Origin of the sequence: Sphingomonas sp. NBWT7 (assembly GCF_014217605.1) — a bacterium.
Classification (GTDB): Bacteria; Pseudomonadota; Alphaproteobacteria; order Sphingomonadales; family Sphingomonadaceae; genus Sphingomonas.
In genome coordinates, this window is the sequence record NZ_CP043639.1 from 342991 (window position 1) to 397459 (window position 54469).

The window sequence follows — 54469 nt, forward strand, 5'->3', positions numbered from 1 at the left end:
CGAACCGGTCAGGATCTTCGAAAGTGCACGCATGGATAGCTCCCTAGATAATGGATTTGGACGGCGGACGTATCCATAATACCCAAATCGAGGTGGATATTAGTCATAGAACGCCGCCCCCTCAAGCCTCGATTTGTCGAACACAAGTCAGGCTTTTGAGGAAAGCGTCGGCGGTAAACGCGAGGGCGGCGTCGAAGGTTGCAAAATCTGCCGCGTTGCCCAGCGCTTGTGCGCTGGTGACGGGATAGTCGGCGATGCCGCAGGGCACGATGCCGCCGAAATGGGCGAGATCGGGCGCCAGGTTCACCGAAAAGCCGTGCATCGTGACCCATTTGCGCACGCGCACGCCGATCGCGCCGATCTTCGCCTCGCGTCCGTCGCGGTCGAGAGTCCAGATCCCGATCCGCCCCGGTGCGCGAAACGCGTCGATCCCGATGCGGTCGAGCGCGGCGATCACCCACCCTTCGAGGCCGTGGACGAAGCAGCGCACGTCACGCCCGCGCTGCGCAAGATCGAGAACGAGATAGCCGATCCGCTGCCCGGGCCCATGATAGGTATAGCGACCGCCGCGGCCAGCTTTCACGACCGGGAAACGCGGATCGATCAGTTCGGCGGCGTCGGCGCTGGTGCCCGCGGTGTAGACCGGAGGATGTTCGAGCAGCCAGACGAGCTCGCGCGCGTCGTGCCGCGCGACCGCCGCATTGCGCGCCTCCATCTCGGCCAGCGCCGCGGCATAGTCGGTCAGTCCCGGCGAGTTGCGCCATTCGATGTCGCCGATCGTCACGGGGCGTCAGATGCGCACCCCGACAGTGATTGGCAAGCGTCGCGGCGATCGGGTAGGCGGCGGCGATGGATCGCACCAAGGGGCGCTGCGCATGATCAGCATGAGCGAGATATGGGATCGGACGGTCGCGGTGATCGCGGGGCGGTTCGCCATGCTGGCGTCGATCGCGACGCTACTGCTGCTCGCCCCGCCAATCGCGCAGGCGGCGATCGATGCGATTTCGGGCACCTCGCCGGCGCTGCGCTTCGTCGGCGGCCTCGTCGCGCTGCTGGTGTTCGTCGCGGCGATGCTCGGGGCGCTGGCCGTGACGGCGGTGGCGACCGACCCGTCGCTCGACCAGCGCGGCGCGCTCGAAGCCGCCGGGCTGCGGATCGGCCCGCTGCTCGCAGTATCGATCGTCCTCGGCATCGTCCTCTTCGCGAGCTTTATTCCCGCCATACTGCTGATCGGCACGTCCGGCTTCGACATCGTCCGCGCGCAGGCGGGTGCGCCGCAGCAGGCGCTCGACACCGGCCGCTTCGCGCTTGGCGGGCTGTTCATGCTCGTCACGCTCTTCGCCTGGCTCTGGGTGTTCGCCAAGCTGGTGCCGTTGCCGGCGGTGGTGATGAACGAGCGCCGCGGGCTGGGTGCTATCACGCGCTCGTTCGCCTTGACGCGCCGATCGACGGCGAAACTGTTCGGGGTACTGATCCTCTACGCGATCGTCATGGCGGTCGCGCTCATGGCTGTCACGTCGGTGCTCGGGTTGATGACACGGCTGATCGTGGGGCCTGATGCGCCAGGAGCGGTTGCGTTCGTCGTCGCTGTGGGGACGGCGATCGTCACGTGCGTCTTCAGCGTGGTGCAGAACGTGTTCGGCGGGCAATATTATCTGAAGGCGCGCGCGGTGCGCGAGGCGGCGTGAACCCCAATTTCATCACCCTCCTGATCGATACGTGGCGTACCTCCCGGCGCGACGCGGATCTCGTGCTGCGGATCGCCGGCGCGCTGGTGTTCCTGCCGGCCTTCGCGGTGCAACTGCTGTGCGATCCCTTGCCCGCGCTACCCACCGAGCGTGACGAGCGCGCGATGCAGGTCTGGCTCGATGCGGTGTCGGCGTGGGGGCAGGGGAATGCCTTCTGGTATGTCGCCGCCGACCTCGTCGGCATGGTCGGGCTGGCGACCGTCGCGCTGCTGTTGCTCGACCGGCGCGCCCCCTCGGTGCGCGAGGCGCTGGCCGATGTCGCACGGCGCTTGCCGCGGTTCGTGCTTGCCAATCTGCTGGTCGCGATCCCCGTCGGGCTCGGCCTGTGGTTGCTCATCCTGCCCGGGTTGTACCTTCAGGCGCGGCTTATCGCGGCGATCCCGGCGCTGGCGGCAGAACCCGGGCTGAGCGCCGCGCGCGCGGTGCGGCGGAGCTGGCGGATGACCGCGATGCCCGGCTGGGCGATCCTAGGCGCGATCGTCGCGCTGTTCCTGTTGCAGTGGCTGATCGTCAGCCCGTTGTTGCCCGCCGAGACGTGGCTGCGCACGCCGGGCCACGAGAATCCGTTCGTCATCGCATTGGTCGCCGCGCTGCTCGCTGCGGCCTCGACCGTCTACAACCTGGCGCTGCTGTTGCTCGGCGTCGTCGCCTATCGCCGCTGGGCCAGCATCGGCACGTGAGGGGCAAGGCTTTCGTCCAGCAATCCGGCGAGCCGCGGGTCCGCGAACGTCTCCACCGTGCGCCGCACCGCTACGAAGCCCTGTGCGCGATAAAAGCCGAGCGCGCGGGGATGGTCGAGCGTGCAGGTGTTGACCGTGACGCGGGCGATCCCGGCGCGCCAAACGCGCGCCAGTGCTTCGGTCATCATCCAGCGTCCGTGCCCCTGACCGGCAAGTTCGGGAACGAAGCCGAAATAGGATAGCTCGCCGATGCCCGCGCGGCGGAAATCGAGCTCCAGCATCCCCACTTCGATGCCGGAGGGATCGACCGCGGCGTAGATCTCGACCGCGGGATCGTGGATGATCGCGTGCAGCGCGGCGTCGTCGATCGCCAGGCGCGAGAACCACAACCACGGCCCGCCGACGCGGCGGAACAGCGTGCGATACGCCGCCGCAGTCGGCCGCTCCCACCGCACCAACCGAAAGCGGGTTTCCGGCATCGGGCGCAGCGGCGGACGGCGCCTCATCTCCAGCGTGGTGACGATCGTCGCCACCTGATCGTCGGGAACCGCGATCAGCCCCACGTCGCGACCGGCGGCAGGCTCATCAGGATCGCGTCGATGTTGCCGCCGGTCTTAAGCCCGAACAAGGTGCCGCGATCGTAGACGAGGTTGAATTCGGCGTAGCGGCCGCGCCACTCGTTGCGCTGCGCGACGTCCGCCTCGCCGAACGGCAAGTTCATCCGCCGCCGCACGATCCGCGGGTAAACGTCGAGAAAGGCACGGCCGACGTCCTGCGTGAAGGCGAAGTTTGCGGCAAAATCGCCTTCAAGGTGATCGTAAAAGATGCCCCCCACGCCGCGGTGGACGCGCCGGTGCGGAATGTAGAAATAGTCGTCCGCCCACTGCCTGAAGCGAGGATAGTGCGCTGTGTCGTGCGCGTCGCATGCGGCCTGGAGCGTCGCATGGAAGTCTTCGGTGTCCTCCGCGATCGGAAGCGGCGGATTGAGATCGGCACCGCCGCCGAACCAGCGCTTGGTGGTGACCAGGAAGCGCGTATTCATGTGCACGGCGGGGACGTGCGGGTTCGCCATGTGCGCGACCAGGCTGATGCCGGTGGCGAAAAAGCTCGGGTCCTCCGCCGCGCCATGGATCGTCTTGGCGAAATCGCCCTCGAAACTCCCGCCCACGGTGGAAACGTTGACGCCGACCTTCTCGAACACGCGCCCCTTCATCACGCCGCGCACGCCGCCGCCGCCCGGTGCGCCCGCGGGATCGACGCGGTCCCAAGGTGTGTAGACGAACGCGGCGTCCGATCCCGCCTCACGCTCGATCGCGGTGAATTCGGCGCAGATCCGATCGCGTAAGGTCTCGAACCATTGGCGGGCGGCGGCTTGTTCGGTGTCGAGCGTCAGCATGGCCGATCCTTACCGGCGCGACGCGCGACCTGTCGAGGTGACACAATGTCCCATCACGCAGCCTGCCCGCGCGTCTGACGCATAGCCTCAGACAGAATGATCCCGGCGCTGATCGCGACGTTAAGCGAGCGGAAACCGGCCCGCATCGGGATGCGGACGCGCAGATCGGCGCGATCATGAACGTGATCGGGCACGCCAGCACCTTCGCTGCCGAACAGCAAAAGGTCGTGGGGCCGGAACCGTGCGTCCCACAGATCGACCGCGCCGCGCGTCGTCGCGAGCACCAGCCGCGCCGGCTGCCGGGCTTGGGCAGCGAGGAAACCCGCCCAATCAACGTGCCGCGTAACGTCGCCCGCGGCGGCATAATCCATCTTCGCGCGGCGCAGCGCGCGATCGCCCCACGGAAAGCCCATCGGTTCGATCAGGTCGACCGGGACGCCGAAACACGCTGCCGTGCGCAGGATCGTGCCGACGTTGCCGGCGATATCGGGTTCGAACAGGGCGATGCGCATGATGCCGGGTTAGCGGCGGAAGACGCCCGCCGCAAAATGCAGTTGGCAGGGGAGGGGGGCGAAGCTATCAGGCCGCGAACCCTCGTGGGGACGAGGGATTCCATGGGCGGGCGCAGCGGGCATTCCCCGATCGATGCGCCTCTCCAAGGCAGGAAGGACAAGGGTTAGCGAATGGCGACGGTCGACAGCACGATTCCTCCGGGCGAGAACCCCGCCCCCTATCATGAGGAAGGCCACGACCCCCGCCGGCGCGACTTCATCAACATCGCGACGGTCGCTTGGGCTGGCGTCGGCGCGGGCGTAATCGTCCTGCCGCTGATCAACCAGATGAACCCGTCAGCCGACGTGCTCGCGCTGTCGACCACCGAGGTCGACATCAGCAAGATTGAGCCCGGCCAGGCGATCAAGACGACGTTCCGCAAGCAGCCGCTGTTCGTACGCAACCTGACGCCGAAAGAGATCGCCGAGGCGGACGCGGTGGCGCCGAGCTCGCTGCGCGATCCGCAGACGCTGGAAGAGCGCACCAAGGCGGGCAAGAAGAACTGGCTGATCACGCTGGGCGTCTGCACCCACCTCGGCTGCGTGCCGCTGGGGGCGGGCGAGGGCGAGAACAAGGGGCCGTTTGGCGGCTATTTCTGCCCGTGCCACGGTTCGGCGTACGACACCGCCGGGCGTATCCGCCAAGGTCCGGCGCCGACCAATCTCCATGTCCCCGAATATGCATTCACGTCCGACACTGTCGTGACGGTCGGTTGAGGTAGCGCACCATGAGCTTTCCCTGGGCCCATCACTACGAGCCGAAGCAGCCGCTGATGCGGTGGCTGGATGAGAAGCTGCCGCTGCCGCGCCTCGTCTATAACGCCGTCGGCGCGGGCTATCCCGTGCCGCGCAACCTCAACTATTTCTGGAACTTTGGCGTGCTCGCCGGGCTCGCGCTGGTGGTGCAGATCGTCACCGGCATCGTGCTGGCGATGCACTATGCCGCCAACGGTTTGGTCGCGTTCGGCTCGGTCGAAAGCATCATGCGTGACGTCAACGCCGGCTGGTTCCTGCGCTACGCGCACGCCAACGGCGCGTCGATGTTCCTGCTCGTCGTCTACATCCACATCGCGCGCGGCCTCTATTACGGCTCGTACAAAGCGCCGCGTGAGATGGTGTGGCTGCTCGGCGTCGTCATCTTCCTGCTGATGATGGCAACCGCCTTCATGGGCTACGTGCTGCCGTGGGGCCAGATGAGCTTCTGGGGCGCGCAGGTGATCACCGGCTTCTTCTCGGCCATCCCGCTGGTCGGCGAGCCGATCCGCATCTGGCTGCTGGGCGGCTTCGCGCCGGACAATGCCGCGCTCAACCGCTTCTTCTCGCTCCACTATTTGCTGCCGTTCGTCACCGCGGGCGTTATCATCATGCACATTTGGGCGCTGCACATCCCGGGTTCGAACAACCCGACCGGCGTCGACGTGAAGGGTGAGCAGGACACGGTGCCGTTCCACCCGTATTATACGGCCAAGGACGGCGTCGGCGTCGCGGTGTTCTTCCTGATCTTCGCCTCGCTGATCTTCTTCTCGCCCAACCTGCTCGGCCACCCGGACAATTACATTGAGGCGAACCCGCTCTCGACGCCGGCGCACATCGTTCCCGAATGGTACTTCCTGCCGTTCTACGCGATCCTGAAGAGCTTCACCGCGGACTTCATTCTGACGGGCAAGCTGTGGGGCGTGCTGGCGATGTTCGGCTCGATCCTGCTGCTCTTCTTCCTGCCGTGGCTCGACAGCTCGCCGGTCCGTTCGGCCAATTATCGTCCGACGTATCGCTGGTTCCTCGTCGTGCTGCTCGTCGACGTGCTGATCCTCGGCTATATCGGCGGCGCGGAGGCGACGGCGCGCAACGTCATCATCGGTCAGCTCGCGACGGCCTATTACTTCGCGCATTTCCTGATCATCCTGCCGATCGTGTCGCGCTCGGAGCGTCCGCGCCCGCTGCCCAACTCGATCACCGAAGCGGTGCTTGCCAAGCATGGCGGCACCTCGCCCGCCAAGACCGCGATGGCGCACTGAGCCGATACGGGGGAATAACAGAACAATGGTTCGTACCATCGCACTCCTGATCGGCGCGGGTTTCGTGTTCGTGCTCGGCATCGCGCTGTTCGGCACGATCTCCACCGCGATCAGCAATCCGGCGCCCGAGACGGCGGAACACGAGTTTCACCTGCACCCCAACAACATCGGGCTGCCGTCCGAGGGGCTGTTCGGCAAGTTCGACCGCCAGCAGCTGCAGCGCGGCCTCAAGGTCTATCAGGAGGTTTGCGCCGCCTGCCACAGCCTGAAGTACGTTTCGTTCCGCGATTTCGAGGAGCTCGGCTACAGCGAAGGCCAGGTGAAGGCGATCGCGCAGGGCTGGCCGATCGAGCAGCCGAGCGTGAACCCCGACACGGGCGAGGCGGCGACGCGCAAGAACGTCGCCTCCGATCGCGTGCCTAGCCCGTATCCCAACGAGGTCGCGGCGCGTGCGGCCAACAACAACGCGCTGCCGCCCGATCTGTCGCTGATGACGAAGGCGCGGCATGACGGCGCGAACTACGTCGGCTCGCTGCTGACGGGGTATCGCAACCAGCCGGCCGAGCTGCTGCGCAAGTTCCCCGACGCCAAGACGCCGCAGGGGCTGCACTACAATCCGTATTTCGCGAACCTCAACATTGCGATGCCGCCGCCGCTGACCTCCGACGGTCAGGTGACGTACGAGGACGGCACGAAGCCGACCAGGCAGCAGATGGCGGACGACGTCGCGGCCTTCCTCACCTGGACGGCTGAACCGAACCTCGAGACGCGGCATGCCGCCGGGTTCGCGACGATCATCTTCCTGTTGATCTTCTGCTTCCTGACGTGGGGCACGTACCAGAACGTCTGGCGCAACATTAAGCATTGATCGCGCCGGACGGTCGACGGGGCGGGGGGCTACGGCCCCCCGTTTCGTTTCCGCCGCCGGTGTTACAAGGGACCAAGCCGATGACAGCGAACGACGATCTCAAGGCGCTGATCCGGACGATCCCCGACTTTCCCAAGCCCGGCATCCAGTTTCGCGACATCACGACGCTGCTGCTCGATGCGAAGGGGCTGGCGACGTGCGTCGACCGCATGGTCGCCGCAACCACCGGGCCGATCGATTTGGTCGCCGGGATCGAGGCGCGCGGCTTCCTGTTTGCCGCGGCGCTCGCGGTGCCGCTCGGCGCCGGGGTGCTGCTGATCCGCAAGGACGGCAAGCTGCCCGGCGCGACGATCGCGGAGGATTACGCGCTAGAGTACGGGCAGGATCGGATCGCGATGCACGCCGATGCCTGTGCACCGGGAGCGCGGGTGCTGCTGATCGACGATTTGATCGCCACCGGCGGCACCGCGCGCGCCGCGGTACGCCTGCTGCGCAAGGCTGGGGCGCAGGTGGCGCAGGCGCAATTCCTCGTCGATCTGCCCGACCTCGGCGGTGCCGATCTGCTTCGCCGCGATCGGATCGCGGTCGATGCGCTGGTGTCCTTCCCCGGCCATTAGGGAACCGGCTGAAGCTGCTCTCGTTACGGAATGATCGGCGGCGCGTATTTCGCCTGCCCTCCGCTGTACGGGAGACGATGATGTTCAACTGGAAACGCCTCGGGACCGTCGCGCTGCTCGGCGGCCTCGGGATCGGCACGGCCGCCTGCACCGACGGCTACGGCTATGGCGGGGCCTCGCTCGGCTACGGCTCGGGTTATTACGCCGATCCCTATTACGGCGGGGGTGGCGGCTATTACGGCAATGATTTCTACGGCGGCGGCTTCGGGGGCGTTGGGGCCGGCCTCGGCTACGGCTGGTACAACGACTTCTACTATCCCGGCACGGGCGTGTACGTATACGACCGTAACCGCCGGCCTTTCAGATGGAACGACAACCAGCGTCGGTATTGGCAGGGTCGGCCGGGTTGGAACCAGCCGGGCGCGCGCGCCAATTGGAACGAGTTCCGTCGTGACTATCGCGCCGAACGCCGTGACTATCGCGGCGATCTCCGCGACAATCGCCAAGCCTACCGGAACGGCACGATAAACCGCGAGCAATTCCGGCAAGGGCGCCGTGACGCGCGCCGCGAGTTCCGGCGCGACGTGCGGCAAGACTATCGCCAATACCGACGGGAGAACCGAGCGGACGGCTATCGCACCCCCCGCTTCAATCGTAGCGGCGTAGGTCGTCCACCGCGCATTCGTAGCGTTCGACCGCGCTGAATGTAGCGCCCGGCGGCTTAACCTTGCCGCCGGGCGTACGCTCTTCAGGCTGCGGGGCGTGTGGCGATCAAGCCGTTGGACACCATCGACATGACCGCGACATCGTCCTGATTGAATACGGTCATCCGGCTCTTGAAAATACCCATCTCCGGGCGAGACTGCGATTGTCGCTTTTCGAAAACCTCCGTCTCGCAGCGTAACGTGTCGCCCGGGTAGACGGGCTTCAACCAACGCAGCTCGTCGACGCCGGGCGAACCAAGCCCTGCCTGCTTGTTGTTTTTCAGATTGGCGACGATCATCGACATGACCATCGCGCAGGTGTGCCAGCCGCTCGCCGAAAGTCGCCCGAAATGCGTCGCCGCCGCCGCCTCATCGGAGAGATGGAAGGGCTGCGGATCGTAGCGCGAGGCGAAGTCGATCACTTCCTCACGCGTCACCTGATAGGCACCGAAGCTCGCCTTCGCGCCGATTGCGATATCCTCGAAATACTGCATCGCCCGCTCCTTATCGTTTCAGTACCTTCTGAAACGGCGCGTCGCTGCCGTCCAGCGATGGATCGGCGGGCAGGCCGATCAACCGCCGCAGCAGCGGGGTGACCGATACGTTGTCGAACGTCGCGATGCTGCGCCCCGCGGCGAAGGCCGGGCCGTTGGCAATGAACAGCGCACGCATGCTGGGCGCCTCGTTGTCATAGCCGTGCTCGCCGCGTGAGAAGGGCGTCGTCGGCGCGGTCTTGTACGTCATCCACCCATCCTCGGCGAGGCACAGGAACGGCGGGACGCGCGGGTTGATCCCATAGTGGAAGCGCGCCGGGATTTCGGACTTCCGCCAGCATTGTAGATGGGGGTGGGGCTTCAGCAGCGCTGCGGCAACCGCGCCCTCGCGGCCGGGAAGCGGGGCGAACGTCGCATAGGGGCCGCTCTCGACGATGCGTGCGTCGCTCGCCGAGACGAGCGTGTCGAGCGCGATCACGCGGTCGCTCGACGTGGCGCTCATGCCGTGATCGGAGACGACGACGATATTGGCTGGCTGCTGAAGGGCGGCGAGGCCGGCGACCAGTTCGCCGATCTGCCCGTCGACCTCGGCGATCGCGGCGTTCACCTCGGGCGAGGTGGGGCCGCGCTGGTGCCCGGCGGTGTCGACGATGTCGAAATAGGTGGTGACGAAGCGCGGCCGGGTGGCAGCCGGGCGGCGCATCCAATCGATCACGGCGCGCACGCGGTTGCTGCCCGGCATTTGCTGGCTGTACTGCTGCCAGTCGGTCGGGCGCGTGCCCCCGGTAACGGCGTACGGCCACTCCGTCGCGCGCGTGCCCCCCCAAGCGACGTTCGATCCCGGCCAGTACATCGCCGCCGCCGGTATCCCTGCACGCTGCGCGCTGACCCACAGCGGCGGCGCAGCGTCCCACCAGAACGGGTCGTCGGTCGCCATCGTGAACACCTCGCCGGGACGGGCGGGGTCTTCCATCGAATTGGCGGTGATGCCGTGCCGGTCGGGCCGCAGCCCAGTGACGAGCGTCCAGTGATTCGGATAGGTCTTCGACGGGAACGACGGCCGCATCGGCCCGGTCACGCCGCCCGCCGCGAGCGCCGACAGATTGGGCGTCAACCCGCGATCGAGATAGTCGGGGCGAAAACCGTCGATTGAGACGAGGATCGTGACGGGCTGACGCCGCTCGGCCCCGGCGAGCGCCAATGCCGTCGCGGGTGCAGGCTGATCGGCGGGGGGCAGGGCCGGCGGGGTCTTCGGATAGGCACATCCCGCGAGCGCGGAGACGGCGGCGAGCGACGCAAGAAGTCGGCGAACCATGGTGCTGCCTCTAGCGGGCGGCGTCGGCGCTGTCTTGTCCTCCGTTGCGTGCGACCGACGCGCCCGTGGTTCAGCGCGCCGCGGCCTGCTGCGCCGCGCTAACCCGCCAAATCGTGTTGCCGACGTCGTCCGCGACGAGCAGCGCGCCGGTGCGATCGGTGATCACTCCGACGGGGCGGCCCTGCGCCTCGCCGTCGGCGTTGAGGAAGCCGCTCAGCACGTCCATCGGCTTGGCGCCGCGCACCGGCCAACCTTGCGCGGTGAAGGGCACGAACACGACCTTGTAGCCCGACACCGGCACGCGGTTCCACGAACCGTGCTCGCCGATGAAGGCGCCGCTTGCGTAGCGCTGCCCGAGCTTCGCATCGCCGGCGAACGTCAGCCCCAGTGCCGCGACGTGGGGGCCGAGCGCATAGTCGGGGCGCTTGGCATATTGCTGCAGCTGTGGGTTCGCCGGCTCGACGCGCTTGTCGGGATAGCCGCCCCAATAATACCACGGCCAGCCGAAGTGGTCGCCCAGGCTCACCTCGGTCAGATAGTCGGGGACGATGTCCGACCCGAGCATGTCGCGCTCGTTGACGACCGCCCACAATTGCTTCGACTGCGGGTGGATCGCCATGCCGTTCGCGTTGCGCACGCCGGCCGCGAACACGCGCGACGTCTTCTCCTTCGGATAGACCTGGAGGATCGTCGCGCGGCGCTGCTCGAGCTCGAGCCCCTTCTCGCCGATGTTCGACGCCGAGCCGACCGACACGTAGAGCGTGCGCCCATCCTCCGCCGCGATGACGTTGCGTGCCCAATGGTTCTGCCCGCCGGGCAGCTTGACGACGACTTCGGGCTTGGCGGTGATGCTCGTGTAGCCGTCCTTATAGGGTACGCGGACGAGCGCATCGGTGTTGGCGACGTAGAGCTGCCCCTCGAACAGTACCATGCCGAACGGCGAATTCAGCCCCGTCATGAAGACGTGGCGCTGATCGACGCGGCCGTCGCCGTTGGCGTCGCGCAGCAGCGTGATGCGGTTGGCAGACGGCACGCCGGCGCCGGCGCGTCCCATCAGGAGACCCATCACGCGATCGGTGAAGCTGCGCCCGCGCGGCGGCGAGTTGCTCTCCGCGACCAGCACGTCGCCGTTCGGCAGGCGATAGAGCCAGCGCGGGTGATCGAGCCCGGTCGCGAACGGCTGCACCGCGAGGCCGGCGGCGGGCGTCGGCATCGTGCCCTGCGGCCAGCCGACCGCCTTCGCCACCTTTACCGTCGGGATCATCTGGCTGCGTGGATTGGTGATCTGCGGCCGCTGCCCGGTGACGGCGGCGAAGTCGATCCGCGCCTTGTCGGGCCAGCCGAGCCAGACGAAAACGCCGATGCCGGCGAGGACCAGCAGGCCGAGGACGATCAGAATGTGTTTGCGCATGGGGAAGAGATAGGGCGCCGCGTTTGATTGGGGAAGGTCGTTCCGGTCCGGCCGAACCGGGACCGTCAGCAGGCGGTGTCCGCCAGCAGGCTGTCGGCGAGCAGCAGCAGCAGCTTGACGTCGATCGCCAGCCCCTCGCGGCGCTTCGCGGCGACGAACGCTGTGATCTCGCCACGCGGGACGACGTGGACGACAATATCCTCGTCGGCATCGCCGCCGCCGTCGCTCACCTTCACCAGATCGTGCGCGCGCACCAGCGTGAAGCCCTCGCTGACCATACCCGGTGAGGAGAAGAACGTGCCGAGCGGTTCGATCGACCCGGCGCGATAGCCGGTTTCCTCCTCGAGTTCGCGCGCTGCCGCCTCTACCAGCGGCTCGCCGGCGGTCTGATCACCGATCAGGCCGGCAGGAAGCTCGAGACAGGCGCAGCCGAGCGGAACGCGGTGCTGCTCGACGAGCACGATCTCGTTCGCATCGGTGATGGCGACGATCACCGCCGCCTCGATGCCGCGGTTGCGCGCGGCATATTCCCACTTGCCCTGCTTCACCGCCCTGATGAAGCGGCCTTCCCACATCGTTTCGGGTGTATCGGTCACAGTTCAATCAGCCGATCAGGAAGTTCGTTGGGATTGCGTCCGGTCGGCGGAAAGTGCTCGGCAAGTACCACCCCGATCTCGGTGACCGCGGCTGCCATGCCGTCGGCAGGCCGCCCGTCCTTCACCGCTGCGACCAGCGCCGCCATGGCGTGGCCCCATACGTCGGGCGACACGCGATCGTGGATCCCGGCGTCCGCCACGATCTCGGCGCGATGCTCGTCGACGCTCAGATATAGCAGCACGCCGGTCGCGGCGATCGTGCGATGCTCGGCGCTCGCGCGGAACAGGGCGAGCGCGCGGGCATGAACGCGGCGCGTCTTGGTCGCCGCGGGGGTAAGCGCCATGCGCAGCGGCCGGATCGCGAACAGATAGCGCGCGAACAGAAAGGTTAGCGCGGCGAGCATTGTCGCGATCGTCAGCGCGGTCGCCGTGGAGACGTGCTCGTCCCATGGATCACCCGTCAGCAGATGAACCGCATCGATCGCGACGGGAAAGGCCGAGAGGATCGCGAGCACCAGCAGCATCACGAGCACGGCATAGTGCAGCCCGACGTCGTGGTACGCGTCCGACGATTGCGCGACGATCGTCACGATTTCGCCGTCGGTCGCCTGCTCGGCCGCGGTGACGGCCGCCGTGACGCGGGCATGATCTGGCGGTGTCAGGCGCATCACCAACTCCCCGACGCGCCACCGCCGCCGAACGATCCACCGCCGCCGCCGCCGAACCCGCCGCCGCCCCAACCGCCGCCGCCGCCACCGCCGCCGCCCCAGCCGCCACCGGAGCCCCAATCGTCGTCGTCATGATCGCCGCGCATCGCCGCGCTCGCGGCGTTCGCCGCGATGTTCCACAGGATCACCGAGCCGAGCCCGCTGCCGCCATCGCCGCGATAACGCCGCGCGCCGCGCGTGCTGCCGCGCCGCGCCACCGAGAGGAAGATGAAAACGGCCACCATGCCCCAGAAGATCAGTCCGATCGGCACTCCGCCGCCGCCGCGCCGCTGCGCCTTCGCCGTCGAATCGAACTCGCGCACTGCCGCGTCGAGCTTTGCCTGCGCTTCTTCCGGCGATGCGCGCAGCTGCGCGATCAATGCGTCGGTTCCCGCGGCGATCCCGCCGGGAAGATCGCCAGCCTTGAAGCGCGGCAGGATCGTCTGATTGATCAATACGCTGGAGAAGGCGTCGGTGAGAAACGGTTCGAGCCCGTTGCCCACCTCGACGCGCACCTTGCGCTCGTTCGGCGCAACCAGCAGGATGGCGCCGTTGTTGACGTCCTTCAGCCCGACGCCCCATGCCCGCCCGAGCTTGTAGCCATATTCCTCGATCGGATAATTTGCGAGGCTGGGCACGGTGGCGACCACCACCTGCCGTTTGGTATCGCGCTGCAATGCGTCGAGCTTCTGCGTCAGATCCTGCTCCACGGCGGGGGGCAGCACGTTGGCCGCATCGACGACGAAGCCGGTGAACTTGGGAAAGGCCTGTGCCGCCGCCGGGCTGGCGAGCGCCGTGACGACGACAAACATCGCGGCGAGCAGCGCCAGCCATCCGCCGCAAACGACTTTGCCGATACGCGCCACATGCCGCTCCGCCAGCAGGGCGGGGCCGCGCGCGACACGCCCGGCCTCGACAGAATAAGGCCGGCTCAGCTGCCGAAATCCACCTTGGGCGCCGTTTCGGCGTTGGGCGTGGTCGCCTGGAACGGCACCATCGGCTTCGCCCCGTAGAAGATCTTCGCGCCGACCGCGTCGGGGAAGGTGCGGATGCGGGTGTTATACGCCTGCACCGCGCCGTTATAGTCGTTGCGCGCGATCGTGATGCGGTTCTCGGTGCCTTCGAGCTGGCTCATCAGCGTGGTGTAATTCGCCTGGCTGCGAAGCTCGGGATAGGCCTCCTGCAACCGCTGGAGCGACAGCGTCAGCCCGGCCTGCGCGCGCTGATAGGCCTGCATCTTGGCGGGATCGCTCAGGTCGTCACCCGATACCTGCACCTGCGTCGCGGAGGCGCGCGCCTGCGTCACCTGCGTCAGCACGTCCTTCTCCTGCGCACCGGCGGCCTTCACCGTCGCGACCAGATTGGGGATGAGATCGGCGCGGCGCTGATACTGGTTCTGCACGTCGGCCCAGCGCGCCTTGGCGTTCTCCTCCGCAGTCGGAACGCTGTTGATCCCGCACCCGACAAGGCTGGCGGAAAGCGCGACGAGAAGAAGCGGACGGAACGTCATCGTGGTTGGTCTCCCAAGGGGCCTGTATCACTCATATAGGACGCTCAAGCCGCTTGGCGAAGGCTTAATCGAGCGGTAGCCTCGAACAAGGAATTGTCAGAAGGGGAAGCACGGCATGCTGAAGGAATTTCGGGCATTCATCGCGCGCGGCAACGTGCTCGATCTTGCGGTGGCGGTGATCATAGGCGCCGCCTTCGGCAAGATCGTCACCTCTTTGACAGAGGACGTGCTGATGCCGATCATCGGCAAGATCTTTGGCGGGCTCGATTTCTCGAGCTACTTCGTCGTGCTGGGCAATGTACCGGCAAATCTCGTCGGATCGACCGATTATGAGGCGCTGAAGAAGGCCGGGGTGCCGCTGCTCGGCTATGGCGCGTTCCTGACCCAGGCAGTCAATTTCGTGATCGTCGCGTTCATTATCTTCATGCTGCTGCGCACCGTGAACCGGGCGACGGCGATGTTCGAACGCGAGAAGGAAAAGGCGGCGGCGGAGCCGGCTGCCGAGCCGACGGACGTCGCGCTGCTGCGCGAGATTCGCGATGAGTTGCGCGCACGCCCGCAGGTGTAAGCCGTCGCGCCGCGCTACCCTCGGGGCGGCGCGGCAATTGCGGTTCAGGCCGCCGCCATCTGCTTCGCCGCGGCGTCGGCAAGGCTGGTGCCGTCGAGGATCCGTGCGGTCTCGTCGCGCACCCGCGCCATGGCGTGGCGGATCGCGCAATCGGCCTCGCTCTTGCAGTCCTTGCACGGGCGATAGGCCGTGCGGCTGACGCAGGGGACGAGGGCAAGCGGCCCTTCGATCACGCGGATCACCTCGCCCAGCGAGATGAGATAGCCCGGGCGCGAGAGGACGTACCCGCCCATCTTGCCGCGCTGGCTGTGCAGCAGCCCGGCGTCACGCAGATCGGCGAGGATGAGCTCGAGGAACTTGCGCGGCACGTTCGCCTCGACCGCGATCCGGTTCATCGGCACGGGCGGGCCACCCGCCGGCATCGTGGCAAGATAGAGCATCGAACGAAGGGCGTAACGCGAACGCTGGGTAAGCATGATACCCTGTTATATGGCGGCATATTATGGCGACCGAAAGGCGCCCTTGGCACTTTCCCGCCGGCGTCCTATATCAGCGGTGCTCGCGGGGCTTGCCCCACGGCTATGGCGATAAAAGCCGGCGAAAAATAGGCACAGCGGACCCGGGGGCAGTACCCGGCGGCTCCACCACTGCCGCTGCTTCCAGCAGGGGCATTGACGGGGCCGAACCAGGATCGACGTGTGTTGAAAGGCGCTGGTCTTTGCTCGGAATGGGACCACCGTGACGGCCCATACACAAGTGCCAACGATAACGAAGCACTCGCGATTGCGGCGTAACCTGACGGCTTAACGGCCTAAGGTTACACCAAAATAGCGCGGTCGGACCGCACCGGGCAACAGAAGCGGATTCCAGCGGCACGGGGAGCGCCGGGCAACAGAAGCTCCCCACCGTCCATCATGCCGCCGATGGTCGAGCGGTTATACCTGACCGCCGCAACGCAGGCTTGTCATCGCGGCGCAGGCGCGCACATAGGCCGTCCATGGCATCAGCGAACGTCCCCGGCCATCCTTCGGCACATCGCGCGCAGATCGGTTCCGCCGTCGCAGCCCGCCTTTCGTCCGATCCCCGCGCGATCCGCCTGCCGAGCAACTATGCCGCGGCATGGAAGCTGCCCGATTATCTCGATGTCGCGACCTGCAAGCGGCTGATCGCGATGATTGATGCCGATCGTCGCCCGTCCACCGTGCTGACGGACGAGGGCGACACGTCGTTTCGTACATCGGAGAGCTGTGACATGGCGCGCGACGCGCCCGAGATCAGGCCGATCGACGAAGGGCTGGCGCATCTGCTCGGCATCGATCCCGCGTGGGGCGAGACGATGCAGGGGCAGCGCTACGCCCCCGGCCAGTATTTCAAGGCGCATCAGGATTATTTCCACGAGGGCGAGAGCTACTGGCCGGTGATGCTGGCCAGTGGCGGCCAGCGCGTGTGGACGGCGATGATCTTCCTCAACACCGTCGAGGAAGGCGGGGCGACCTGGTTTCCGCAGGCAGGCCTGCGCGTTGCCCCCAAGCGCGGCTTGTTGCTCGCGTGGAACAACATGAATACCGACGGCAGTCCGAACAGCTACACGTTGCACGAGGGCACGGTCGTTACCGACGGCGTGAAATACATCGTCACCAAATGGTTCCGCGAGGGGCCCTGGACGCCCGAGGGCATGGCCGGGTGATGAGCGCACTGCCGCACGTGCTCGGGGTCGAGCGGTCGATCCTCGGCCAGCCTTGGCGCTGGCGCGCGACCGCGTCGGACGATCTGACGCTCGACGATCTGGTGACGCAGCTGCTGCTCGCCCGCGGCTGCCCGCGCGAGGCGCTCGACGCGCACCGCACGCCGTCGATCCGCGCGTTCATGCCCGATCCGTCGATCTTCCGCGACATGGACCGGGCGGCGGAGCGATTGGCGGACGCGGTCGTCGCGGGCGAGGAGATCGCGATCTTCGGCGATTACGACGTCGACGGTGCAACCTCCGCGGCGGTCCTGATCCTGCTGCTGCGCGAGCTGGGGATCGAGGCGCGCAGCTACATTCCCGATCGCCTGACCGAAGGCTACGGCCCGACCGCGGCGGCGATGCTGCAACTCGCGCGTGAGGGCGCTTCGCTGATCGTCACCGTCGATTGCGGGGCGCAGGCGTTCGATGCGCTTGCGGCCGCGCGCGGCGCGCCGGTCGACGTCATCGTCGTCGATCACCATCAATGCGCGAGCGAGCTTCCGCTGGCGCATGCGGTGGTGAACCCCAACCGGCTCGACGAGGCGGAAGGGGCGGCGCACGGACATCTCGCCGCGGTCGGCGTCGCCTTTCTGCTCGGCGCGGCGCTGGTGCGCGTGCTGCGTCGGCGCGGCTGGTTCGCGGCACGCGCCGAGCCGCGACTGCTCGACCTGCTCGATCTCGTTGCGCTCGGCACCGTCGCCGACGTCGCGCAGCTGCGCGGCCTCAACCGCGCCTTCGTCGCGCAGGGGTTGAAGGTGATGGCGGCGCGCCGCAACATCGGCCTCACGGCACTGATCGAGGCATCGCGGCTGACGCGTGCGCCGACCGCGACCGATCTCGGCTTTGCATTGGGGCCGCGGATCAACGCGGGCGGGCGCGTTGGCCGCAGCGATCTCGGGGTCCGACTGCTGACGACGCGCGACGCGCAGGAGGCGCGGACACTCGCCGGCGAACTCGATCGCCTCAACGAGGAGCGGCGCGCGATCGAAAGCGGCGTGCAGGCGGAAGCGGAGGCGCTGTACCCGCCGGGGCGCGCGATCACCGTCGTCGCCGGCCGCGGCTGGCACCCCGGGGTGATCGGGATCGTGGCGGGGCGGCTCAAGGAAAAGCTTGGCCAGCCGGCAATCGTGATCGCGATCGACGACCAGGGCATCGGCAAGGGATCGGGCCGGTCGATCCCCGGCGTCGATCTCGGCCAGGCGGTGCTTGCGGCGAAGGAGGCGGGGCTGCTGATAGCCGGCGGCGGCCACGCAATGGCCGCCGGGCTCACCATCGCGGGCGACAAGATCGACGCCTTCGCCGACTTCCTCGAAGAGCTGCTGGCAGCGCGGGTCGCTGCCGCCGTCGCCGATCGCGCACTGCTGGTCGATTCGGTTCACGCCCCCGGCGGTGTGACGCCCGATCTGGTGACGGCGCTCGATGTCGGCGGCCCCTACGGGATGGGTTGGCCGAGCCCGCGCGTCGCGATCGGGCCGGTGCGCGCGGTGCGCGTCGACGTGGTCGGCAACGGCCACGTGCGCGCGATCGTTGCCGGCGACGACGGGCGCAGCCTGAAGGCGATGGCGTTCCGCGCCGCGGACACGCCGCTCGGCGCAGCACTGCTCGGCGCACCGTCGCACCGGCGGCTGTGGCTGGCCGGGCGCGCCAAGATCGACGATTGGGCGCAGCGCCCCGCCGCGGAGCTTCATATCGACGACGCCGCCTGGGCGCCCTGATCGCCGCAGCTTTCCCGCCGAGCCCGATTGACTTCGCGCCGGGCGGCTTCTAACCGCACCCCCGCTGGCCCCTTCGTCTAGCGGTTAGGACGCGGCCCTTTCACGGCTGAAGCACGGGTTCGATTCCCGTAGGGGTCACCAGCACACGCCCGATCGCTCCGGTTGGCGCCTGCGGGCGCGACAAACGGGGGGAGACGCGGGATGACTTTGGACCTGACCGGGCGCATCGCGCTCATCACCGGTGCCTCGTCGGGCCTCGGCGCGCATTTCGCGGAAGTTTTCGTCGCCGCCGGCGCCCGCGTCGTGATCGGCGCGCGGCGGATCGATCGCGTCGAGGCGCTAGCCGCCCGGCTCGGCGACAAGGCGCTGCCGGTCGCGATCGACGTCACCGACGAAACATCGATTGCCGCGGCGTTCGATCGGGCGGAGGCGCATTTCGGTACCGTCGACACGATCATCGCCAATGCCGGCGTCTCCAATGGCGGCCGCTCGGTCGACGTCGCCGCCAGTGCGTTGCGCGCGACGATCGACACCAATTTTACAGGCGTGCTGCTGACCGCGCGCGAGGGCGCGCGGCGGCTGATCGCGGCGGGATCGCGCGAGACGGGGCGCGGACGCATCGTGCTGTTGGGGTCGATCACCGCGCATCTGACGGGGCAGGGCGACAGCGCCTATGCCGCGTCGAAGGCAGCGGTGGCGCATCTCGGCCGCAATCTGGCGCGCGAGTGGGTACGGCAGGGGATCAACGTCAACGTTATCCAGCCGGGCTATATCCAGACCGAGATCGCCGGCGACTGGTTCGAGAGCGAGGGCGGCGCGAAGCAGATCGCCGCGTGGCACCGCCGGCGCTTCATGCCGATCGATGTGCTCGACCCGCAATTGCTCTATTTCGCGTCGGACGCGAGCGCGATGGTGACCGGATCGGTGATCGATATCGACGACGGCCAATCGCTGTAACGCCGCGAAGCACGCAGCGAGGCTTCGACAAACCGGCATCGCACGCGCTATCGCCGCGCGATGCGATCGATCGATCTCAACGCCGATCTCGGCGAAGGTTATGGCCCCTGGTCGATGGGGGACGACGCGGCGATGCTGGCGCTCGTCTCCAGCGCCAACGTCGCGTGCGGCGGCCACGCGAGCGATCCCGAAACGATGTTCCGCACGATGGCGCTGGCACGCGCGCACGGCGTCGTCGTTGGCGCGCATCCCAGCTACCCTGATTTTGCCGGCTTCGGTCGGCGACGGCTGCCTTGCACGCCGGGCGAAATCGAGCGCTTCGTCGCGGCGCAGATCGGCGCACTCGTAGCGATCGGCGCACTAGCCGGGCACCCGGTGCGCTACGTCAAGCCGCACGGCGCGCTCGCCAACGTCGCCGCCGACGAAGCCGAGGTGGCGGAGGCGATCGTGCGCGCGATCGGCGCGGTCGACGCGCGACTGGCGGTACTGGCGATCTCCGGCACGATGCTCGAGCAGGCGGCGCGCGCAGCCGGGCTGCGCGTCTACAGTGAGGTGTTCGCCGACCGCGGCTACACTGCGCAGGAGCTTCTGGTGCCGCGCGACCGGCCGGGTGCGCTGATCCACGACGCGGACGCCGCGGCGAGCCGCCTCGTGGGGTTCCTGGCGAGCGGTGAAATGCCGACGGTGGAGGGCAGCACCGTGCCGCTCGCGGTCGATTCGATTTGCGTTCACGGCGACAACCCCGCGGCCGTGGCAATGGCGAGCCGCGTGCGAGAAGTGTTGACCGAGCGCGGACTGACGATCGCGCCGTTCCTGTCCGCGTGACCGCCCCGACCTTTCGCGCGGCTGGTGCGGGGGCGCTGCTCGCGGATTTCGGCGGCGCGATCGATGATGCGGTGTTCGCGCGGGTCGTCGCGCTCGACGGCGCGCTTACCTCGGCGGCGCCCGAGGGGCTTATCGAAACCGTTCCGGCCTATACCAGCCTGCTGATCGTGTTCGATCCGCTGGTGACGGACCATGTCGCGATTGAGGAGCATGCCGCGCCGCTCGCGACGTCGCCGCAAGAGCACCTTGCCGACGCGGCGGTGCATGAGGTCCCGGTCTGCTATGACGGCGCGGCGGCGCCCGATCTGGCGGAGGCGGCAGAGCGGCTAGGCGTGTCGCCCGAAGCGCTGATCACGTCGCACCTATCGGGCGAGTACCGCGTTTTCATGTACGGCTTCGCGCCAGGCTACGCGTATCTCGGCGGTGTGCCGGAGGCGATCGCGCTGCCGCGCAAGCCAGCGGCGATACGCGGCTATCCGGTCGGCAGCGTGATGATCGCCGGGCCGCAATGCCTGATCACGACGCTGCCAATGCCGACCGGGTGGTGGGTGATCGGCCGCACGCCGCTGCGGGTGCTCGACTCTGATGCGACACGCCCGTTCCTGTTCGAGCCGGGTGACCGCGTGCGCTTCGTCCGGGTCGGGAGCGAGGCGCTGTGACTACGCTGCGCATAGCGGCGGCAGGGCCGATGACGAGCATCCAGGATCGCGGCCGACCCGGCTATCGACGCTTCGGCGTGCCCCCGTCCGGACCGGTCGACCGGCGCGCCTTCGCGGCGGCGCTCGCGGCAGTCGGCGCGTCGGCGGACGATACCGCCATCGAGCTGTCGCACGGTGGCCTGGCGTTCGACGCGGGCGAGCGGCCGTTCGTGATCGCCGTTACCGGCGCGGCGGCGGCGCGGATCGACGGTTTCGAGCTAGGCGGCTGGTGCGTAGCGGGCGTTCCGGCGGGCGCACGGGTGCAGATCGACGTGCGGCACGGCAATTGGGGTTATGTCGCCGTCGCCGGCCGGATCGCGGCGCCGGAATGGCTGGGGAGCCGCTCGACGCACTTTCTCGCCGAGCTGGGCGGCGGTCGCATTCGGTCGGGCGACGCGGTTCCGCTGGCAGACCTCAACGAACATCTTGCGGCAGCTGCGATCGAGCCGCCCCCCGATCATGTGCCGATCACGACCGCGCGGATTACCGTCGGGCCGCAGCAGCGCTTCTTCGACGACGAAGCGTTGCACATCCTCTCATTGGACACGTTCAACGCCAGCGCGCGCTTCGATAGGATGGGAATGGTTCTTGAGGGCCCGTCGCTGCGGCCCGCGCGCATCGACATGCCGAGCGAGCCGGCGGTGCGCGGGGCGTTGCAGGTCGACGGTGAGGGGCGGATCAGCCTGCTGACTGCGGACCATCAGACCACGGGCGGCTATCCGCGTATCGCGGTGGTCGTCGAGCCCGACATCGATCGCCTCGCGCAACTCGCCGCCGGCTCACCGATCCGCTTCGTCGCGGTGAATGCGGCCGAGGCGATTGCAATCACGCGTGCCGCGGCGGTGGCGGAAGAGCGGTGGCTCGCACGAATTGCGGCGGCGCGGCGCGCAAAACCGTCGCTGCTGAGCGCCAACCTGATCGGCGGGGTGATCAACGCACTCGCCGAAATCTAGCCGGCGCGCCGCGTGTCAGAGCGCGTCGAAGTCGATCGGCTGGTGGCGATCGAGCGCGGCGTCGGCGGGAGGCATCGGATATTTCAGCCCGGTCGCACAGTTGAACAGCACGACCTCCTCGTCCTCTTCGACCTCGCCGTCGCGCAGCGCCTGGCGATAAGCCGCGAGCGTCGCACCGCCCTCGGGGCAAAGCAGCAACCCGTCCTTGCGCGCCGTATCGTCGACCGCCTGCAGGATCGCTGGATCGCTCACGGCCAGCGCCTTGCCGCCGCTCTCACGCACAGCGCGCAGGATCAGGAAATCGCCCACCGCCCGCGGCACGCGGATGCCCATCGCAATCGTGTCGGCATCCTCCCAGCGCTCGGCATGCTCCTCGCCCGCCTCGAACGCGCGCACGATCGGCGCGCAACCCGATGCCTGCACGGCGTACATCCGCGGCCGCTCGCTGCCGATCCAGCCGAGCCGCTCGAGCTCGTCGAACGCCTTCCACATGCCGATCAGCCCGGTGCCGCCACCGGTTGGATAGAAGATCGCCTTGGGCAGCCGCCAGCCGAGCTGCGCGGCGAGTTCGAGCCCCATCGTCTTCTTGCCCTCGATCCGATACGGTTCCTTGAGCGTCGAGAAGTCGAACCAGCGGCCTTCGGCCGCGCCTTTGCCGACGATCGCGCCGCAATCATCGATCAGACCGTTGACCCGCCAGACGCGCGCACCCTGCATCGCGATCTCGCGGACGTTCACTTCTGGCGTGTCCTCGGGGCAGAAGACGATCGTCTCGATCCCGCAGCGGCTGGCATAAGCGGCGAGCGCGGCGCCCGCATTGCCGTTGGTCGGCATCGCGATCCGGGTTACGCCCAGCTCCTTCGCCATCGCCACCGCCATGACGAGCCCGCGCGCCTTGAAGCTGCCGGTCGGCAACCGCCCCTCGTCCTTGACCCACACGTTGCTGCCGCCCGCCTTGGGGATCGGTACCAGCGGCGTCTCGATCTCGCCCAGGCTGACGACGTTGCGCGTCTGCCGGACGGGCAGCAACTCACGCCACCGCCACAGATCGGTCGGCCGCGCCGCCAGCGCATCGCGCGAGAGCGCCGCGCCGGCCGCATCGAGATCGTAGCGAACCAATAACGGCCGGCCGACGCGCGACAGATTGTGCAGCGTGTCGGCGTCGTACCGCTCCCCCGTCATCGAACATTCGAGATGCGTGACGAATGTCTGCCGGTCGGCGGTAAGGTTCGCGTTCATGCAACGATGCTTAGCGCGCGTTGCAGAGCAAAGGAACGCCCTCGTCGAGTGACTTAGTAGGGTTTCCTGGCGACGCCGACCAACGCCGGCCGCAGCAGCCGGTCGCGGATCATCCACCCCGACTGCATCTCCTGCACGATCGTACCCGGCGTGGCGTCGGACGGCACCTCCAGCATCGCCTGATGCTTGTTCGGATCGAGCGGCTGGTCCATCGCTTCGATGCGCGTCAGGCCGTGGCGCTGGAACACGCTGGTCAGCTCGCGCCCGGTCGCCTCCAGCCCCGTGACGAGGCCCTTGAACTTGTCGTCCCCGCGCAGCTCCGCCGGGATGGCGGACAGCGCGCGCTCTAGGTTGTCGTTGACGCTGAGCACATCGCGCGCGAACGCGGTCGCGGCATAGGCGCGTGCATCGGCGGCGTCCTTTTCGGCGCGGCGACGGATGTTCTGGATTTCGGCCTGCGCGTAGAGCGTCTGCTGCTTTGCGTCGGCGAGCTGGTTCTCGAGCTCGGCCACGCGATCATGTTCCGCCACTTCGGGCGCTGCTGCCGCGGTTTCCTCGCGCAGATCCTCGCCGCTTTCGGTGACGGTGGTATTGCCTTGCGTATCGGTCATCGTTTCCCTGTCTGACTGCATCAATCGTTGCCGGCTCAACCCATCAGGCGGGCGAGCGTTGCGGCCGTGAAATCCACCATGGGCACGACGCGGGCGTAGTTCAACCGAGTCGGACCGATCACGCCGACAACGCCGACGACGCGGCCGTCGCTGCCGTGGAACGGCCGCGCGATCACCGACGAGCCCGACAGCGCGAACAGCTTGTTCTCTGCGCCGATGAAGATGCGCGTCGCATCGCCGGCGCGCGCTGAATCAAGCAGCGCGGCGATCTCCTGCTTGCCATCGAGATCGTCGAGGAGATCGCGCACGCGGTCGAGATCGGCGTTGGCAGCGTCGTCGAGCAGGCGACCCTGGCCGCGCACGATCAGCACCGGGCGCCGACCGCCGTCCTCGCTCCACACCGCGAGGCCGCGTTCGATCAGTGCGCGCGCCGCGCCGTCGAGCGCCGCGCGCCCTTGCGCGAGTTCACGATCGATCCGCGCGCGGGCGGCCGACAGGGTGAGGCCAGAGAGCGTGGCGGACATGAAATTGCCGGCTTCGACCAGCGCCGCCGGGCCGACGCCGGAGGGCAAATCGACGACGCGATTCTCGACCGATCCATCCTCGCTGACGAGTACCGCCAGCGCCTGCCCCTGCGATAGCGGCAGGAAGCCGATCGAGCGCAGCACCTGCTCACGCTTTGGCACCATCACGAGCCCGGCACATGCCGACAGGCCGGAGAGCGCGGCGGTCGTCGCGGCGAGCGCTTCCTCGACCGGGCCGCCGCTGCCAGCGCGCGATTCAATTGTCGCGCGCTCCTCGGCGGACGGCTCCAGCGCCTGCATCATTCCGTCGACGAACAGCCGCAGACCGAGATCGGTCGGCATTCGACCCGCCGACGTATGCGGCGCGGCGAGAAGACCGGCATCTTCGAGCTGCGCTAGCACGCTGCGGATCGAGGCCGGCGAAAGGCTGAGCCCCGCGAGCGCTAGCGTCTTCGATCCGACCGGCTGCCCGCTGGTGAGATAGCCGTCGACGACGCGGCGGAAGATGTCGCGGGCGCGGTCGTTGAGTTCGGCGATCGGCGGTGATGCGGTCACGCCGACGAATCTAGGACGCGCGGGCTGGCGCGGCAATCACCGAGCGGCTAACCGCGCGGGCCTATCCAGGAGAAATTGTTCATGCGTCCCAGCGGCCGTGCGCCCGACCAGATGCGCGCCATTAGCATCGAGCCGAACTTCACCCGTCACGCCGAGGGATCGGTGCTGATCGGCTTCGGCGATACCAAGGTGCTCGTCACCGCGAGCATTGAGGAGCGCGTGCCGCCGTTCCTGCGCGGCAAGGGGCAGGGCTGGGTGACGGCGGAATATGGCATGTTGCCGCGCGCCACGCATACCCGCGGCAGCAGAGAGGCAGCCAAAGGAAAGCAATCGGGTCGAACGCAGGAAATCCAGCGACTTATCGGGCGTTCCTTGCGCGCTGTCACCGATATGGCCGCGCTGGGCGAGCGGCAGATCGTGCTCGACTGCGACGTGATTCAGGCAGACGGCGGCACGCGCACCGCGTCGATCTCGGGCGCGTGGGTCGCGCTCAGGCTGGCGGTCGACGGGCTGATGCAGGCGGGCAAGATCGACAAGGATCCGATCGCGCAGAAGGTCGCGGCGGTCAGCTGCGGGATCTACCAGGGGCAGCCGGTGCTCGACCTTGATTACGTCGAGGATTCGAACGCCGACGCCGACGGCAATTTCGTACTGCTCCAGAACGGCAATATCGCCGAGGCGCAGGCGACCGCCGAGCATGCGACCTACGACGAGGAAGCGCTGCTGCGCCTGCTGCGGCTGGCGCGGATCGGCTGCACCGACATCTTCGCGGCGCAGGCCAAGGCGGTCGGCCGGTGAGTGGGGAGGGCGACGCGCCGCAAGCAATTCGCAAGCTGCAACCGGGACGGTTGGTGATCGCCAGCCATAATCCGGGCAAGGTGCGCGAGATCGCTGCGCTGCTCGAGGGGCGCGGGCTCGACGTCGTGTCGGCGGCCGAGCTCGACCTGCCCGAACCCGAGGAAACGGGCACCACCTTCGTAATGAACGCCGAGCTCAAGGCGCGCGCGGCGGCCGATCTGTCGGGCCTGCCCGCGCTGGCCGACGACAGCGGCCTGTGTGTCGAGGCATTGGGCGGCGACCCCGGCATTTTCTCGGCGCGGTGGGCGGGCGAGGGCAAGGACTTCGCCGAGGCGATGCGCCGCGTCGAGGCGAAGCTGGCCGAAATCGAGGGCGCGCCGCGTGATGCGCATTTCGTTTGCGCGCTCGCGCTCGCATGGCCGGACGGGCATGTCGAGTGGTTCGAAGGCCGGGTCAACGGCACGCTGGTATGGCCGCCGCGCGGCGATAAGGGCTTCGGCTACGACGCGATGTTCCTGCCCGATGGCGCGTTGGAGACGTTCGGCGAGATGGAGGAGGACGCGAAACACGCGATCAGCCACCGCGCGGACGCCTTCCGCCAGATGGTGGGCGCGGTCTTCTGAGTGCGTCGGGCCGGCAGGAACGACTGCTTTCGGAAGAGCGCTGAACACCTGCCATTATGTGCCTGCCCGACGGTCACGCGAATGTCCGCTATCGCCGGGACAGCGGCCGGTCACGCGCTGCCTATCTGGCGTTGTCGATCCACGATTGAGGGATCGGATGCCCTTTGCCGCGATTGATGGCGATAGCGGCCTGCAGATAGGCGACCGCCTGCGCGCGGTGACCGGTTGATTGCAGCACCGCCGCTGCATTGACGCGGCTGATGGTGTCGGCTGGATCAAGGCGGCTGGCCTGTTCGAACCGACGCAGCGCCTCCGCCTGATCCCCTCGCTTCCAAGCGTCTGCGCCGAGAGATCGGACGGCGCCTGCCTGCTCATCGATTGGCAGTAAATCGGTGTCCACAATCCCGGCGAGTGCGGTGCGTTTCAAGGTGGGGTCGCCCATCGCTTCAGCGATACGGTACTGATATTGGAGCGTCGCAAACTGTTCATCGTTGGTGAGGCCGGGTGTTGCCGCGACGTCCGAAAGCGCTTGGTGGGCTGGAATGAGTTTTCCCGCACCGACCAGCTTCTGCACATCGACGAACCTGCAGGCGATCTGCTTGCGCAGTACTACACCCTCTGCCCGGCAGGACTTCCAGGCGATCGTGCGCTGGTTCCCGAACGCATCCACCCCACTGTCGGGGGTCAATCCATTCGCACTGGTCTTCATGGCGATCATCGGGTTGTGTTGCAGCGAGTAGCGCGAAATACGCGAGCCGAGCACGACCCCCTTCTTGCTAAGTCCGGGGCATCGGCATCGAGGCCATCGGAATTAGGGGCATAGACGACAATGTCCTTCGGCTCAGTTGACGGCGCCTCTTTTGAAGCCTGTTGCGCCGGCACGCCGGTCGAAGTCGCGAGAGCCAAAACGAAGAGTGGGCCATAGATGCGCATCGTCGTTCGCTCCCTAGCTGATTGGCTAGATGCCCCTAGTCCTAACCTGGTGTAACAGCTTGCTTATCTGCAGCGCGCACCAAATCGCTGCTGACTGCAATTGGGCGCAAGTCGACCGTCCGCTTCGCCGGGTTCAAGGCATAACCACGTGTCGCAGCATCAAAATGCTCGTTGGCCAACCACATTGCCAGCCGGGCTGTAGCGGCAGACCAGATAGTCGTCGGTCGCGCTCGAGGCGGTCGCGCAGCCAAGCCTCTGCGTGTCGCGCCAGACGATCTGCGTATAGTGCGCGACGTCCTGCCACCGGCCGGTGCGGCTGAATGCCGGCGTCGGGCGGTCGACGAAATCGCGCCGTTCAGCGACCCAGTGTCCGATCATCTCGTCGTAGCGATAGGCGCCGCGTGTGCCCGTCCACAAATTCTCGCCCTCGCGCGACGGGCCGTGCGGCTGGTCGGCATGCGCGAAGCGGCCGGTCCGCGCCATCTGCTCGGCATGCGCGAAGCGGCCGGTCCGCGCCATCTCCTCGGCATAGGCACGCGCCGTGGCCGCGAGCCGATCATCCCACGCCAGCGGGGGGACATCGACGGCGGCGCGGGCGCGATTGTGCGCGCGGAGCATCGTGTCGCGGAGCAGCGCTGTGCCGCGCGACGCCGGGGCGTCAGTTGCGCGCTGCTCGACGATCCGTTCGGGGCCGGGATCGGGCGATTGCGCGCATCCTGTCAGCATCAGGGCGAGGGGAAGGAGGTAGCGGTGCAGCGACATCGCCGCCATATCGGCCCGACCATGGTTTCCAACAATGCACCGGCTGTCGATCGCGCGCCGAACGATGACGCGATCGGCGCCCCGCTGGCGCTCTACGTCCACTGGCCGTTCTGCGTGTCCAAATGCCCGTATTGCGATTTCAACAGCCACGTGCGCGCGTCGGTCGATCAGGAAGCGTGGCGCGATGCACTGCTCGCCGATCTCGCCTATGAAGCCGCAATGCTGCCCGGACGGCGGCTCGGCTCGATCTTCTTCGGCGGCGGCACGCCGTCGCTGATGCCGCCAGCGACAGTCGCCGCGGTGCTGACGGCCGCCGAGCGGGCGTGGGGGTTCGCGCCCGATATCGAGATCACGCTGGAGGCGAACCCTTCGTCGGTCGAAGCGGCGCGGTTCGCGGATCTCGCCGCCGCCGGCGTCAACCGCGCCTCGCTCGGACTCCAGGCGCTCGACGATGTGTCGCTCCAGTTCCTCGGGCGCGCGCACGGTGTCGACGAGGGGCTGGCGGCGCTGGCGGTGGCGCAGGACGTCTTCCGGCGCGTCAGCTTCGACCTGATCTATGCCCGGCCCGGCCAGGCGATCGCCGCGTGGGAGGCGGAGCTTCGCCGCGCGATCGGCTTCGGCACCGAGCATCTGTCCTTGTACCAACTGACGATCGAGCCGGGGACGCGCTTCTTCACCGAGGCGGCGGCGGGGCGGCTGACGATCCCCGATGAGGATACGGCGGCGACGCTGTTCGAGACGACACGCGCGATCACCGCGGCGGCGGGGCTGCCGGCGTATGAGATCAGCAACCACGCGAAACCGGGGGCGGAGAGCCGGCACAATCTGACCTATTGGCGCTACCGCGATTACGCCGGGATCGGCCCTGGCGCGCACGGGCGGCGTGGCGGCGTGGCAACGACGCGGCGGCGTAAGCCCGAGAATTGGCTCGCCGCCGTCGCGCGCAACGGTCACGGGACCGAGGCGGAGGAGCCGCTCGCGCCGCAGACATGCGCGTCCGAGGCACTGCTGATGGGGCTGCGGCTGCGTGAGGGCGTCGATCTTCGCCGCGTCGCCGCGCTTGGCCAGACGGATATCGCCGGCGTCGTCGACGAGGCGGCGATCGAGCGCCTGCCCGAGCTGATCGTGCGGGAAGGCGACCGGCTGCGGATCACGGAGGCCGGCATGCTGCTGCTCGATGCTATCCTGCCGGAGGTGGTGCGCGATACAACCGCGCACAAAATCGCCTAATATCCCCACCAGGCGACGAGCATGATCAGCAGCGCGATCGCGACGAAGACGAAATGTCCGCGATAGGGATCGCGTTCGGGGCGGTCGACGAACAGCGGCGGATCGTCTGGCCGTGGCATGTCGGGCGGGGGCGGTTCCTCGAGCGGCGGTTCGCGCTTGTCGGTCATCGTCACCTCCTTGCCGGCGCTCGGCAGCGCGTCATGCCCGCCACAACTGGAGGCGGCAAGCATTGCCGCGACGGTCGCGCCGTCAGGCGGGCGGGATCACGGTATCGCGCAGCCACTGGCTGACCGCCTGGATCCGCGGCGCGGCGTGCCCGTCGGCGTGGGTAACCAGCCAGAAGGTGCGCGATAGCGCGACATCGTCGGGCAGTACGGGCACCAGCGCCGTGTCACCCACGGCGACAAAGTCGGGCAGGATGCCGATCCCGGCGCCCGATCGTACCATTGCGTGCTGCACGTTGATGCTGGTCGAGCGCAGCCGCGCGACAAGCCCGTCGTGCACCTCCGATAGGTAATCGAGCTCGGGCGCGTGGATATGCTCGGGCACGTAGCCGAGCAGGACGTGGCGTTCGAGCGACTGCCGGTCTGCCGGCAGGCCATGGGCGGCGAGATAGGCTGGCGCGGCGTAGAGGCGCAGGCGATAGTGGGCGAGCTTGCCTGCGATCAGCTGGCGGTTGCGCGGGCGGGCGAGCATGACGGCGATGTCGGCCTCTCGCTTCGACGGATCGAGAAATCCCGATGCGGTAATGAGGTCAAGCCGGATCCTGGGATGCGCGGACTGGAGCGCCGGCAGGCGGCGGGCGAGGACGTGCGTCGCGAGGCCCTCGGCGACGCTGAGCCGCACGTGGCCGGCGATGCCGCCGCCGCGCTCGCCCTCCGTCGCGGAAAGGATCGCGGCGTCGACCGCCTCGGCATGGCCGAGCAGCTTCTGCCCCGCGTCGCTCAACCGCCGTTCGCCGCCGATCGATTCGAATAGCGGCTGGCCGACCGCTGCCTCGAGCCGCTGCAGCCGGCGCGCGACGGTTGTGGTGTCGATGCCGAGCGCGCGCGCGGCCGCCGCGACCCTGCCGGCGTGCGCGACGGAGAGGAACACGCGCAGATCGTCCCAGTTCTTCACGCGCTCGGCCCCGGCATGGCTGCAAAAATGCATTCGTGCATTGCGAAATCACGCGCTTGTATGCAGAAACGCCGCTGGCCTACAAGCCGCGCGAACAATCACCGGAGAGCCCCATGCGTGTCATCGATCACCACATCGTCGGTTCGGGCGGCGCAGGTAGCGGCCGTACCTCCGAGGTGTTCGATCCGAACACCGGCAAGGTGCAGGCAACGGTGACGTTGGGCACGCAGGCCGATCTCGACCGCGCGATTACAGCCGCGCAGGCGGCGCAGCCGGCATGGGCGGCAACGAATCCGCAGCGGCGCGCACGCGTGATGTTCGCGTTCAAGGCGCTGGTCGAAGCCAACATGGACGAGCTGGCGCACCTGCTGAGCAGCGAGCACGGCAAGGTGATCGCCGACGCGAAGGGCGACATCCAGCGCGGGCTGGAAGTGATCGAATTCTGCTGCGGCATCCCGCACGTGCTGAAGGGCGAATATACCCAAGGGGCGGGACCGGGGATCGACGTCTACTCGATGCGCCAGCCGCTCGGCATCGGCGCTGGTATCACACCGTTCAACTTCCCGGCGATGATCCCGCTGTGGATGAGCGGCGTCGCGATCGCGACGGGCAATGCCTTCATCCTGAAGCCGTCCGAGCGCGACCCGAGCGTGCCGGTGCGGCTCGCCGAGCTGTTCCGCGAAGCGGGGCTGCCCGAGGGCATCCTGCAGGTGGTGCAGGGCGACAAGGAGATGGTCGACGCGATCCTCGATCATCCGGCGATCAGCGCAGTCAGCTTCGTCGGGTCGAGCGACATCGCGCATTACGTGTACCGGCGCGGCGTCGCGGCGGGCAAGCGCGTGCAGGCGATGGGCGGCGCGAAGAACCACGGCATCGTGATGCCCGACGCCGATCTCGACCAAGTCGTCGCCGACCTGTCGGGCGCCGCCTTCGGCTCGGCGGGCGAGCGCTGCATGGCGCTGCCCGTGGTTGTGCCGGTCGGCGAGAAGACCGCGGTGGCGCTGCGCGAGAAGCTGATCCCCGCGATCGCGGCGCTGCGCGTCGGCGTGTCGACCGATGCGGAGGCGCATTACGGCCCCGTGGTCAACGCGGCGCATCGGCAGCGCGTCGAGAACTGGATCCAGACCGGCGTCGACGAGGGCGCGGAGCTCGTCGTCGACGGGCGCGGCTTCACGCTGCAGGGGCATGAGGAGGGCTTCTTCATCGGGCCCAGCCTGTTCGATCACGTCACGCCCGAGATGAGCGCGTACAAGGAAGAGATCTTTGGCCCCGTGCTCCAGATCGTCCGCGCGCCCGATTTCGAGACCGCAGTGCGGCTGCCGAGCGATCATCAATACGGCAATGGCGTCGCGATCTTCACGCGCAACGGCCATGCCGCGCGTGAGTTCGCCGCGCGCGTCAACGTCGGCATGGTCGGCATCAACGTGCCGATCCCGGTGCCGGTCGCCTATCACACCTTCGGCGGATGGAAGCGCTCGGCGTTCGGCGATACCAATCAGCACGGCATGGAAGGCGTGAAGTTCTGGACCAAGGTCAAGACCGTCACGCAGCGCTGGCCGGACGGCAGCAGCGACCTGCCGCGCGGCAGCAAGGACGGCGGGCCGAGCCGTATCCAGGACGCGTTCGTCATTCCGACGATGGGCTGATCCGATCGGTGGTAGCATAGCCGATCGGCCAGGCAGGAGAAGCGGGCATGGACAGGACGGTGACGGCAACGATGATCTCGGCAACCGCAGCGCTGCTGTCCGCTTGCCAGGTTCCGATGCCAGAGCAGCGGAACGAGACGCCGGTGGAAGAGGGCGCGACCTTCAACGTCGTCAACGCGCTCGATCCGGCGCCGCGCGATGACGCCGCGGACGTCGCGGCGGCGGCGAACGACGGCCGCCTGCCGCCCGCTTTCCTCGGGCGCTGGGGGCTCGTGCCGGCGGATTGCACGTCGACGCGCGGCGACGCCAAGGGATTGATGACGGTCGAGGCCGATCGTCTCACCTTCTACGAGTCGCGCGCGACGATCTCCAAGCTTACCGCCGTCTCGCCGACCGAGCTGCGCGCGAGCCTCGCGTTCAGCGGCGAGGGGCAGGAATGGACGCAGGAGACGCCGCTGGTGCTCGAGGACAATGGCAATGCGCTGACCCGCGTCGCTGACGGGCAGACGCTCCGCTACACCCGCTGTACGGCGTGATCGCCCGGTGACGCAGGCGGCCTGGATCTTCACCTTCTCGTGCCAGGACCGCGGCGGGATCGTCGCCGCGGTGACGGGTACGCTTGCCGACGCGGGCGGCTTCATCCTCGACAGCCAGCAATATGCCGATCTCGACAGCGGGCGCTTCTTCATGCGCGTCGTGTTCGCGGGGCCGGACGTGCGCGATGCGCTGTCGGTCGTCGCCGCGCGCTTCGGGTTCGACTGGACGCTGGTGCCCGCCGATCACCGCCCGCACGTGGTGATCGCCTGCTCGACGACGTCGCACTGCCTCAACGATCTGCTGCACCGCTGGTCGATCGGCGCGCTGCCGATCGATCCGGTCGCGGTCGTCTCCAACCACGAGACGCTGCGCAAGTTGGCCGAATGGCACGGCGTGCCGTTCCATCACCTACCGGTATCGGCCGCGAACCGCGGCGCGCAGGAGGCGGCGCTGCGAGCGATCTTCGACGAGGCGCGCGCGGATCTGCTGGTGCTCGCGCGCTACATGCAGGTGCTGTCGCCCGATCTCGTCGCGGCGCTCGCCGGGCGGTGCGTCAACATCCATCACAGCTTCCTGCCGAGCTTCAAGGGCGCCAAGCCTTACCATCAGGCGCATGCGCGCGGCGTGAAGCTGATCGGTGCGACGGCACACTTCGTCACCACCGATCTCGATGAAGGACCGATCATCGAGCAGGCGGCCGAGCGCGTCGATCACCGCGCGACGGTCGAGGAGTTCATCGCCACCGGGCGCGATATCGAGGCGCAGGTGCTCGCGCGCGCGGTGCGTTGGATCGCCGAGCGCCGCGTCCTTGCCAATGGTGCGCGCACCGTCGTCTTCCGTTAGAGAGTTCCCATGACCGACCAGTCCGACCCAACCGCCCAGTTCGATCTAACGGGCGACCAGCGCGAGATCCAGGAACTCGCGCGCCGTTTCACCGCCGATCGCATTACGCCGTTCGCGGCTGAGTGGGACGAGCAGCACATCTTCCCGCGCGACACGATCAAGGCCGCGGCCGAGCTCGGCTTCGCCGCAATCTACGTCAGCGAGGAGAGCGGCGGGATCAACCTCGGCCGGCTCGAGGCGGCGCTGATCATGGAGGCGATGGCCTATGGCTGCCCCGCGACGAGCGCGTTCATCTCGATCCACAACATGGCGTCGTGGATGATCGATCGCTTCGGCTCGGACGATCTCAAGGGCCGCTATCTCCCCGACCTCGTCACGATGGAGCGGATGGCGAGCTACTGCCTGACCGAGCCGGGCTCCGGATCGGATGCCGCGGCGCTCAAAACGAGCGCGCGGCTCGACGGCGATCATTACGTCGTCAACGGCACCAAGCAGTTCATCTCGGGCGCTGGCGAGAACGAAGTCTACGTCACGATGGTGCGCACCGGGGCGGAGGGGCCGAAGGGGATTTCGTGCCTGGTCATCGACAAGGATACGCCCGGCGTCAGCTTTGGCGCGAACGAGCGCAAGCTCGGCTGGCACGCACAGCCGACGCGCCAGGTGATCTTCGACAACGTGCGCGTCCCCGTCGCCAATCGCGTCGGGCAGGAAGGCGAGGGGTTCCGCTTCGCAATGATGGGGCTCGACGGCGGGCGGCTCAACATCGGCGCCTGCTCGCTGGGCGGCGCGCAGCGCTGCCTCGACGAGGCGATCGCCTATACCAAGGATCGCCAGCAGTTCGGGCGGCCGGTGGCCGATTTCCAGAACACGCAGTTCACGCTCGCCGACATGGATACCGAGCTGCAGGCCGCACGCTACCTCCTCTATGTCGCGGCCGCTAAGGTAACCGCGAACGCGCCCGACAAGACGCGTTTCGCGGCGATGGCGAAGCGGCTCGCGACCGATACCGGATCGTCGGTGGTCGATCGCGCGCTGCAGCTGCACGGCGGCTACGGCTATCTGATGGATTATCCGGTGGAGCGTTTCTGGCGTGACCTTCGCGTGCACTCGATCCTTGAAGGCACCAATCAGGTAATGCGGATGATCGTCGGGCGCGAGCTGACGCGGCAGTGAGCGGGACGGAAGGAACCAGCATGATCCAGGACCTGATCGTCACGACGGAGGGCGCCGTCGGCCGCATCCGCCTCAACCGGCCCAAGGCGATCCACGCGCTCAACACCGCGATGTGCGAGGGCGTGCTCGCCGCACTCGAGGCGTGGCGCGCCGACACGGCGGTGCAGGCGATCGTGATCGACCATGCAGAGGGTCGCGGTTTCTGCGCGGGCGGCGACATCCGCATGCTGGCGGACAGCGGTGCGAAGGACGGCGCGGAAGCGCGCGCGTTCTTTCACACCGAATATCGCATGAACCACCGGCTGTTCACCTACGCCAAGGACACGATCGCGTTCATGGACGGGATCACGATGGGCGGCGGCGTCGGCCTGTCGCAGCCGTGCCGCTTCCGCGTCGCGACCGAGAATACGAAGTTCGCGATGCCCGAGACGGGGATCGGCCTGTTCCCCGACGTCGGTGGCGGTTGGTATCTGTCGCGCCTGCCGGGGCGGTTCGGGCAGTATCTCGCGCTGACCGGCCACCGGCTCGACGGTGCGGAGACGTTGGCGCTCGGCCTCGCAACGCACTTCCTGCCCGCCGAGAAGGTGGACGAGGCGAAGCGGCGCACCATCGCAGAGCCGACGGGGATCGACGCGATCCTCACCGACCTGTCGGCCGATCCGGGCCGCGCCGCGATCCTCGAACATCGCGCCGAGATCGATCGGCTGTTCGCGTCCGACCGGCTCGAGGACGTGTTCGACGCGCTGGCGGCGGACGGCAGCGATTTCGCGCGCGATACGCTGGCGACGTTGAAGACCAAATCGCCGCAGACGATGAAGGTCAGCCTCAAGCTCCTTCTCGACGGCAAGTCGATGCCGACGTTCGAGGACGAGATGCGTCAGGAATATGCCGTCGGGGCGCGCGTCGTGCAGCGGCACGACTTCCTCGAGGGCGTCCGCGCGGTAATCGTCGACAAGGACAATGCGCCGCGCTGGGATCCGGCGACGCCGGAGGGCGTGAGCGACCACGTGATCGACCAGATCTTCGCGCCCTTGCCCGATGCCGAGGCGTGGACGCCGGCCTAATCAACAAATTATCGTTACCCCGGCGCCGATCCGGGGCAACGACGGGAGAGACTATCGATGCCTGATTACGCCAATATCCTGGTCGAGCAGCGCGGCGCTGTGACGCTCGTCACGCTTAACCGGCCGCAGGCGCTCAATGCGCTGAATTCGGACGTGCTGGCCGATCTCGCCGCAGCATTCGGCGCGTACGACAAGGATCCCGGCCAGCGCTGCCTGGTGCTGACCGGCGCGGGCGAGAAGGCGTTCGCGGCCGGCGCAGACATCAAACAGATGGCGGACATGGCGGCGGCCGATTTCTTTCTCCAGGATTTCTTCGCCGGCTGGCAGACCGGTGTGGTCGCAACGCGCAAGCCGTGGATCGCGGCGGTCAACGGTTTTGCACTCGGCGGCGGCTGCGAGCTCGCGATGATGGCGGACTTCATCTACGCCGCTGACACCGCCAAGTTCGGCCAGCCCGAAATCAAGCTCGGCGTCGCGCCGGGCATGGGCGGGTCGCAGCGGCTGACGCGCGCGATCGGCAAGGCCAAGGCGATGGAAATGTGCCTGACCGCCCGGATGATGGATGCCGCCGAAGCGGAACGCAGTGGGCTCGTCGCAAAGGTAGTGCCGCTCGACAATCTGCTCGACGAGACGCTGAAAACCGCCGAGCTGATCGCCGGCATGCCGCCGATGGCCGCGATGGTGAACAAGGAAATGGTCAACACCGCGTACGAGACCAATCTTGCGCAGGGCATCCTGACCGAACGCCGCCTGTTCCAGATCCTGACCGCGACGCAGGACAAGGCCGAGGGCATGGCGGCATTCATCGAGAAGCGTGCTGGGAACTGGAAGGGACGCTGATCGACCTCCTGCTGGTATGCGCGGCGGTGATCGCCGCTTCGGGCGTGGCGGCGGGGCGCTGGACGCGGCTGCACCCGCTGGTCGCGGCGACGCTGGTGGCGATCCTGCCGGCGGTGCTGGCGGTCATCGCGATGGCCGGGTTTATGGCGGACGCGCGCAGCGTCTACGGTGCGGGGCTGCTCGCGTTCGTTGCGGCTGCGGGCATCGCGGCCTTTGGCGCGTTCCTCGGTTGGTTGCGCCGCAAGCATGTTGAAGGAATTGGGTAATGGCACGCGTCGGTTTCATCGGGCTCGGCAATATGGGCGGCGGCATGGCCGCTAACCTCGCGAAGAACGGGCATGACGTTCACGCCTTCGACCTGAGCGAGGAGGCGCTGGCGCGCGCGCGGCAGGCGGGGTGCCTACCGGTCGCCGATGCCGCTGCGGCAGCGGAAGGTGCCGAGGCGATCATCACCATGCTGCCCGCTGGGCGACACGTCGCGGGCGTTTATACGGACGCCGTCTTCCCGCACGCAGCGCCGGGCGCCGTATTGATCGACTGCTCGACGATCGACGTCGCAACCGCGCGCCAGCTGGCGAGCGACGCAGCGGCGAAGGGGCTCGAGGCGGTCGATGCGCCCGTATCGGGCGGGATCGCGGCGGCGAACGGCGGGACGCTGACCTTCATGGTCGGCGGCACCGACGCCGGCTTCCGCCGCGCGCAGCCGTTCCTGGAGGACATGGGCAAGGCGGTGATCCACGCGGGCGCGAGTGGCGCAGGCCAGGCGGTCAAGATGTGCAACAACCTGATCCTTGCCGGCACGATGATTGCGACATGCGAGGGCTTCGCGCTCGCCGAGAAGCTTGGGCTCGATCCGCAGGTGTTCTACGACATTTCGAGCAAAGCGACGGGGCAGAGCTGGTCAATGACGAGCTACTGCCCGCTGCCGGGCGTCGGCCCCGAGAGCCCGGCGGACCGCGACTATCAGGGCGGGTTCGCCGCCGCGCTGATGCTGAAGGATCTGCGGCTCGCAATGGCGGCGGCAGCGGAAGCCGGCGCCACGCTACCGCTCGGCACGCGCGCGACCGAGCTCTACGAGGCGTTCGCCGCCGAGCACGGCAACCTAGATTTCTCCGCGATCATCAAGACGGCGCAGGGCAAGGCGTGAGCGTCGCCTTCCGCCGCGAGAGCGACGAGGAGCACAAGGAGCCGCGCTTCGAGCTCCCGCTGCCCGCGGGGCCGAACCTTGTCACTGCGCGCGGGCAGGCGCTGATCGATGAGCGGATCGCCGCCCTCGAGGCCGAGCGGCCCACCGCCGACGAGGCGCGCGCGGCCGAGATCGCGCGCGAGCTGCGCTACTGGGTGACGCGCCGCGCGACTGCGATCCTCGCACCGCCGCCGCCCGTCGACGAGGTCGCCTTCGGCAGCACCGTGACGTTCCGGCTCAACGGCAAGGAGCAGCGGATCACGCTCGTCGGCGACGACGAGGCTGAACCCGCCGCCGGCCTCGTCTCCTTCTCCGCGCCACTCGCCCGCGCGATGATCGGGGCGGGGGAGGGCGAGCTCGTCGCCTTCAACGGGCGTGACGACGCGATCGAGATCCTCGCGCTGGGGTGATCTGCCGGCGGTGGCCCCCACGAGCCACGGCACCAACGATGTCGTGCCGCGTTTCGCTCGCATCCCATATACAGGAGCGACGGCATGAGTATTTTCGGTGCGATCAAGAAAGCGATCTTTGGCGATCGCGGGCCGCTTGGCGGTCAATTCTCGGGCAAGCCGGCCCCGGCGCCGAGCCCGCAGGCGGCTCCCGCGCCCACCCCGCAGTCGCGCCCGGCGCCTACGCCTAACGCCACGCCGCAGCAGTCACCCGCCGCGACACCCGCGCAGGCAGCCCCCGCCGCAGCGCCGGTCGACGTCGAGAAAGTGTTGACCGATATCGCGGCGAAGCGCGGCGGGCCGCAGCTCAACTGGCGCACATCGATCGTCGACCTGATGAAGCTGCTCGACATCGATTCGAGCCTCGACAACCGCAAGGAGCTGGCGACCGAGCTCGGCTATTCCGGTGCGAAGGACGGGTCGGCGGAGATGAACATCTGGCTCCACAAGGCGGTGATGCGCGAGCTGGAGAAGAACGGCGGCGTCGTGCCCGCCGGGCTGAAAGATTGACGTTGCCGATCGCGCGGTCCCGGCGGCCGCGCGATCGATCCGCTTGCCGCCCCCCGCCGTTGCGCTAGACGAACGGCAACGGAGGGGCGAGCATGACGATGGCGGCAGACGGCGTAGCGGGGGAACCGGCGCCGAGCGACATTCGGCTGGTGATATCGGCGTCGGCGCTCGGCACCGTGTTCGAATGGTATGATTTCTTCATCTACGGCACGCTCGCCGCCTCGGGCGTGATCGGACGCACCTTCTTCCCCGCGGGCAACGAAACGGTGCAGGCACTGCTCGCCTGGGCGGGTTTCGCTGTCGGCTTCGGGTTTCGGCCGCTGGGCGCGGTGGTGTTCGGCTATCTCGGCGACCGGTTGGGGCGCAAATACACGTTTCTCGTCACAATCACGCTGATGGGCATCGCCACCGCCGGCGTCGGCCTGGTGCCGTCCTATGCCGCGATCGGCATGGCGGCGCCGCTGATCGTCATCCTGCTGCGGATCGCGCAAGGGCTGGCGCTCGGCGGTGAATATGGCGGGGCGGCGGTCTATGTCGCCGAGCATTCGCCCGCTGGCCGCAGCGGCTATTACACCAGTTTCATCCAGGCGGGCGTCGCCGGCGGCTTCGTGCTCAGCCTCGCGGTCGTGCTCGGCTTCAAGGCGCTGATTCCGGCCGACGCGTGGAGCGCATGGGGCTGGCGCCTGCCGTTCCTCTTCTCGGTGCTGCTGCTCGCAATCTCGCTGTGGATGCGCCTCAAGCTGTCCGAAAGCCCGGTATTCAAGAAGATGCGCGCGGCGGGCGAAATCGAGAAGAATCCCGTGCGCGCCAGCTTCACCTATCCCGGCAATGTGAAGCGGATGTTCGTCGCGCTGATCGGCATCGCCGCCGGGCTGACGGTGATCTGGTACACGTCGATGTTCAGCGTCCTGTCGTTCCTGCAGACGACGATGCGCGTCGAGGAAACGACGGCGCAACTGCTGTCGGGCGCCGGCGCGATGATGGGATTGTTCTGGTTCGTCTATTTCGGGCGGCTGTCGGATCGTATCGGGCGCAAGAAGCCGATCGTCATCGGCTACGTCCTGACGCTGATCCTGCTGTTCCCGATCTTCTGGCTGATCGCCGGCGCCGCGAACCCCGCCCTCGCCGCGGCCGGGCGCGCGTCGCCGGTCGTCGTCTCAGGCCCGGATTGCACCTACAGCCCGTTCGCGGTGAAGCAGGCGACCGAGTGCGGCCGGCTGCTCGATACACTGTCTAAGAAGGGGGTGCCGTACACCACGGCCAAGGCGCCGGTGACGACGCTCACCATCGGGGCGCAGCCGCTCGCCGATCGCTCCCCCGCGGCGATCGACGCCGCCCTCGCGCAGGCGGGCTACGATCTCGCGAAGGTCTCGCCGTCCGCCGGCAATGTCGCGCTGATCCTGCTCGGCATTCTCGCGATCACCGGCCTGTCGGGCATCACCTATGGCCCCGTCGCGGCGGCGCTCGCCGAGATGTTCCCGCCGGCGATCCGCTATTCCTCGCTGTCGATCCCCTATCATCTGGGCACCGGCTATTTCGGCGGATTTCTGCCGTTCATCAGCCAGTATATCGTCGCGAAGACGGGGGATCCGTTCGCCGGGCTATGGTATACCTGGGCGATCGCGCTGCTCGCGCTGGTCGTGTGCCTCGTCTGGTTGCGCGACGATGCGCAAGGGCGCGCGACGGTGGCGTGATCGCACCGCCGCGGCTAAGGCGCCGCGGATGACTGCGCCCAGCCGCCTTCGGCTCGATCGAGCCGCACTCGTCGACAATTGGCGTACGCTGGCGCGCATGAGCGGCACGGCGGCATGCGGCGCGGCGGTGAAGGCCGACGGCTACGGCCTGGGTGCGCGCGTCGTCGTGACGCATCTTGCCGCCGCCGGTTGCCGCGACTTCTTCGTTGCCACCTGGGCCGAGGCAGCGGCGCTCGGCGAGCTCGATGTGCCGCTGAGCGTGCTCCACGGCGTTCGTGCCGAGGACTTGGAGCAGGCGCTGCTCGGTCGCGCGCGGCCGGTGCTCAATACCGCGGCACAAGTGCGGCGCTGGCGTGAAGCGGGGGGCGGGGCGTGCGACGTGATGGTCGACACCGGCATGAATCGGCTCGGCATCTCTCCCGCGGACGTTCACGCCGGGCTGCTCGACGGGCTGACGATCGACACGCTGATGAGCCACCTTGCCTGCGCCGATGAGGACGTGCCGATGAACGTGCAGCAGCGCCAGGCGCTCGCCGGGCTGGCTGGGCGGACGGCGGCGCAGCGGCTAAGCCTCGCCAACTCCGCCGGGATCGCGCTTGGCAACGATTACGCGTTCGATCTCACGCGGCCTGGACTCGCGCTCTACGGCGGCGTTCCGCGCGGCGAGTTCGCCGCGGTCATCCGGCCCGTCGTGACGATCGAGGCGCAGGTGCTGCAAGTGCGCCGCGTGCCGGCTGGCGCACCCGTCGGCTACAACGCCACCTGGACCGCGCGCCGCGACAGCGAGGTGGCGATCGTTAACCTCGGCTATGCGGACGGGTACCGCCGTGCGCTGTCGGATCGTGGCACGGCGTTCGTCGGTGGCAGCGCAGTGCCGGTGATCGGCCGGGTCTCGATGGACCTTACGGCGCTGGACGTGACCGATCGGCCGGTTGGCGAAGGTGAGTGGGTTGGGTTCGACACCGATCTGGCGCGGGTGTCGGCCGCATCGGGCGTGTCGCAGTACGAGCTGCTCACTGGCCTCGGCGCTCGTTTCGAGCGCTGCTGGACCTGATCGTTCACCCCACGCTGCGCAGCCAGTCGCGCAGCGGTTCCCACAGCTGCTGCTTGGCACGACTGCCGACGACCATGCCGACGTGTCCCGCGCCCAGATCACGTCGGTCGGCTAATCCGATTGCGCTGGTAGCGGGTACGATGCGATCGTTGAGCGAGACGAACTCCGCAGCGGGGCAACGGAGCGTGAGCGGATCGACGGGCGCGCCGGCGACGCGCCATTCGCCGCGCCCCGTCACGTCGCGGGCGAGGAAGTCCTCGAACAGTTCGGCGCCCGCGGCATAGGTCAGCGGCGCGCCGGCGTTGGCCCAATCCTCCATTGCAACGAACATCGTCGCCTCCGCATCGGGCATTGAAGCGAACGCCTCGTACTTCGCGATCGTGCGCGCCGGATCGAGCCTCCAGAAGCCGGTCTGCAGCACTTCCATCGGGACGAGGCCGAGCGACGCGCATCCCGGCTGCGCGGATAACCACAGCGCCGCAATGTCCCGTCGCGCCGCTTCGCTATAGCCGGCGAAGCGCCAGGGGGAGGCGATCGTCGCGACGCCGGCCACCGGCCCAACCGCAGCCGCCGCGAGGCTCATCGTCCCGCCGAGGCAATAGCCGACCAGGATCGGCGGCTGGGCGAAGCGGCGGATCATCGGTAGCAGCAGCCGCTCGACGTGGCCGCCGACGCCCATCGCGTGCTCATCGGCGGACGGCGTTCCCCAGTCGACCATCCACGTGCGAAACCCCTGCGTCGCGATCCACCGCAACAGGGAGCGTCCGTCGATGAGATCGAGGATGTGCGGCGGATTGATCAGCGAGGGGACGAAGACCACCGGCCGCCCATCACCACCGTAATCGCGCAGCCGCGTTCGGCCCTGCTGCCGCCTCGCCGACGCCAAGCGACGCGGAGTTCGGCGATATGCCTGATAGCGCCGGAGGCCAGCCAATGCCGCGGCTCGACGTGACGGCGATGTTGCGGTTTCGCTGCGCAACATGTCGAGGAATAGCGGCAGCGGGCGTGGTCCGTGTTGCAGCGCCGCATGCGATGCTATAGCCCCGTCGTCATTCACGGGTGGGGCCTTGCGATGAAGAAGCAGCACGACGGATCCGGGGCGGTCATCATCAAGAAATACGCCAATCGGCGGCTCTACAACACCGAAAGTTCGTCCTACATCACGCTCGACTATCTTGCGGCGATGACGCGCGAGGGGCGTGAGTTCAAAGTCGTCGACGCCAAGACCGACGACGACATCACGCATAACGTGCTGACGCAGATCATCATGGAGGAGGAAGGCCGCGGCGCGACACCGATGCTGCCGGTCAATTTCCTGCGCCAGCTGATCTCGATGTACGGCGATTCGATGCAGGCGATGGTGCCGGGTTATCTCGAAGCGTCGATGGACAGTTTTCGCCGCAACCAGGCGCAATTCAAGTCGGCGGTCGAGGGTGCGTTCGCGGGTTCGCCGTTCGCCGAGATGGCGAAGCGCAACATGGCGATGTTCGAGGCTGCGACGAGCGCGTTCAAGCCGAAGGCCGCAGCGCCGGTAAGCGCGACCAAGGACGACGAGATCGCCGCGCTCAAGGCCGAACTCGCCAAGCTGCAGGACAAGGTCGACAAGCTCGGCTGACGCGCCCGCCCGGCGATAGTGCCGGGCGGCGGTTCGTCACGCCGTCACTTCGGCTTGACGAACTTCAGCGTGAAACGATCGCTCTCGCCGATTGCGGCGTATTTCGCGCGATCGACGTCTTTCAGCGCGAAGGTCGGCGGCAGCGTCCATACGCCGCCGGGGTGATCGTGCGTGTCCTTGGGGTTGGCGTTGATCTGGCTCTCACCGGCAAGCTTGAACCCCGCGGCCTCGGCCAGACGCACCACTGTCGAGCGCTTGATATAGCCGCTCTTCTTCTCGAGCGCGGTGTCCATCGTTTCGGGCAGGCGGTGATCGACGATGCCGAGCACGCCGCCCGGCTTCAGCGCGGCGTAGAAGGCCGCAAATGTGCCCGGCGCGGCGGCCGGATTGTCGTTCATCAGCAAATTGTGGACGTTGCGGAACGTCAGCACGACGTCGGCGCTGCCGGCAGGCACCGTGCTGGCGCCGGTCGCTGGATCGATCGTCGCCACAGCCGTCGGGCCGAACCAGGCCTGCTTGCCCGCGAGCATCGTCTTCGTTCGATCGGCCGCGTTGCTCGGCACCAGCGCGACATAGCGGCCCTTGTCCTTGACCATCGGCGCCAGGATCTCGGTGTACCAACCGCCGCCGGGGACGAATTCCACCACGGTGTCGCCCGGTTTGACGCCGAAGAAGGCGAGCGTTTCGGCGGGGTGGCGATAGACGTCGCGCGCGCGGTTGGCGGCGCTGCGCTGCGGGTCCTTGAGCGCCGCGGCGACGGCACCGCTTGGCGCCTTTGGTGCGGCCGGAGCGGCACCCAGCGCGGCGGCGCTGGCGAGGAGGACGGTCGCAATGGCGGCGTGGCGCATTATCTCTCTCCGGTTCGTCGTGCGCCGCGTTTGAGCGGCGCGATGGCACGGGGTGTGGAGGCAAGTCGATGGCGACGCAAGCGGTGCTGCTGGGGGCGGCGGGATCGTGTACGGCTGCGGCGCTGCTCGCGGCGTGGCGCGATCGCCGCCGCACGCGCCGTCACGATCCGGATGCGGTTGGGATCGTCGATTGGCGCACGGTACAGCTGGCGGCGATCGGCGGCGCGCTTGTGCTGATCGTCCTCGCGATCAAGCAATAGTTAGTAGAAGCGCCGCAGCGTCAGCCGTCGCTGCGTGCCGTCGCACAGCCCGAGCGTGACGACACGGCCCGGCGCGCCGGCGGACCAGGTGGCTAAGCTGCTACTGCCGTAGTTGGCGGGGATCGGCTGGCCGTCGATCGTGCAGACCGTCTCACCCTCCTTCCATCCCGCCGCCGCCGCTGGGCCGCCGCGCATCACGTGAAGGATGCGCAGCCGATCGGTGTCGACGCCGACCAGCAGCCCGCTGGTCGATCTGACGGGTGGCTGATCGGCAGTCGGGCCCGGGCTCAGCACCATCCGGCCGGCGGTGGGATCGAGCAGGACGCGATAGTTCTGCAGAAACCCCGAGCCGATCCGCCCCGCGACCTCGATCGATTCGGAGAAACCGCCGGCCGGCTCGACGCGCACCTCGACCGAGCGTGCCGTCAACTGGCCGAGCGTCAGCGCCGGGACGATGCCGATCGTGCTCGTCACGGCGCCCGCCAGCCCGAAGGAGATCGCCGTTGTCGTCGGTGTCGTCGTCAGCCCCGCAGCCTTCCACCCGCCGCTGGTGACGGTGATCGATGATCCGTCGCCGGTATCGACCACCATCGGCCGCAGCCGCGCGGCGCCGAGCGTGACTTCGCTGACGTAGACCAGCCGATCGCGCGAGATCGCGAGCGGCGCGGTACGCCCGTTGAACGGCATCCGGCCGCTCGGCAGCAGGCGAAAACGCCTGTTGGCGTAATCGATGTCGAGCGCATAGGCGCCGGTCAGATCGCGCCCGACGAGAAGGTCGACCGCCTTGGCGCTACCGGTAGCGAGCGCCGGCAGCGTCGCGACGGTCAGCCCGCCACCGCGCCGCGTGACACCGCCGAGCGTCACCGTGCGCGTGCTGGCCCAGCCGATATCGACCAGACCACCGATCGCGGTCGCGCTGCCACCCGGACGGACCGGCATCGCCGCGGCCGTCGCAAAGCGGCGCGACAGCACCGAATAGCTGACGCCGGTATCGAGGATCGCGGTGGCGGGGCGGCCGTCGATCGCCATGGTGAAGCGCAACTGGTTGCCCGGCGTCAGATCGAACGGCACCCAGCGCGTCTCCGCATCCGTCGCTAGGATCGCGGTTCCAGCCGGCTGGGCGGCAGGCAGCGCGAGCGCCGACAGGAGCATGGGAAGGAGAAACACGTGCCCGCTTACCGGCTGTCGCGCAGATCCGCCATCACTGCGTTGGGCGGGCCCGCCCGCGGCTGCACCGGTGCCCGATCAGCGCTTAAGGTCAAGCGTGACGATTACAGGCACGCCTCAAGGAACGCCTGGTCGAACCCGAACTGCTTGGCCTTGTCGATCGAATAGGGCCTGAGGCCCATCGCGCGATACTCGCCGATGATCTTGCCGTCGGCGCTCTCGTCGAGATACTCGAACTTGAACAGCTCCTGCGTGACGATCACGGGCCCTTCCATGCCGATCACTTCGGTGACGTTGGTGACGCGGCGCGAGCCGTCGCGCAGGCGCTTCACCTGAATGATCATGTCGACCGAATCAGCGATCTGGCGGCTGATCGCTTCCTTGGGCACCTTGATGTCCGACATCATCACCATGTTCTCCATACGCGCCAGCGCCTCGCGAGGGGAGTTGGAGTGGAGCGTGCACATCGAGCCGTCGTGGCCGGTGTTCATCGCCGAGAGCATGTCGAAACACTCGGATCCACGGATTTCGCCCAGGATGATGCGATCGGGGCGCATACGCAGCGCGTTCTTGACGAGATCGCGGATCGAGATTTCGCCCTGACCCTCGAGGTTGGCGGGGCGGGTTTCGAGCGGCAGCCAGTGCGGCTGCTGCAGACGAAGCTCGGCCGCGTCCTCGATCGTCAGCACGCGCTCGCCCGGATCGATCATTTTCGACAGCGCATTGAGCATCGTCGTCTTGCCCGAGCCAGTGCCGCCCGAGATGACGATGTTGAAGCGGCAGGCACCGGCGATCTTGAGCGCGGTCGCCATCTTGGGCGACATCGAGCCAAAACCCGCCATCATGTCGAGCGTGATCGGCTTGGCGGAGAATTTACGGATCGAGATGGCGGTGCCGCGAAGCGAGAGCGGCGGGACGATCACGTTGACGCGGCTGCCGTCTTTGAGGCGGGCGTCGGCGAGCGGCGTCGTCTGGTCGACGCGGCGGCCGACCGAATTGCAGATGCGCTGCGCGATCTGGAACAGATGCTCCTCGTCGCGGAACTGGATCTGCGCAAGCTGGAGCTTGCCCTTCTTTTCGATGAAGGTTTGCTCGGGCCCGTTGACCATGATGTCCGAGATTTCGGGATCGGCGAGCAGCTCCTCGAGCGGCCCCAATCCGAGCAGCTCGTCGACCAGCACCTTTTCCAGCGCGAACTGCTCGCGGCGGTTGAGCGTCAGCTTCAGCTCGGCGAGCACCTCGCCGATGATCGGGCGGAACTCCTCGGCGAGCTCGTCCTTGCCGAGCGTCGCCGCGGCTTCCGGGTCGACGCGCTCCAGCAGGCGCGGCAGCACCTGTTCCTTGATCTTGTGGATCGACGCCTCGAACCCCTCGACGCGACTGTTGCCTGCCTCGCCCGATGATGCCTGACGGTCGGCGAGCCGCTGCATCGCGTCGATCTGACCAACAGGAATCAAGCCGGCATCGGGCGCGGCGATCTCGCCGGGAAGCGCGAGCGTATCGATCGGCGGGAACTGCTCGCCGCCCTCCGGCCGCCCGGTGCCGCCCTGCATCGGGCGTGCAACGCCGAAGCCGGGGCGTGCGCCCGCTGTGATCCCGTTACGACGCCCGAATGCGCTCACGATCGTTCTTCCCCAATGGTCGATCGGGCACGCTAAGCTGCACCTTTTGCGAATTGCTTAACCGGCGATCAATTGCCTTTTCGCTCGGTCTCGCGATCGAGCAGCGCCCGCTTGCGCTCGGCGCCGTAGGCGTAACCGCCGATGCCGCCGTCGCTGCGCGTCACGCGGTGGCAGGGGATCAACAGCGGCACGTGATTCGCGCCGCACGCGCTGCCGGCCGCACGCACCGCCCCCGGATGACCGGCGAGCGCCGCGAGCTCGGCGTAGCTGCGCGTCTCGCCCGGCGGGATCGTGCGCAGCGCCTGCCACACCGCTTCCTGAAAGGCGGTGCCGCGTACGTCCAGTGGCAGATCGTGATGCCGCGCCGGCGATTCGACAAGCGCGACGACCTCGCTCGCCAGCTCCTGCAGCGCGACGTCGTCGGCGACGATCCGGGCGGCGGGGAAGCGCTGCGCCAGGGCGGCGCCGTCCTCGTCGAAGGCGATGCGGCAGATGCCGCGCGCGGTCGCGGCGATCAGCAGCGGGCCGAGATCGGTCGGGACGATCGTCCAACGCATCGTCGTTCCTGCGCCCCCGCGCGACCAGACACGCGGCGCCATGCCGAGCCGGACGGCGCCGTCGGCGTAGAAGCGGCTCGGCGCCGAATAGCCCGCGGCATAAACCGCGTCGGTTACCGTGCCGCCGTCAGCCAGGACTCGCGCGGCGCGAGCGGCCTTGATCCCGCGCGCGTAGCTTGCCGGCGTCACGCCCGTTGCTTGCTTGAACAGGCGATGGAAATGGTGCGGGGCGTAGCCGACGTGGCGCGCGATCGCATCGAGCGCCGGGGCGGTTTCGGCGGTGTCGATCAGCGTGATCGCGGCGGCGACCGCCACCGTGTCACGCGCCGTCTCGTCCGGTCGGCAGCGCAGGCAGGCGCGGTAGCCCGCCGCGCGCGCCGCCGTCGGATCGGGGTAGAACGCCATGTTCTCGCGCCGCGGGCGCCGCGCCGGACAGCTCGGCTTGCAGTAGATCCCCGTCGTCCGCACCGCGCCGACGAAAGTGCCGTCGGCGCTGCGATCGCGGGCTTCGAACGCGGCCCGGGCGGTATCTGGATCGATGCTGTCGCTCATTGCCGCCATCTTAGCGGGTATCCGCGCGCGGGCATCCCGATCTTTGCGCTCAAACCACAGCGATCGAAGATCGAGCCGACGTGTCGCGGCTAGGAGGATGCCGGGGAATGCGCCAAACACGCCGCGCAATCACTGGCCGCGGAACGGCCGGGCGAAACGGGAGAGACCAATGGCTGACCTGGTATTGATGGAGAAGGCGGACGGCGTCGCGACGGTGACGCTGAACCGCCCCGAGGCGATGAACGCCTTGTCGAAGGCGCTACGCACACGACTCTATGAAGTGATGTCGCAGATCGATGGCGACGACAGCGTTCGTGCAGTGGTGCTGACGGGGGCGGGGACGCGCGCCTTCACCGCCGGGCTCGATCTTAAGGAGCTCGGCTCGCAGCCCGGCGCGCTCGGCTCCGCCAATGCGACCGGAGCGGACGAGAATCCGGTCAAGGCGATCGAATTGTGCAGCAAGCCGGTGATCGGCGCGATCAACGGCGTCGCCATCACCGGCGGGTTCGAGGTCGCGCTCGCCTGCGACATCCTGATCGCGAGCGAGAACGCCCGCTTCGCCGATACACACGCGCGCGTCGGCGTGATGCCGGGGTGGGGATTGAGCCAGAAGCTGTCGCGGCTGATCGGCATTTCGCGCGCCAAGGAACTGTCGCTCAGTGGCAATTTCCTCGATGCGGCGACGGCCGAACGCTGGGGTCTCGTCAATCGTGTAGTGCCTGCGGACGCGCTGCTCTCGACGGCGCAGCAGCTGGCGGCGGACATCGCCTCCGCCGACGCCGGCTTCATCACCGCTTACAAGAGACTGATCGACGACGGGTTCGCCCGGCCGTTCGGCGAGGCGATGGCGCTGGAGCACGAACGCTCGTCAGCGGCGAATCGCGCGGTGACCCCGGAAGCGGTTGAGGCGCGCCGCGCGGGGGTGCAGGCGCGGGGACGGGCGCAGTGATCCTCTACTAGGCAAGCATACGCGAATGGCTGGCCGGTGATCGCTCAGCGCACCGGCCGCCCGATCAGCTGCCGTTGGCGCGGAACAGCGCCAGCGTCCGCTCGCGCGCCAGATCGGCCGACGGCTCGTGATAGTCCTTGCGACGATCCGAGTTGAAGCCGTGGCCTGCCTCGTAAACATAAATCTCGGCGAGCGGGAAATCCTTGGCGATCACCGCCTCGACGCCCTCCATCGGAATGCCGTGGTCGAAGCGACCGAAATGGGCGATGACGGGCACGCGCGGCGCGGCTTCGGCGGCGATCTGCGGCACCATGCTGCCGTAATAGGCCGACGCGGCGGCGACGCGGTCGAGCTTGGTGGCAGCCGCCCAAGCGAGCGACCCGCCGTAGCAATAGCCGATGACGAAGACAGGGCCTTCAGCGGCCAGCGCATCGATGCAGGTCTGCGTATCTGCAACCGACAGATCGAACGGGTGGAGCTTGCGCGCCAGTTCCACCGCACGCTCGAAATCCGGACCGGTATAGCTCGCCTCGAATCCGGGATGCTCGCGATCGAACAGCGCGGGCGACAATACCTCATAGCCCTCACTCGCGAAATCGTCCGCCATCTCGCGGATGTGATCGGTGACGCCGAAAATTTCCTGCAGCAGCACGACGCCGCCGCGCCGCTCGCCGTTCGGCTTGGCGTGATAGACCGCGATCTCGGCGCCGTCGCGCATCGTCATGCGGATCGTCTCGCCCGCCTGTGCCGCGTTGTTTTCGTTCCCGTTCATCGTCACCCCTCCGTCACTATTGTTGCATCCCGGCTACCCCTTTGCTACGCGCCCGCCAACCCAAGCGTCGGCGCCGATCGTGCGCCGTGTTTTCGCATGGGGGTCACACTTTTGTGAGAACGGGGATTCGACTCGCGTGGATGGTTCCAGCGGTACTTTGGGTGGCAGCGTCCAGGCGAGCCTTGGCGGTCGGTACGCGACCGCGCTGTTCGACCTGGCGGAACAGGGCCGGACGATCGACACGGTCGAGGCTAGCCTCGCCAAGGTGCGCGCGGCGCTCGACCAGTCGGACGATTTCAAGGCGCTGACGACCTCTCCGGTCGTCGCGCGCGACGCCGCCGGCAAGGCGGTGCTGTCGACCGCGGACGAGCTCGGCGTCGACCAGACGACGCGCAACTTCCTCGGCGTGCTCGCGCAGAACCGCCGCCTTGCCGAACTACCCGCGATCATCCGCGCGTTCCGCCAGCTCGCGGCGCGGCATCGCGGCGAAGTCACTGCCGAGGTTACCAGCGCGCACGCGCTGACCGACGAGCAGATCGACGAGCTGAAGCAGCAGCTGCGCCGCCGCGTGGGGCGCGAGGTTTCGGTCGATCTGTCGATCGATCCGGCGCTGCTCGGTGGATTGGTCGTGCGCATCGGCTCGCAGATGATCGACTCCTCGATCCGTACCCGCTTGAATGCGCTCGCCAGCGCGATGACGAAAGGCTGACGGCTGACGCCGTCGGGAAGGGCTAAGAGCAATGGATATTCGCGCCGCAGAAATCTCCAAGGTGATCAAGGATCAGATCGCCAATTTCGGCACCGAGGCCCAGGTCAGCGAGACCGGCCAGGTGCTCAGCGTCGGTGACGGCATCGCGCGCATCTACGGGCTCGACAACGTCCAGGCGGGCGAGATGGTCGAGTTCTCGAACGGCGTGCAGGGCATGGCGCTCAACCTCGAGGCCGATAACGTCGGCGTCGTGATCTTCGGCTCGGACGCCGAAATCAAGGAAGGCGACACCGTCAAGCGTACCGGCACGATCGTGGACGTGCCGGTCGGCAAGGGCCTGCTCGGCCGCGTGGTCGATGGCCTCGGCAACCCGATCGACGGCAAGGGCCCGATCGTGTCGACCGAGCGTCGCCGCGTCGAGGTGAAGGCACCGGGCATCATCCCGCGCAAGTCGGTGCACGAGCCGGTGCAGACGGGCCTGAAGGCGATTGACGCGCTGGTGCCGGTCGGCCGTGGCCAGCGCGAGCTGATCATCGGTGACCGTCAGACCGGCAAGTCGGCGATCGCAATCGACACGTTCATCAACCAGAAGTCGGTCAATGCCGGCGACGATGAATCGAAGAAGCTTTACTGCGTCTATGTGGCGGTCGGCCAGAAGCGCTCGACGGTGGCGCAGCTCGTCCGCACGCTGACCGAAAACGGCGCGATGGATTATTCCATCGTCGTCGCCGCGACCGCGTCCGATCCGGCGCCGCTGCAGTTCCTCGCGCCCTACACCGGGACCGCGATGGGCGAGTATTTCCGCGACAATGCGATGCACGCGGTGATCGTGTTCGACGATCTGTCGAAGCAGGCGGTGGCCTATCGCCAGATGTCGCTGCTGCTGCGCCGCCCGCCGGGCCGTGAGGCGTATCCGGGCGACGTCTTCTATCTTCACTCACGCCTGCTGGAGCGCGCGGCGAAGATGAACGACGCCAACGGCAACGGCTCGCTGACGGCACTGCCGATCATCGAGACGCAGGCGGGCGACGTGTCAGCGTACATCCCGACCAACGTTATCTCGATCACCGACGGCCAGATCTTCCTCGAAACCGATCTGTTCTTCGCCGGCATCCGCCCGGCGATCAACGTCGGCCTCTCGGTAAGCCGCGTGGGTTCGTCGGCGCAGACCAAGGCGATGAAGAAGGTGTCGGGCTCGATCAAGCTCGAGCTGGCTCAGTATCGCGAGATGGCGGCGTTCGCGCAGTTCGGCTCGGACCTCGACGCCTCAACGCAGAAGCTGCTGAACCGCGGCGCACGCCTGACCGAGCTGCTGAAGCAGCCGCAGTTCTCGCCGCTGCCGTTCGAGGAGCAGACGGTGTCGATCTTCGCCGGGACCAACGGCTATCTCGACAACGTGCCTGTGCAGGACGTGGTCCGCTACGAGGCGGCGATGCTCGCGTTCATGCGCGACCAGCATGGCGACACGCTGGCGAAGATCCGCGACAGCCGCGACCTGGGCGACGACGCCAAGGCGGGTGTGAAGAGCGCGCTCGACGCGTTCGCGAAGACCTTCGCCTGATTTGATCGACCGTCGTCACCCCGGGCGCGGCCCGGGGTCCCGCTCCTGACGACGGAACATAGGCAGCGGGACGCCGGGCGAAGGCTCGGGGTGACGACAAGAGGATACGAATGGCAAGCCTCAAGGCCCTCAAGATCCGCATCGGCTCGGTGAAGTCGACGCAGAAGATCACCAAGGCGATGAAGATGGTCGCCGCGGCCAAGCTGCGCCGTGCGCAGGAGGCGGCAGTTGCCGGCCGTCCGTATGCCGAGCGGCTGGAAGCGGTGATGGCGAGCCTCGCGTCGAAGGTCGGCGTGACGGAGGGCAGCTCGCCGCTGCTCGCCGGCACCGGCCGCGATCAGGTGCATCTGCTCGTCGTCGTCACGTCCGAACGCGGCCTTGCAGGCGCGTTCAACACCAACATCGTGCGTGCGGCGCGCAAGAAGGCGGAAGAGCTCGAAGCCGCGGGCAAGACGGTGCGCTTCTACCTCGCCGGCAAGAAGGGCCGCGTGCTGCGCCGGTTCTATCCCGATGCGATCGCCGCCGATCATGAGCTTGGCCAGCACAAGGTGCTCGGGTTCGATCAGGCGCGCGAAGTGGCGGACGATCTGATCGCCAGCTACCTGCGCGGCGAATTCGACGTGGCGCACCTGTTCTACGCCAAGTTCCAGTCGGCACTGGTGCAGATCCCGACCGGCCAGCAGATCATCCCAGTCTCGGTGCCGACCGCGACGGTCGATGCGCCGAACGACGGCGGCGCCGCGGTCGAGTATGAACCTGACGAGGAGGCGATCCTCGCCGACCTGCTGCCGCGCAACGTCGCGATCCAGATCTTCCGCGCGATGCTGGAAAATGCCGCGTCCGAGCAGGGTAGCCGCATGACCGCGATGGACAATGCGACGCGCAACGCCGGCGACATGATCAAGAAGCTGTCGATCCAGTATAATCGCGCGCGGCAGGCGGCGATTACGACCGAGCTGGTCGAGATCATTTCGGGCGCCGAGGCACTGTGATTCGCGCGGGCATCCTGTTGTCGGCGGCGCTTGCCGCGGCGGGATGCAGCGGTGCGCCCGGCGCGGGCGAGCAGGCGGCAACGGACAAGGCCGCGGGCAAGACTGCATTCGTGTCCCCCAATCTGGCCGGCGGCACGTGGAGCGGCGTGTTCGCGAACCCGCAGAAGTCGATCGATAACTTCAGCCGAATTGGCCTGCGACCGGGTCCGTACGAGCAGAAGGGCGATGAGTGGCGTTCGGACGCACTGCCGACCGCGCTGACCGATCCTTCTGCCCCCGATCCGGTTATGGCGCATTTTTCCGCGGCTGGCGACAAGGGGTCGCTCGAGCGCGTCGCCTTCGTGCTCGTCGAGCCGGCGCGATCGAACGATCAGCAGGCGCGCGATCAGTTCGACGCGTGGATGAAGCAGGCGCTCGCGCAACTCGGCGTCACCGGCGGCGACACCGCAATTGAAGCGATCCACGGGCGCAAGCGGCCGACAGGATCGCTGAAAGCCGGCGCGAACTATGCCGTGCAGCGCGAGACGACCCCGCGTGAGCGTCGCCTGACGGTGACGTTCTCGCGCGCCAAGCCTATATTGAATGGTACCGAGCCGGCGACGGGCTGACACCCGGCGGACCGACGACCAAGACACCCCCTGCATTCGCAGGTACGACGAAGAAGGTAGAAGCAAGATGGCCACCGTTCTCGAAGAGCGCCCGACCATTTCGGGCAGCAACAAAGTCGGCCGTATCAGCCAAGTGATCGGCGCCGTGGTCGACGTGACGTTCGAGCAGGACCACCTGCCGGCGATCCTGTCGGCCCTGGAAACGAGCAACAACGGCCAGCGGCTGGTGCTCGAGGTTGCGCAGCACCTAGGCGAAAACACCGTCCGCACGATCGCGATGGACTCGACCGAGGGCCTGACCCGCGGCCAGAACGTGACCGATACCGGCGCGCAGATCACCGTGCCGGTCGGCCCGGCGACGCTCGGCCGCATCCTCAACGTCATCGGCGAGCCGATCGACGAGCGTGGCCCGGTCAACTCGGCCCACCACGCGCCGATCCACGCGTCGGCGCCGCTGTTCGTCGACCAGTCGACCGAGAGCTCGATCCTCGTCACCGGCATCAAGGTGATCGACCTGCTCGCGCCCTACGCAAAGGGCGGCAAGATCGGACTGTTCGGCGGAGCCGGCGTCGGCAAGACGGTGCTCATCCAGGAACTGATCAACAACATCGCCAAGGGCCACGGCGGCACGTCGGTGTTCGCGGGCGTGGGTGAGCGCACCCGCGAGGGCAACGACCTCTACCACGAGTTCCTCGACGCGGGCGTCATCGCCAAGGACGCCGACGGCAACCCGCAGACCGAGGGGTCGAAGGTGGCGCTGGTGTTCGGCCAGATGAACGAGCCGCCGGGCGCGCGTGCGCGTGTGGCGCTGTC

Annotated in this window: 63 protein-coding genes, 1 tRNA gene and 1 other RNA gene (2 of these 65 running past the window's edge); 39 read left to right on the forward strand and 26 right to left on the reverse strand. The window is 67.8% G+C overall.

All coding sequences use genetic code 11. The features are described from left to right. Positions 1-33: the start of a hypothetical protein gene (locus F1C10_RS01605; protein ID WP_185208229.1), read on the reverse strand. The gene continues 231 nt to the left of window position 1, outside the view; the window shows 33 of its 264 coding nt (coding positions 1-33); its start codon is at positions 31-33; its stop codon lies beyond the left edge, outside the window. An 88-nt stretch (positions 34-121) separates the two neighbouring features. Continuing rightward, positions 122-784 (reverse strand): lipoyl(octanoyl) transferase LipB, encoded by a 663-nt coding sequence (lipB, locus tag F1C10_RS01610; protein WP_185208230.1) that lies wholly within the window; start codon positions 782-784, stop codon positions 122-124. Positions 785-875: 91 nt separating this feature from the next. Here lipB and F1C10_RS01615 point away from each other — a divergent pair, with 91 nt between their 5' ends. Both F1C10_RS01615 and F1C10_RS01620 read left to right on the forward strand, forming a co-directional pair. After that, on the forward strand, positions 876-1688 hold the full coding sequence (locus tag F1C10_RS01615) for a hypothetical protein (protein ID WP_185208232.1): 813 nt from the start codon (positions 876-878) through the stop codon (positions 1686-1688). Continuing rightward, complete coding sequence (locus F1C10_RS01620; RefSeq protein ID WP_185208234.1) at positions 1685-2428, forward strand: hypothetical protein; 744 nt, start codon at positions 1685-1687, stop codon at positions 2426-2428. Before F1C10_RS01615 ends, F1C10_RS01620 begins: the two co-directional genes overlap by 4 nt. Here F1C10_RS01620 and F1C10_RS01625 read toward each other — a convergent pair. From F1C10_RS01625 to F1C10_RS01635, 3 genes are read right to left on the reverse strand one after another with little or no spacing between them, the layout of a single operon-like run. Continuing rightward, a complete protein-coding gene (locus tag F1C10_RS01625) occupies positions 2398-2991 on the reverse strand; it encodes an N-acetyltransferase (protein WP_185208236.1) in 594 nt (197 codons plus the stop codon). The genes F1C10_RS01620 and F1C10_RS01625 overlap by 31 nt on opposite strands. After that, positions 2982-3824: an oxygen-dependent coproporphyrinogen oxidase gene (gene hemF / locus F1C10_RS01630; RefSeq protein ID WP_185208238.1), complete on the reverse strand. Its 843-nt coding sequence runs from the start codon at positions 3822-3824 to the stop codon at positions 2982-2984. The genes F1C10_RS01625 and hemF overlap by 10 nt, the downstream gene beginning before the upstream one ends. A gap of 53 nt (positions 3825-3877) precedes the next feature. Further along, a complete protein-coding gene (locus F1C10_RS01635) occupies positions 3878-4336 on the reverse strand; it encodes a tRNA (cytidine(34)-2'-O)-methyltransferase (protein WP_185208240.1) in 459 nt (152 codons plus the stop codon). Between the two features lie 171 nt (positions 4337-4507). Between F1C10_RS01635 and petA the strand changes: the two genes are divergently transcribed. The 5 genes from petA (at position 4508) to F1C10_RS01660 (ending at position 8579) form a co-directional block, all read left to right on the forward strand. Then, positions 4508-5092, forward strand: coding sequence for a ubiquinol-cytochrome c reductase iron-sulfur subunit (gene petA / locus F1C10_RS01640; RefSeq protein WP_185208241.1), 585 nt, complete (start codon positions 4508-4510; stop codon positions 5090-5092). Positions 5093-5103: 11 nt separating this feature from the next. Further along, a complete protein-coding gene (locus F1C10_RS01645) occupies positions 5104-6390 on the forward strand; it encodes a cytochrome b/b6 (RefSeq protein WP_185208243.1) in 1287 nt (428 codons plus the stop codon). A gap of 25 nt (positions 6391-6415) precedes the next feature. Next, the gene (locus F1C10_RS01650; RefSeq protein WP_185208244.1) at positions 6416-7258 is read left to right on the forward strand and encodes a cytochrome c1; all 843 of its coding nucleotides are present in this window, start codon (positions 6416-6418) and stop codon (positions 7256-7258) included. Between the two features lie 80 nt (positions 7259-7338). After that, the gene (locus F1C10_RS01655) at positions 7339-7875 is read left to right on the forward strand and encodes an adenine phosphoribosyltransferase (protein WP_185208246.1); all 537 of its coding nucleotides are present in this window, start codon (positions 7339-7341) and stop codon (positions 7873-7875) included. Between the two features lie 80 nt (positions 7876-7955). Next, positions 7956-8579 carry a hypothetical protein gene (locus F1C10_RS01660; RefSeq protein WP_185208248.1) on the forward strand — a complete coding sequence of 208 codons (624 nt, stop codon included), beginning with the start codon at positions 7956-7958 and terminating at the stop codon, positions 8577-8579. 44 nt (positions 8580-8623) lie between these two features. Here the strand turns inward: F1C10_RS01660 and F1C10_RS01665 are convergent, their stop codons facing one another. From F1C10_RS01665 to F1C10_RS01695, 7 genes are all read right to left on the reverse strand, one after another. Further along, the gene (locus F1C10_RS01665; RefSeq protein ID WP_185208250.1) at positions 8624-9073 is read right to left on the reverse strand and encodes a MaoC family dehydratase; all 450 of its coding nucleotides are present in this window, start codon (positions 9071-9073) and stop codon (positions 8624-8626) included. 10 nt (positions 9074-9083) lie between these two features. After that, a complete protein-coding gene (locus tag F1C10_RS01670) occupies positions 9084-10388 on the reverse strand; it encodes an ectonucleotide pyrophosphatase/phosphodiesterase (RefSeq protein ID WP_185208252.1) in 1305 nt (434 codons plus the stop codon). Positions 10389-10458: 70 nt separating this feature from the next. Next, on the reverse strand, positions 10459-11799 hold the full coding sequence (locus tag F1C10_RS01675; RefSeq protein WP_185208254.1) for a sorbosone dehydrogenase family protein: 1341 nt from the start codon (positions 11797-11799) through the stop codon (positions 10459-10461). 65 nt (positions 11800-11864) lie between these two features. Then, positions 11865-12374 (reverse strand): NUDIX hydrolase, encoded by a 510-nt coding sequence (locus F1C10_RS01680; protein WP_185210008.1) that lies wholly within the window; start codon positions 12372-12374, stop codon positions 11865-11867. Positions 12375-12391: 17 nt separating this feature from the next. Then, positions 12392-13063 (reverse strand): TPM domain-containing protein, encoded by a 672-nt coding sequence (locus F1C10_RS01685; protein WP_185208256.1) that lies wholly within the window; start codon positions 13061-13063, stop codon positions 12392-12394. Next, positions 13063-13914, reverse strand: coding sequence for a YgcG family protein (locus F1C10_RS01690; protein ID WP_185210009.1), 852 nt, complete (start codon positions 13912-13914; stop codon positions 13063-13065). The genes F1C10_RS01685 and F1C10_RS01690 overlap by 1 nt, the downstream gene beginning before the upstream one ends. 119 nt (positions 13915-14033) lie before the next feature. Beyond that, on the reverse strand, positions 14034-14612 hold the full coding sequence (locus F1C10_RS01695; protein WP_185208258.1) for a LemA family protein: 579 nt from the start codon (positions 14610-14612) through the stop codon (positions 14034-14036). Between the two features lie 115 nt (positions 14613-14727). On the opposite strand from F1C10_RS01695, the gene mscL reads away from it, so the two are divergent. Next, positions 14728-15180 carry a large conductance mechanosensitive channel protein MscL gene (gene mscL, locus F1C10_RS01700; RefSeq protein WP_185208260.1) on the forward strand — a complete coding sequence of 151 codons (453 nt, stop codon included), beginning with the start codon at positions 14728-14730 and terminating at the stop codon, positions 15178-15180. A 44-nt stretch (positions 15181-15224) separates the two neighbouring features. Here the strand turns inward: mscL and F1C10_RS01705 are convergent, their stop codons facing one another. Then, positions 15225-15656 (reverse strand): Rrf2 family transcriptional regulator, encoded by a 432-nt coding sequence (locus tag F1C10_RS01705; RefSeq protein ID WP_185208262.1) that lies wholly within the window; start codon positions 15654-15656, stop codon positions 15225-15227. A gap of 42 nt (positions 15657-15698) precedes the next feature. On the opposite strand from F1C10_RS01705, the gene ssrA reads away from it, so the two are divergent. From ssrA to F1C10_RS01745, 8 genes are all read left to right on the forward strand, one after another. Next, positions 15699-16049: a transfer-messenger RNA gene (gene ssrA, locus F1C10_RS01710) on the forward strand. Between the two features lie 128 nt (positions 16050-16177). Beyond that, the gene (locus F1C10_RS01715; RefSeq protein ID WP_185208264.1) at positions 16178-16867 is read left to right on the forward strand and encodes a 2OG-Fe(II) oxygenase; all 690 of its coding nucleotides are present in this window, start codon (positions 16178-16180) and stop codon (positions 16865-16867) included. Beyond that, a complete protein-coding gene (gene recJ, locus F1C10_RS01720) occupies positions 16867-18621 on the forward strand; it encodes a single-stranded-DNA-specific exonuclease RecJ (protein ID WP_374939360.1) in 1755 nt (584 codons plus the stop codon). The genes F1C10_RS01715 and recJ overlap by 1 nt, the downstream gene beginning before the upstream one ends. 66 nt (positions 18622-18687) lie before the next feature. Next, positions 18688-18762: transfer RNA gene (locus F1C10_RS01725), tRNA-Glu, on the forward strand. 60 nt (positions 18763-18822) lie between these two features. Continuing rightward, entirely contained in the window at positions 18823-19578 is a 756-nt protein-coding gene (locus F1C10_RS01730; RefSeq protein ID WP_185208266.1) for an SDR family NAD(P)-dependent oxidoreductase, read from the forward strand. 60 nt (positions 19579-19638) lie between these two features. Continuing rightward, the gene (locus F1C10_RS01735) at positions 19639-20403 is read left to right on the forward strand and encodes a LamB/YcsF family protein (protein ID WP_185208268.1); all 765 of its coding nucleotides are present in this window, start codon (positions 19639-19641) and stop codon (positions 20401-20403) included. Next, complete coding sequence (locus F1C10_RS01740) at positions 20400-21062, forward strand: allophanate hydrolase subunit 1 (protein WP_185208270.1); 663 nt, start codon at positions 20400-20402, stop codon at positions 21060-21062. The genes F1C10_RS01735 and F1C10_RS01740 overlap by 4 nt, the downstream gene beginning before the upstream one ends. After that, on the forward strand, positions 21059-22054 hold the full coding sequence (locus F1C10_RS01745) for a biotin-dependent carboxyltransferase family protein (protein ID WP_219729773.1): 996 nt from the start codon (positions 21059-21061) through the stop codon (positions 22052-22054). The genes F1C10_RS01740 and F1C10_RS01745 overlap by 4 nt, the downstream gene beginning before the upstream one ends. A gap of 15 nt (positions 22055-22069) precedes the next feature. On the opposite strand, the gene F1C10_RS01750 is transcribed toward F1C10_RS01745, so the two are convergent. From F1C10_RS01750 to hrcA, 3 genes are read right to left on the reverse strand one after another with little or no spacing between them, the layout of a single operon-like run. Then, on the reverse strand, positions 22070-23293 hold the full coding sequence (locus F1C10_RS01750; protein WP_185208273.1) for a threonine synthase: 1224 nt from the start codon (positions 23291-23293) through the stop codon (positions 22070-22072). 53 nt (positions 23294-23346) lie between these two features. After that, positions 23347-23904, reverse strand: coding sequence for a nucleotide exchange factor GrpE (gene grpE / locus F1C10_RS01755; protein WP_258043016.1), 558 nt, complete (start codon positions 23902-23904; stop codon positions 23347-23349). Positions 23905-23939: 35 nt separating this feature from the next. After that, on the reverse strand, positions 23940-24983 hold the full coding sequence (gene hrcA / locus F1C10_RS01760; RefSeq protein WP_185208277.1) for a heat-inducible transcriptional repressor HrcA: 1044 nt from the start codon (positions 24981-24983) through the stop codon (positions 23940-23942). Positions 24984-25064: 81 nt separating this feature from the next. Between hrcA and rph the strand changes: the two genes are divergently transcribed. Together rph and rdgB are read left to right on the forward strand one after the other, a co-directional pair. Beyond that, entirely contained in the window at positions 25065-25781 is a 717-nt protein-coding gene (gene rph / locus F1C10_RS01765; protein ID WP_185208278.1) for a ribonuclease PH, read from the forward strand. Next, a complete protein-coding gene (gene rdgB / locus F1C10_RS01770) occupies positions 25778-26404 on the forward strand; it encodes an RdgB/HAM1 family non-canonical purine NTP pyrophosphatase (RefSeq protein WP_185208280.1) in 627 nt (208 codons plus the stop codon). The genes rph and rdgB overlap by 4 nt, the downstream gene beginning before the upstream one ends. A 121-nt stretch (positions 26405-26525) precedes the next feature. Here the strand turns inward: rdgB and F1C10_RS01775 are convergent, their stop codons facing one another. Both F1C10_RS01775 and F1C10_RS01780 read right to left on the reverse strand, forming a co-directional pair. Continuing rightward, a complete protein-coding gene (locus tag F1C10_RS01775; RefSeq protein ID WP_185208282.1) occupies positions 26526-27167 on the reverse strand; it encodes a hypothetical protein in 642 nt (213 codons plus the stop codon). A 329-nt stretch (positions 27168-27496) separates the two neighbouring features. Continuing rightward, entirely contained in the window at positions 27497-28108 is a 612-nt protein-coding gene (locus F1C10_RS01780) for a CAP domain-containing protein (RefSeq protein WP_185208284.1), read from the reverse strand. Between the two features lie 12 nt (positions 28109-28120). Between F1C10_RS01780 and hemW the strand changes: the two genes are divergently transcribed. Continuing rightward, a complete protein-coding gene (gene hemW / locus F1C10_RS01785; RefSeq protein ID WP_185210011.1) occupies positions 28121-29329 on the forward strand; it encodes a radical SAM family heme chaperone HemW in 1209 nt (402 codons plus the stop codon). Here hemW and F1C10_RS01790 read toward each other — a convergent pair. Both F1C10_RS01790 and F1C10_RS01795 read right to left on the reverse strand, forming a co-directional pair. Next, a complete protein-coding gene (locus F1C10_RS01790) occupies positions 29326-29496 on the reverse strand; it encodes a hypothetical protein (RefSeq protein ID WP_185208286.1) in 171 nt (56 codons plus the stop codon). The genes hemW and F1C10_RS01790 overlap by 4 nt on opposite strands. Positions 29497-29578: 82 nt before the next feature. Next, a complete protein-coding gene (locus F1C10_RS01795) occupies positions 29579-30448 on the reverse strand; it encodes a LysR family transcriptional regulator (protein WP_185208288.1) in 870 nt (289 codons plus the stop codon). 113 nt (positions 30449-30561) lie between these two features. On the opposite strand from F1C10_RS01795, the gene F1C10_RS01800 reads away from it, so the two are divergent. The 12 genes from F1C10_RS01800 to alr all read left to right on the forward strand — a co-directional run bounded on the left by F1C10_RS01800 (position 30562) and on the right by alr (position 41444). After that, the gene (locus F1C10_RS01800) at positions 30562-32094 is read left to right on the forward strand and encodes a CoA-acylating methylmalonate-semialdehyde dehydrogenase (protein ID WP_185208289.1); all 1533 of its coding nucleotides are present in this window, start codon (positions 30562-30564) and stop codon (positions 32092-32094) included. A gap of 47 nt (positions 32095-32141) precedes the next feature. Further along, positions 32142-32630, forward strand: coding sequence for a hypothetical protein (locus tag F1C10_RS16525; protein WP_219729774.1), 489 nt, complete (start codon positions 32142-32144; stop codon positions 32628-32630). A gap of 7 nt (positions 32631-32637) precedes the next feature. After that, on the forward strand, positions 32638-33474 hold the full coding sequence (gene purU, locus F1C10_RS01810; RefSeq protein ID WP_258043017.1) for a formyltetrahydrofolate deformylase: 837 nt from the start codon (positions 32638-32640) through the stop codon (positions 33472-33474). A 9-nt stretch (positions 33475-33483) separates the two neighbouring features. Further along, complete coding sequence (locus tag F1C10_RS01815) at positions 33484-34647, forward strand: acyl-CoA dehydrogenase family protein (protein WP_185208291.1); 1164 nt, start codon at positions 33484-33486, stop codon at positions 34645-34647. Between the two features lie 20 nt (positions 34648-34667). Next, positions 34668-35711: an enoyl-CoA hydratase/isomerase family protein gene (locus tag F1C10_RS01820; RefSeq protein ID WP_185208293.1), complete on the forward strand. Its 1044-nt coding sequence runs from the start codon at positions 34668-34670 to the stop codon at positions 35709-35711. Between the two features lie 57 nt (positions 35712-35768). Further along, positions 35769-36551 (forward strand): enoyl-CoA hydratase-related protein, encoded by a 783-nt coding sequence (locus tag F1C10_RS01825; RefSeq protein WP_185208294.1) that lies wholly within the window; start codon positions 35769-35771, stop codon positions 36549-36551. Positions 36552-36577: 26 nt separating this feature from the next. Beyond that, positions 36578-36817, forward strand: coding sequence for a hypothetical protein (locus F1C10_RS01830; protein WP_185208296.1), 240 nt, complete (start codon positions 36578-36580; stop codon positions 36815-36817). Next, complete coding sequence (gene mmsB / locus F1C10_RS01835) at positions 36817-37698, forward strand: 3-hydroxyisobutyrate dehydrogenase (protein ID WP_185208298.1); 882 nt, start codon at positions 36817-36819, stop codon at positions 37696-37698. Before F1C10_RS01830 ends, mmsB begins: the two co-directional genes overlap by 1 nt. Next, entirely contained in the window at positions 37695-38147 is a 453-nt protein-coding gene (locus F1C10_RS01840; RefSeq protein WP_185208300.1) for a GreA/GreB family elongation factor, read from the forward strand. Before mmsB ends, F1C10_RS01840 begins: the two co-directional genes overlap by 4 nt. Before the next feature lie 84 nt (positions 38148-38231). Beyond that, entirely contained in the window at positions 38232-38696 is a 465-nt protein-coding gene (locus F1C10_RS01845) for a DUF3597 domain-containing protein (protein ID WP_185208302.1), read from the forward strand. A gap of 98 nt (positions 38697-38794) precedes the next feature. Beyond that, positions 38795-40390 carry an MFS transporter gene (locus F1C10_RS01850; RefSeq protein WP_185210014.1) on the forward strand — a complete coding sequence of 532 codons (1596 nt, stop codon included), beginning with the start codon at positions 38795-38797 and terminating at the stop codon, positions 40388-40390. A gap of 28 nt (positions 40391-40418) precedes the next feature. After that, positions 40419-41444 (forward strand): alanine racemase, encoded by a 1026-nt coding sequence (gene alr, locus F1C10_RS01855; protein WP_185208304.1) that lies wholly within the window; start codon positions 40419-40421, stop codon positions 41442-41444. Between the two features lie 4 nt (positions 41445-41448). On the opposite strand, the gene F1C10_RS01860 is transcribed toward alr, so the two are convergent. Then, positions 41449-42426, reverse strand: coding sequence for an alpha/beta hydrolase (locus F1C10_RS01860; protein WP_185208305.1), 978 nt, complete (start codon positions 42424-42426; stop codon positions 41449-41451). 90 nt (positions 42427-42516) lie between these two features. On the opposite strand from F1C10_RS01860, the gene phaR reads away from it, so the two are divergent. After that, entirely contained in the window at positions 42517-43059 is a 543-nt protein-coding gene (gene phaR / locus F1C10_RS01865; protein WP_185208307.1) for a polyhydroxyalkanoate synthesis repressor PhaR, read from the forward strand. A gap of 44 nt (positions 43060-43103) precedes the next feature. On the opposite strand, the gene F1C10_RS01870 is transcribed toward phaR, so the two are convergent. Beyond that, entirely contained in the window at positions 43104-43907 is an 804-nt protein-coding gene (locus tag F1C10_RS01870; RefSeq protein ID WP_185208309.1) for a class I SAM-dependent methyltransferase, read from the reverse strand. Between the two features lie 68 nt (positions 43908-43975). Here F1C10_RS01870 and F1C10_RS01875 point away from each other — a divergent pair, with 68 nt between their 5' ends. Beyond that, positions 43976-44167, forward strand: coding sequence for a hypothetical protein (locus F1C10_RS01875; protein ID WP_185208311.1), 192 nt, complete (start codon positions 43976-43978; stop codon positions 44165-44167). Here the strand turns inward: F1C10_RS01875 and F1C10_RS01880 are convergent, their stop codons facing one another. The 3 genes from F1C10_RS01880 to ada all read right to left on the reverse strand — a co-directional run bounded on the left by F1C10_RS01880 (position 44168) and on the right by ada (position 48065). After that, positions 44168-45334, reverse strand: a complete 1167-nt coding sequence (locus tag F1C10_RS01880) for an aspartyl protease family protein (protein ID WP_258043018.1) — start codon at positions 45332-45334, stop codon at positions 44168-44170. It lies immediately after the preceding gene. 104 nt (positions 45335-45438) lie between these two features. After that, the gene (locus F1C10_RS01885; RefSeq protein WP_185208313.1) at positions 45439-46956 is read right to left on the reverse strand and encodes a CpaF family protein; all 1518 of its coding nucleotides are present in this window, start codon (positions 46954-46956) and stop codon (positions 45439-45441) included. Between the two features lie 68 nt (positions 46957-47024). Beyond that, positions 47025-48065 carry a bifunctional DNA-binding transcriptional regulator/O6-methylguanine-DNA methyltransferase Ada gene (ada, locus tag F1C10_RS01890; RefSeq protein WP_185208315.1) on the reverse strand — a complete coding sequence of 347 codons (1041 nt, stop codon included), beginning with the start codon at positions 48063-48065 and terminating at the stop codon, positions 47025-47027. A gap of 169 nt (positions 48066-48234) precedes the next feature. Between ada and F1C10_RS01895 the strand changes: the two genes are divergently transcribed. After that, positions 48235-49014 carry an enoyl-CoA hydratase gene (locus F1C10_RS01895; protein WP_185208317.1) on the forward strand — a complete coding sequence of 260 codons (780 nt, stop codon included), beginning with the start codon at positions 48235-48237 and terminating at the stop codon, positions 49012-49014. A gap of 64 nt (positions 49015-49078) precedes the next feature. Here F1C10_RS01895 and F1C10_RS01900 read toward each other — a convergent pair whose 3' ends face one another. After that, positions 49079-49786, reverse strand: a complete 708-nt coding sequence (locus tag F1C10_RS01900; RefSeq protein ID WP_185208319.1) for a dienelactone hydrolase family protein — start codon at positions 49784-49786, stop codon at positions 49079-49081. Between the two features lie 157 nt (positions 49787-49943). Between F1C10_RS01900 and F1C10_RS01905 the strand changes: the two genes are divergently transcribed. From F1C10_RS01905 to atpD, 5 genes are all read left to right on the forward strand, one after another. Then, positions 49944-50495 (forward strand): F0F1 ATP synthase subunit delta, encoded by a 552-nt coding sequence (locus F1C10_RS01905; RefSeq protein WP_374939376.1) that lies wholly within the window; start codon positions 49944-49946, stop codon positions 50493-50495. Positions 50496-50526: 31 nt separating this feature from the next. Further along, positions 50527-52056, forward strand: coding sequence for a F0F1 ATP synthase subunit alpha (gene atpA / locus F1C10_RS01910; RefSeq protein ID WP_185208322.1), 1530 nt, complete (start codon positions 50527-50529; stop codon positions 52054-52056). A gap of 110 nt (positions 52057-52166) precedes the next feature. Continuing rightward, positions 52167-53048, forward strand: a complete 882-nt coding sequence (locus tag F1C10_RS01915) for a F0F1 ATP synthase subunit gamma (protein WP_185208324.1) — start codon at positions 52167-52169, stop codon at positions 53046-53048. Beyond that, positions 53045-53656 (forward strand): hypothetical protein, encoded by a 612-nt coding sequence (locus tag F1C10_RS01920; RefSeq protein WP_185208326.1) that lies wholly within the window; start codon positions 53045-53047, stop codon positions 53654-53656. Before F1C10_RS01915 ends, F1C10_RS01920 begins: the two co-directional genes overlap by 4 nt. A gap of 67 nt (positions 53657-53723) precedes the next feature. After that, on the forward strand, positions 53724-54469 hold the 5' portion of the coding sequence (atpD, locus tag F1C10_RS01925; RefSeq protein ID WP_185208328.1) for a F0F1 ATP synthase subunit beta. It continues 730 nt past the right edge of the window; 746 of the gene's 1476 nt are visible here — the first part of the coding sequence; the start codon lies at positions 53724-53726; its stop codon lies beyond the right edge, outside the window.

What these genes read in the sequence shown, in the direction of transcription:
- F1C10_RS01615 (WP_185208232.1), top strand. Translation starts at nt 876, where the DNA reads ATGATCAGCATGAGCGAGATATGGGATCGGACGGTCGCGGTGATCGCG.
- hemF (WP_185208238.1), bottom strand. Translation starts at nt 3,824, where the DNA reads ATGCTGACGCTCGACACCGAACAAGCCGCCGCCCGCCAATGGTTCGAG.
- F1C10_RS01635 (WP_185208240.1), bottom strand. Translation starts at nt 4,336, where the DNA reads ATGCGCATCGCCCTGTTCGAACCCGATATCGCCGGCAACGTCGGCACG.
- petA (WP_185208241.1), top strand. Translation starts at nt 4,508, where the DNA reads ATGGCGACGGTCGACAGCACGATTCCTCCGGGCGAGAACCCCGCCCCC.
- F1C10_RS01645 (WP_185208243.1), top strand. Translation starts at nt 5,104, where the DNA reads ATGAGCTTTCCCTGGGCCCATCACTACGAGCCGAAGCAGCCGCTGATG.
- F1C10_RS01650 (WP_185208244.1), top strand. Translation starts at nt 6,416, where the DNA reads ATGGTTCGTACCATCGCACTCCTGATCGGCGCGGGTTTCGTGTTCGTG.
- F1C10_RS01655 (WP_185208246.1), top strand. Translation starts at nt 7,339, where the DNA reads ATGACAGCGAACGACGATCTCAAGGCGCTGATCCGGACGATCCCCGAC.
- F1C10_RS01660 (WP_185208248.1), top strand. Translation starts at nt 7,956, where the DNA reads ATGTTCAACTGGAAACGCCTCGGGACCGTCGCGCTGCTCGGCGGCCTC.
- F1C10_RS01665 (WP_185208250.1), bottom strand. Translation starts at nt 9,073, where the DNA reads ATGCAGTATTTCGAGGATATCGCAATCGGCGCGAAGGCGAGCTTCGGT.
- F1C10_RS01670 (WP_185208252.1), bottom strand. Translation starts at nt 10,388, where the DNA reads ATGGTTCGCCGACTTCTTGCGTCGCTCGCCGCCGTCTCCGCGCTCGCG.
- F1C10_RS01675 (WP_185208254.1), bottom strand. Translation starts at nt 11,799, where the DNA reads ATGCGCAAACACATTCTGATCGTCCTCGGCCTGCTGGTCCTCGCCGGC.
- F1C10_RS01680 (WP_185210008.1), bottom strand. Translation starts at nt 12,374, where the DNA reads ATGTGGGAAGGCCGCTTCATCAGGGCGGTGAAGCAGGGCAAGTGGGAA.
- F1C10_RS01685 (WP_185208256.1), bottom strand. Translation starts at nt 13,063, where the DNA reads ATGCGCCTGACACCGCCAGATCATGCCCGCGTCACGGCGGCCGTCACC.
- F1C10_RS01690 (WP_185210009.1), bottom strand. Translation starts at nt 13,914, where the DNA reads ATGTTTGTCGTCGTCACGGCGCTCGCCAGCCCGGCGGCGGCACAGGCC.
- F1C10_RS01695 (WP_185208258.1), bottom strand. Translation starts at nt 14,612, where the DNA reads ATGACGTTCCGTCCGCTTCTTCTCGTCGCGCTTTCCGCCAGCCTTGTC.
- mscL (WP_185208260.1), top strand. Translation starts at nt 14,728, where the DNA reads ATGCTGAAGGAATTTCGGGCATTCATCGCGCGCGGCAACGTGCTCGAT.
- F1C10_RS01705 (WP_185208262.1), bottom strand. Translation starts at nt 15,656, where the DNA reads ATGCTTACCCAGCGTTCGCGTTACGCCCTTCGTTCGATGCTCTATCTT.
- F1C10_RS01715 (WP_185208264.1), top strand. Translation starts at nt 16,178, where the DNA reads ATGGCATCAGCGAACGTCCCCGGCCATCCTTCGGCACATCGCGCGCAG.
- recJ (WP_374939360.1), top strand. Translation starts at nt 16,867, where the DNA reads ATGAGCGCACTGCCGCACGTGCTCGGGGTCGAGCGGTCGATCCTCGGC.
- F1C10_RS01730 (WP_185208266.1), top strand. Translation starts at nt 18,823, where the DNA reads ATGACTTTGGACCTGACCGGGCGCATCGCGCTCATCACCGGTGCCTCG.
- F1C10_RS01735 (WP_185208268.1), top strand. Translation starts at nt 19,639, where the DNA reads ATGCGATCGATCGATCTCAACGCCGATCTCGGCGAAGGTTATGGCCCC.
- F1C10_RS01750 (WP_185208273.1), bottom strand. Translation starts at nt 23,293, where the DNA reads ATGAACGCGAACCTTACCGCCGACCGGCAGACATTCGTCACGCATCTC.
- grpE (WP_258043016.1), bottom strand. Translation starts at nt 23,904, where the DNA reads ATGACCGATACGCAAGGCAATACCACCGTCACCGAAAGCGGCGAGGAT.
- rph (WP_185208278.1), top strand. Translation starts at nt 25,065, where the DNA reads ATGCGTCCCAGCGGCCGTGCGCCCGACCAGATGCGCGCCATTAGCATC.
- F1C10_RS01780 (WP_185208284.1), bottom strand. Translation starts at nt 28,108, where the DNA reads ATGGCGGCGATGTCGCTGCACCGCTACCTCCTTCCCCTCGCCCTGATG.
- hemW (WP_185210011.1), top strand. Translation starts at nt 28,121, where the DNA reads ATGGTTTCCAACAATGCACCGGCTGTCGATCGCGCGCCGAACGATGAC.
- F1C10_RS01790 (WP_185208286.1), bottom strand. Translation starts at nt 29,496, where the DNA reads ATGACCGACAAGCGCGAACCGCCGCTCGAGGAACCGCCCCCGCCCGAC.
- F1C10_RS01800 (WP_185208289.1), top strand. Translation starts at nt 30,562, where the DNA reads ATGCGTGTCATCGATCACCACATCGTCGGTTCGGGCGGCGCAGGTAGC.
- F1C10_RS16525 (WP_219729774.1), top strand. Translation starts at nt 32,142, where the DNA reads ATGGACAGGACGGTGACGGCAACGATGATCTCGGCAACCGCAGCGCTG.
- F1C10_RS01815 (WP_185208291.1), top strand. Translation starts at nt 33,484, where the DNA reads ATGACCGACCAGTCCGACCCAACCGCCCAGTTCGATCTAACGGGCGAC.
- F1C10_RS01820 (WP_185208293.1), top strand. Translation starts at nt 34,668, where the DNA reads ATGATCCAGGACCTGATCGTCACGACGGAGGGCGCCGTCGGCCGCATC.
- F1C10_RS01825 (WP_185208294.1), top strand. Translation starts at nt 35,769, where the DNA reads ATGCCTGATTACGCCAATATCCTGGTCGAGCAGCGCGGCGCTGTGACG.
- mmsB (WP_185208298.1), top strand. Translation starts at nt 36,817, where the DNA reads ATGGCACGCGTCGGTTTCATCGGGCTCGGCAATATGGGCGGCGGCATG.
- F1C10_RS01845 (WP_185208302.1), top strand. Translation starts at nt 38,232, where the DNA reads ATGAGTATTTTCGGTGCGATCAAGAAAGCGATCTTTGGCGATCGCGGG.
- F1C10_RS01850 (WP_185210014.1), top strand. Translation starts at nt 38,795, where the DNA reads ATGGCGGCAGACGGCGTAGCGGGGGAACCGGCGCCGAGCGACATTCGG.
- alr (WP_185208304.1), top strand. Translation starts at nt 40,419, where the DNA reads ATGACTGCGCCCAGCCGCCTTCGGCTCGATCGAGCCGCACTCGTCGAC.
- F1C10_RS01860 (WP_185208305.1), bottom strand. Translation starts at nt 42,426, where the DNA reads ATGTTGCGCAGCGAAACCGCAACATCGCCGTCACGTCGAGCCGCGGCA.
- phaR (WP_185208307.1), top strand. Translation starts at nt 42,517, where the DNA reads ATGAAGAAGCAGCACGACGGATCCGGGGCGGTCATCATCAAGAAATAC.
- F1C10_RS01870 (WP_185208309.1), bottom strand. Translation starts at nt 43,907, where the DNA reads ATGCGCCACGCCGCCATTGCGACCGTCCTCCTCGCCAGCGCCGCCGCG.
- F1C10_RS01875 (WP_185208311.1), top strand. Translation starts at nt 43,976, where the DNA reads ATGGCGACGCAAGCGGTGCTGCTGGGGGCGGCGGGATCGTGTACGGCT.
- ada (WP_185208315.1), bottom strand. Translation starts at nt 48,065, where the DNA reads ATGAGCGACAGCATCGATCCAGATACCGCCCGGGCCGCGTTCGAAGCC.
- F1C10_RS01895 (WP_185208317.1), top strand. Translation starts at nt 48,235, where the DNA reads ATGGCTGACCTGGTATTGATGGAGAAGGCGGACGGCGTCGCGACGGTG.
- F1C10_RS01900 (WP_185208319.1), bottom strand. Translation starts at nt 49,786, where the DNA reads ATGAACGGGAACGAAAACAACGCGGCACAGGCGGGCGAGACGATCCGC.
- atpA (WP_185208322.1), top strand. Translation starts at nt 50,527, where the DNA reads ATGGATATTCGCGCCGCAGAAATCTCCAAGGTGATCAAGGATCAGATC.
- F1C10_RS01915 (WP_185208324.1), top strand. Translation starts at nt 52,167, where the DNA reads ATGGCAAGCCTCAAGGCCCTCAAGATCCGCATCGGCTCGGTGAAGTCG.